The sequence below is a fragment of the Rhodococcus sp. IEGM 27 genome (genome assembly GCF_033142305.1).
Taxonomy (GTDB): domain Bacteria; phylum Actinomycetota; class Actinomycetes; order Mycobacteriales; family Mycobacteriaceae; genus Rhodococcus_F; species Rhodococcus_F oxybenzonivorans.
Genome location: NZ_JAWLSG010000005.1, coordinates 1 through 57671, shown reverse-complemented (window position 1 = coordinate 57671; position 57671 = coordinate 1). Strand labels below are relative to the sequence as shown.

The following is a 57671-nucleotide window of genomic DNA, read 5'->3' as shown; positions in this document are numbered from 1 at the left end:
AACTCTCCGGCACCGCCCTTCACCAGTACCTCGTCCTACGCGGCGGCATCCGCGTCGAAGAGGGATTCGCCGGCTGGTGCCAAGAAGTACTCGACGCCCTCTCGCAGTAAGGACACGCCGCATGACACAGTTTCCCCAGCTCCTCGCCCCGCTGGACCTCGGCTTCACGACGCTGAAGAACCGGGTGATCATGGGTTCGATCCACACCGGTCTCGAAGACCGCGCCAAGGACGTACCTCGACTGGCGGCGTACTTCGCCGAGCGCGCCCGCGGCGGTGTCGCCCTGATCGTCACCGGTGGGTACGCCCCCAACCGCACCGGCTGGCTGCTGCCTTTCGGGGCCAAGCTCACCAACCGCGTGGAGGCACGGCGGCACCGTGCGATTACCCAGGCCGTGCACGACGAGGGCGGCATGATCGCCCTGCAGATCCTGCACGCAGGCCGCTACAGCTATCAGCCGTTCAGTGTCTCCGCCTCCTCGATCAAGGCCCCAATCAACCCGTTCCGCCCCCGGAGACTCACCGGCCGCGGCGTCCGCTGGCAGATCCGCAACTTCGTGCGGTGCGCGCGGCTGGCACAGCGGGCAAACTACGACGGCGTCGAAATCATGGCGGGTGAGGGCTACTTCATCAATCAATTCCTGTGTGAACGCACCAACAAGCGGACTGACGAGTGGGGTGGCACGCCCGAGAACCGCCGCCGGATCGCCGTCGAGATAGTTCGCCGCACCCGGGCCGCCGTGGGCCGCGACTTCATCATCATCTTCCGCTTGTCGATGGCCGATCTCGTGGAAGGCGGTCAGACGTGGGACGACATCGTCGCTCTGGCGAAGGACGTGGAAGCTGCCGGTGCCACGATCATCAACACCGACATCGGCTGGCACGAATCCCGCGTCCCCACCATCGTCACCTCGGTGCCGCGCGCGGCGTTCGCCGACATCACCGGCAAGCTAGAGAAGCACGTGAACATTCCGGTGGCCGCGTCCAATCGGATCAACATGCCCGAGGTCGCGGAGGAAATACTCACCCGCGGTGATGCTCAGCTGATCTCGATGGCCCGCCCGATGCTCGCCGACCCCGACTGGGTCCGCAAAGCCGAAGCCGGAAACTCGGACGAGATCAACACCTGCATCGCGTGCAACCAGGCGTGCCTCGACCACGCCTTCGTCCGCAAGCACGTGTCCTGCCTGCTGAATCCGCGTGCGGGCCGGGAGACGGAACTGACGCTCTCCCCCACCCGGACCGTGAAGCGCGTCGCGGTCGTGGGCGCCGGCCCCGCGGGATTGTCCGCGGCGCTCGGCCTAGCGCAGCGGGGCCACACGGTGACGCTGTTCGAGGCGGACTCCGAAATCGGTGGCCAGTTCGGCATCGCCCGCAAAATCCCCGGCAAGGAGGAGTTCGCGGAGACCATTCGCTACTACAACCGGCAACTCGCACTCGCCGGTGTGAATGTCCGGCTCGACACCCGCGTCACAGCGGTCGATCTCGTCGGCCGCTACGACGAGGTGGTGATCGCCACCGGTGTCACCCCGCGCCTTCCGTCGATTCCCGGCATCGACCATCCCACAGTGCTCACGTACCCCGAGGTCGTGCGCGGTGGGAAGTCGGTCGGAAAGTCGGTTGCCGTGATCGGTGCCGGCGGCATCGGCGTGGATGTCAGCGAGTTTCTCACCCACGAGCACTCACCGACTCTCGACCTGAAGGAATGGAAGCAGGAGTGGGGGGTCACCGAACCCGAGGCCGCGGCCGGCGCCCTCACCACGCCCATTCCCGAGCCGTCGCCTCGTGAGGTGTACCTCCTCCAGCGTAAGAGCGGGCGGATCGGGGCGGGGCTCGCAAAAACGACGGGCTGGGTGCACCGAGCCGCCCTGAAGAACAAGGGCGTGCACGAGTTGTCCGGCGTCAACTACGAGCGCATCGACGACGAGGGACTCCACATCACCTTCGGCGAGAAACGCGAGAAGCCCCGCACGCTCGCCGTCGACAACGTGGTGATCTGCGCAGGTCAGGAGTCCGTGCGTGACCTGGTCGACGAGCTGACCGTCGCCGGGGTCAACACTCATGTCATCGGCGGCGCCGACGTCGCAGCCGAACTCGATGCCAAACGCGCCATCGAACAGGGCACCCGGCTCGCGGCGCGCATCTGACGCACTACGCTGACTGACCGTGAGTTTGCCGAACCCCACCCCCAGTGCCCGCGCCGTCGTCACCGGCGCCTCGTCCGGTATCGGCGAGGCGCTGGCCAGGGATCTCGCCTCCCGTGGTCATTCCCTCATCCTCGTCGCCCGGCGCGGCGAAGTCATGGAATCGTTGGCGGCGACGCTCCGCGCCGAACACGGTGTCGAGGTGGACGTGCGCGCGTGCGACCTGTCCGATCGTGACGCACGTTCCGCCCTGGTCGACGAGATCGCCGGTCGGAAGATCAGCGTGCTGTGCAACAACGCCGGCATCGCAACGTTCGGCGCGGTCGCCGACCTCGATCCCGCCTACGAACGGGCGCAGGTCGAACTGAATGCCGTTGCCGTTCATGATCTCACCCTCGCCGTACTTCCGGGCATGCTGGAACGCAAGTCCGGCGCGATCCTGATGGTCGGATCAGCGGCAGGCAACATGCCCATCCCCCACAACGCCACCTACGCGGCTACGAAGGCCTTCGTCAACACCTTCTCCGAATCGCTGCGCGGCGAACTCAAGGGCTCCGGGGTCAGCGTGACCCTGCTCGCCCCGGGACCGGTCCGCACCGAGGAACCCGACCCCGCGGACGCGTCCATCGTCGACAAGCTGGTCCCCGACTTCCTGTGGATCTCCAGCGAATACACCGCCAAGGTGTCGCTCGACGGCTTGGCCGACAACAAGATGCGTGTGGTGCCGGGCATCATCAGTAAGGCGATGTCCGTTGCGGGACAGTACAGTCCGCGCGCAGTCGTGGCGCCGATCGTGGGAAGTTTCTACAAGAAGTTGGGCAACTAGATGGCGGCGAATGTACCGTTCGACGCTTCGACCGCGCTGAACGGTACATTCGCCCCGAGCGCAGCCGATGTCAGCGCCGCCGGCGGCGCCCTGTGCCGAAGATACTGCGCGAAATCTCCCGTCCTGCGGCCGAGGCCGCCGACCTCAAGAAACTCTTGACCGCCGGATTTCCCAGAATCTGCTCGGCCATGTTCGGCCCGTCGGGCTCCGCAGGCGCGGGCAGGTCCGGCAGCGATGGCAGATCGATGTCCTCATCGGTCGCAGGCGCTCCCGCGACCTTCGCGCTCAGCTTCTCGTACGCCGATTCGCGGTCGACGGTCCGACCGTATCTCTGCGCCAGCGGGCTCGACGCCGCCGCGCCCCGAATGGCGTCGTTGCCAATGGTGTCCATGAGTGAACGTGGTGGCCGCATCCTGGTCCACGCCACCGGCGTCGGCGCACCCTTCTCGGAGAGCACCGTCACGATCGCCTCGCCGATACCGAGGGATGTGAGCGCCTTCTCCAGATCATAGAATTGCGTCTTCGGGTACGTGCGTACCGTTTTGTTCAGCGCCTTCTGATCGTCCGGCGTGAACGCGCGCAACGCATGTTGGATGCGCGCACCCAGTTGTGAGAGCACCGCGTTGGGGACGTCCGTCGGTAATTGGGTGCAGAAGAAGACGCCGACACCTTTGGAGCGGATCAGCTTGACCGTCTGCTCCACCTGCTGCAGGAACGCCTTCGACGCGTCGGTGAACAGGAGATGCGCCTCGTCGAAGATGAAGACGAGCTTCGGCTTGTCCAGATCTCCTTCCTCGGGCAACGTTTGAAACAGATCGGCCAGTACCCACATCAGGAAGGTGGAGAAGAGGGCGGGACGGGCGGCCTGCGCGCCCAGTTCGAACAACGTGATGACGCCTCGCCCGTCACTGTCGAATCGGAGCAGATCTTCGGTGGCGAACTCGGGTTCACCGAAGAAGGTGTCACCGCCCTCCGCCTCGAGATTGGCCAGCGCCCTGAGGATCACACCCGCCGTGGCCGGTGACACTCCGCCGATGCCCGCCAGGTCGGCCTTGCCGTCGTCGCTGGTGAGGTGGGCGATGACCGACCTCAGATCTTTCAGATCGAGCAACGCCAGACCGCGCGTGTCGGCCCAGTGAAAGATGAGCCCGAGAGTCGATTCCTGAGTGGCGTTGAGCCCCAGCACCTTACTGAGCAGGATCGGGCCGAACGCAGTGATGGTGGCCCGCACGGGGATGCCGACACCCTCAGTACCCAACGAGAGGAACTCCACTGGCGAACCCGCCGGCGTCCAGTCACCGTCGCCGGTTTCGGCGGCTCGAGCGGTGATCTTCTCGTTCGCCTCTCCCGGTTTCGACAAGCCGGAGAGGTCACCCTTCACATCGGCCATCACCACGGGAACCCCTGCCCCCGACAGCTGCTCGACTATTCCCTGCAGGGTCTTGGTCTTACCGGTCCCAGTGGCACCGGCCACCAAGCCGTGCCGGTTGATCGTCGCGAGCGGTATCCGGACCCTGGCCGCGGGATCGACAACTCCGTCGACGAGGACGGTACCGAGCTCGAGCGCTACACCGGCCGACGAGTACCCCGACGCGATTTCTGCGGCAGGCCCCGACAGAGGCGGTGCGGCAGTCGCGCCCTGCGCCGCCGCATTCCGCGCTTCGTTCTCCGCCGCCTCCTGCGCTTCCCTCTCCGCCGCCTCCGCGGCGGCCGCGGCCTCGGCGGCAATCCTCGCCGCTTCGACCGCGGCAGCTCTGGCCGCCTCTGCCTTCTGCGCGGGAGTCGGGGCGGCCCCGCCGTTCTGCGATTGCTGGGTCATCGAAGCCCTCCTCGGATCACGAACGTCGGGAGAAAGTGTCCACCGCAGACCTTAGCCCGTGACCCACGTGACTACTGTGTTCCTGGTGCAGGACAAACTTGTGTGGATCGACTGTGAAATGACGGGCCTTCGGCTCGGTACCGACAAGCTGATCGAGATCGCCGCTCTGGTCACGGACAGCGAGCTGAACGTTCTCGGTGAGGGTGTCGACATCGTCATCCACGCCGACGACGAAGCGCTCGCCGCCATGCCGGATGTCGTGACCAAGATGCATCAGACTTCGGGACTGACCGAGGAAGTCCGTAAGTCGACGGTCACGCTCGCCGACGCCGAGCAGCAGGTGCTCGCCTACATCCGCGAGCATGTTCCCGTGGCGGGCACCGCACCGCTCGCCGGTAACTCCATTGCGACGGATCGCGGATTCATCGCGCGCGACATGCCCGACCTCGACACCTACCTGCACTACCGGATGATCGATGTGAGCTCCATCAAGGAACTGTGCCGTCGGTGGTATCCCCGGATCTACTTCGGGCAGCCCGAAAAGGGTCTCGCCCACCGGGCCCTTGCCGACATCAAGGAGTCGATCCGCGAACTTCGGTACTACCGGAAAACGGCCTTCGTGCCCGACCCCGGCCCGTCTACCAGCGACATCGCTGCCATCGTCGAAGAACTCGGGCCCGCCTGACATACCGATTGGCTTCTCGGGCATCGGACGCGCTAGTATCTTCCTCGCCGAAGTAACCGCCTCCGGGTGGCTGCCGAAAGCGCATGGTGAGTGTAGTTCAGTTGGTAGAGCACCAGGTTGTGATCCTGGCTGTCGCGGGTTCGAGTCCCGTCACTCACCCCAACAGAAAGCCCCCGGCCTCGGCCGGGGGCTTTCTTGTATGCGTTCAGTCCCAGGGACTCAGTCGCTGGCGTTGCCCGCCTTCCACACGTTCCAGGGAATGTTCCAGTCACCGAGGCCGTCGGTGCCCGACAGTGTGCCGCCGACCGTGTTCTTCACGACGACGATGTCTCCCCGCTTGGTGTTGTCGTACACCCACTTCGCGTTGGCGGGACTGAGGTTGAGGCAACCGTGACTGACGTTGGAATAGCCCTGCTGTCCCACCGACCACGGCGCCGAGTGGAAGAAGATGCCGCTGTAGGACATTCGCGTGGCCCAGTCGACGGGCGTCTTGTACCCCTGCGGAGCGTTGACGGGCACTCCGTAGGTGGACGAGTCCATCACGAGGTTCGCGAACCGGTCGCCGATGATGTAGACGCCGTTGTCGGTGGGTGTGTCGTCCTTACCCATCGATGTGGGCATCGTCATGATCACTTCACCGTTGCGTTCGAACGTGACCTGCTTGGTGTTGTCATCGGCTGTCGCGATCAGAGCGTCACCGATCGTGAACGTGGTGTGGACGTCTTCCTGTCCGAACAGTCCGTCTCCGAGATCTCGGCCGTACACGGCGACCTTGACATCGACGGTCGTGCCGGGCGCCCAGAAGTTCTGCGGACGCCACCGCACCTCACGGTTGTTGACCCAGAAGAACGCGCCCTCCACGGGCGGATTCGTCGTGACGGTGATGGCAGCCTCGGCAGCCCGTCGGTCGGGGATGTTCTCGTCGAACTGCACGGCGAGCGGCTGGCCGACGCCCACCACGTCGCCATCGCCAGGCATCACGTAAGGCTTGGTGACGTTACCGGGTGCGCTGGTGGTGAACACCGACGTCGACGTGGTCGCGCCGCCGAGTCCGTTCGCCTTGGCTTCGAGCCGGTATTCCTTGTCGTAGCCCAGCGGTTCCGTATTGACCCACGACAGACCGTCGGGTGCGATCGCGCCGTCCACCGGCACACCCTCGGGGTTGTACATCGTGACCTCGGCCAGCGTCCCGTCTGCGACCGACACGGTGACCGGCTGGCCCGGCGAGAAGCCGACAGCTCCGTCGGTGGCCGATGCGGTCACCTTCGGTTTGATCAACTCGGTGACCGGATTGGAGTCGATCGGCGCCTCCCCTTCCGAGGTGACGGTGCCGGCGTCGGACACCGTGCATCCCGCGATCGACAATGCGAATACGAGTGATGCCGCCACAATTGTCGCGGTCTTCGAGACCGATCGCGCACGCATGCGCCTACCGCGCCCCACACCCATGGTTAACCCCACTTCACGTCCTCGCTCCGATGTCACGTTCAAGCCGGCACGCCCCTCGCCATCGCGAGACGAATCAGCACGTCGAGACCGTGTGGTCTCCAATGATGCCAGCCGCCGGAGACCGGTTCCAACCAAGCGCCGGGCGTGCCAGTAACGTTCGAATATCAATCGTGACCAGCGGTGCCGTTGTTACGGGTTGTATCTCCTGCCGGGGAGGGAAGCGAGGCGTCGACCAGGCGATTTGCATTCCTGAGAAGCGGTCCGCTACTGTTCTGTCTCGCAAGAGCGAGCGCCTATAGCTCAGTTGGTAGAGCAAGTGACTCTTAATCACTGGGTCCGGGGTTCGAGTCCCTGTGGGCGCACTTGCAGGAAAGGCCCTCACCTTCTTCGGAAGGTGAGGGCCTTTCTTCTTGCGCTTGATGTTCCGCCCGAAAAGCGAACAGCCGCCGGGATGTGCGGTCACAGTCCCGGCGGCGTCACCACGAATCGGTCAGCGCAGCGCCTTGCGGAGCACCAGGAGCCCCACCACCGCACCTACGGCGATCAGTCCGTACTTGACTGCCGGCTCGTTGAACTTCGCGATCAGCGTCTGCTTCGTGTTCTCCACGAGACGCTTCGGGTTGGTGCGGACCGTCAATTCGTCGAGTGTGCTTGCGAGCTGATTGCGCGCGTTCTCGATTTCACGCTCGATGCTGTCGGTGTCCCTGGGCAACGTATCCTCCAACTTGTTCGAATGGTTCGATCAGCGAGAGCGACGCTAACGCGAAGATCCCACACTTGCGTCAACCGTAGACGAGAACACGCCACCCGCGACTCCGTCTCCCCCATTGGATGTACCGCCGGTGTCGGGCCGTCCCGGTAGCGTGACATGTCGTGACCGACAACAGCAGACTCTCTCCCGGAGACACTCCACCCGCCTTCACCCTCCCCGATGCCGACGGCAACGAGGTGTCCCTCGCCGATTACCGCGGACGCAAGGTCGTCGTGTACTTCTACCCGGCCGCCAGCACCCCCGGTTGCACCAAGCAGGCGTGCGACTTCCGCGACAATCTCGCGGAACTCAACGGAGCCGGCATCGACGTGATCGGCATCTCCCCCGACAAACCGGCCAAGCTGGCCAAGTTCCGCGACACCGAGGAACTGACATTCCCGCTCCTGTCGAACCCGGACAAGTCCACACTCGAGGCGTGGGGCGCATTCGGGGAGAAGAAGATGTACGGCAAGACCGTTCAGGGCGTCATCCGCTCCACCTTCCTCGTCGACGAGGAGGGCAAGATCGAGGTCGCGCAGTACAACGTTCGCGCCACCGGCCATGTGGCCAAGCTGCGACGGGACCTTTCCGTCTGAGCGCATTCCGTCCCACCCGGCCTTCGGCGTGGTACGCCCGAACTCGCCGCGGGCCGGGTGCGACTTTTCAGGGGACGTTGAACGCCGCCCACCAACCGGCCTCAGTCGCTCTCGTCGCCAGGTGGTGATGTGGGGGAATTCCTGCCGTCGGCTATTTGTGGGCCATCACATTGTTCGTCCGGGAAACCACCCGATCGGTGGCCACGTCCTGGCAAAACCCGACGAGCCACCGGGACAGGTCTTCGGAATCCGGAGCAAAGACCGATAGCCTGGGGCGGTGGAGTCTTCAGCCAGCAAGCAAGCACCGCGCCGTGTGGACCCGGCGCTGGAGCAGCAGTCGGACCCGCAGGAGCTCCTGCCCCGCCGACGTCCGACCCAGGAACGTAGTCGCCGCAAGTTCGATGCGCTACTCGCAGCGTCGCGGGAATTGCTGGTGGATGTGGGATTCGAGTCGTTCACCTGCGAGGAGGTCGCCGCTCGTGCCGATGTGCCGATCGGCACGCTCTACCAGTTCTTCGCGAACAAGTATGTGATCGTGTGCGAGCTCAACAGGCAGGACCTCGTCGGCGTTCAACACGAACTCGCGCAGTTCAACGGTGAGGTTCCGTCTCTCGACTGGCTACGCTTCCTCAACGCCTTCGTCGACCACATGGCCGGTTTGTGGATGTCGGATCCGTCACGACGCGAGGTGTGGCTGGCGATGCAGTCGACCCCGTCGACCCGCGCCACGGGGGCCATCCATGAGAAGGCGTTCGCGGAGCAGGTCTCGCGGATGCTCGCACCGCTCACCCCGCAAACCACGTGGGAGCGGCGCACCATGATGGCCGAGGTTCTCGTTCACGTCGTCTACTCGATGCTGAACTTCTCGGTGCAGGACGACCAGAGCCACGCTGATGCCGTCGCCGAGCTGAAACGGCTGATGGTGGCGTACCTGCTCGTCGCCGAAAAGGAATCTCGCACCACTACGACCACCGGCTAGGCCCTCCGGTCCCCTGCGCCTTTCAGGTTGCTCCTGCTACCAGAAAGGCGCATGGGCGCGGAGCGCCTACGCCGCTTCGATCACCGCGAATGCACCAGCGGTGTCGCCGTCGTGCGTGAGCGAGATATGAATCTTCACGTCCGTCAGATGCTCGGCGACGTCTCCGCGTAAGCGAATGCTCGGCCGTCCCCACGCATCCGTCACCACCTCGATCAGGTGGTGGATCATTTCGGGCAGCACCGGCGGGCTGGCGAAGTTGGCCGTGGACCATGCTTTGATCACTGCCTCCTTCGCCGCCCATCGGGCCGCGAAATGCCGAGCCGGATCGGAGCTCCGGGTCACGGCGTCTCGACGTTCGCCCGGTGTGAAGTTGTCGAGCATTGCCGTACCTGGCCGGTCCAGCTGCTCGGCGAACTCCGACACCGTGACGAGGTCGAAGCCGATTCCCAGAACTCCCATCGATCCTGTTCCTACTTGCAGCCGGGCAGACCCGAGCTGTACACGTCGTCCGCTCCCAGGCGTGCCGCCTCGGTGAGCAGGACGTCCGCCTCCAGCTGACGGGACGCTGCGGCCGGCACACTGTCGCCGCCGAAGCGACGATCGGCAGGACGCTCGTACAGGCTGCCGCCACCGACCATGGCCTTCACCAGACGACGCTGACCCTCGACGGAGCGCTTGCGTGCCTGCGCGAGGTACGCCTCCCGCCTGTCCGCCGGGACTGCCTCGACGAACGCCTGCGGGTGCACCACGGCGATCAGTCCGGAGACGTGACCGAAGCCCAGGCTCGTGAGCAGACCGGCCTTCAGGGGGAACTGCTCACCGAATCGGAGCGGCTCCCGAGCCCACACGAGGTGTTCGAACTCGGCCATCTTCTCGTCGACGCAGTCGAGGCTGCGGTTCGGCGGGACGACACCGTTGTCCAGCACCTGGCAGAGACCGATCAGCTGGAATGCTGCGGCACCACCCTTGGCGTGTCCGGTGAGGCTCTTCTGCGAGACGACGAACAGCGGCGCACCTTCGCTGCGGCCGAGGGCCCCGGCGAGGCGCTCGTGCAGCTCCGCCTCGTTGGGATCGTTGGCCGCGGTGGACGTGTCGTGCTTGGAAATCACCGAGATGTCGTCGGCACCGAGACCGAGCTTGCCGAGGGACTGAGCGAGCTGCGAATTCGCTCCCCCACGACCTGCACCGAGCGCACCGATTCCGGGAGCCGGGATCGATGTGTGGACACCATCCGCGAAGGAGCTGGCGTAGGCAACCACACCGAGGACGGGCAGGCCCATCTCGAGTGCCACGTCACCGCGAGCGAGGAGGATCGTGCCGCCGCCGGCCGACTCCACGAATCCGCCGCGTCGACGATCGTTGGCCCGCGAGAAGCGGCGATCCTCGATTCCCTTGGCGTGCATGTCGTCGGTCTTCGCGGTGGCGGACATGTCACCGAATCCGATGATGCCTTCCGTGCTCAGGTCGTCGAAGCCACCGGCAACGACCAACTGCGCCTTGCCGAGCTTGATCTTGTCGACGCCCTCTTCGACGGACACCGCAGCCGTGGCGCACGCCGCAACCGGGTGGACCATGGCGCCGTAACCGCCGACGTAGGACTGGACGACGTGCGCCGCAATAACATTCGGCAGAGCTTCCTGCAGGATGTCGTTCGGCCGGTTCTCACCGAGCAGCGTGTCGATGTACAGCGACCTCATCGAGCTCATGCCGCCCATGCCGGTGCCCTGGGTGTTGGCGACCAGCGAGGGGTGCACCCACCGCAGCAGTTCGCTGGGCGTGAACCCACCGGTGAGGAACGCGTCCACCGTGGCGACGATGTTCCACAGGCCCACGCGGTCGACGGAGTCGGCCATGTCGGCGGGGATGCCCCACTTCGTGACGTCGAATCCGGTCGGGATCTGACCACCCACGCTGCGCGTGAGCTTCATCTTGCGCGGCACGCGGATTTCGGTACCGGCCCGGCGGGTGACCTGCCAGTCCCCACTGTCCGGGACCGGAGTCGCGACCGTGTTGTCCGGATCGGCCTCGACGAACGCCAGTGCCTCCGCCTCGGTGCTGACGACGAAGCTCAGGTCCTTGTCGAGGAAGACCGACGTGAGCAGCGGTGCGGTGTTATCGACCATCGCGCCTTCGTCCACGTAGCGGCGGATGCCGCACCGTTCGACGACGGTGTCGTGGTACCGGTCCGCGATCTCGGCTTCCGGAACCAGTTCCCCGGTCTCGGCGTCGTACCACCCGGGCGACGGTGTGGTCTCCCACACGATCAGTCCGGTGTTCCACGCGAGTTCGAGAACGCCTGCCGCCGAAAGCTCTTCGTCGACCTCCATCTCGAAGCGGGTACGCGAGGAGCCGAACGGTCCGAGCTCACCGGCACCGACGATGACCACGAGGTCCTCCGGGGCCGCAGTGACTCCCGACCAGGCCGGTGCCGCCGACTCCGAGACCCGCGGCGGGGCGGGCAGAGCCGCGATGGTGTCGAGCTCGGCCGTGTCCTCGTCGGCCTCGGCAGCAGCAGCTTCCTGAGCCTGCTTCGCCAGCGCGGGCAGGTCCAGGTTCGCCTGGGCGAGCCCACCGGTCAGATCGGCGGCGAGCGGCTCGGCGGACGCGAGGCGACGTGCCTCGGGCTCGCACAACTGCAGCAGCTCGGTGGCCATTTCCTGGGTGGACCAGGTACGGACTCCGGCACCTTCGACGGCCTCGACGAGCGGGTCGTTGCCGCCCATCAGTCCGGTTCCGCGAACCCATCCGATGAGAGCGTGCACCAGGGTGACGCGTTCGGCCCAGTTGCGCTCGGCCTTCCAGCGGCCGACCACTGCGTCGAGCGCGGCCTTCGCCTCGCCGTAAGCGCCGTCACCACCGAACAGACCGCGGTTCGGGGAGCCGGGCAGAACTACGTGCAGGTGAGTGTCGACGTCACGGTCGTAGCCGATCTTCGACAGTCCGCCGATCAGGCGTTCCACCGACCACAGGAGAACTCGCATCTCCATTTCGGCGCGGGCGCCGGCGTCGGCCAGGTCGCCGGCCACGCGGGGAGCGGCGAACGGGAACAGCAAGGTCGGGGTGACCGCTTCCTTGACGAGCTTCTTCGATCCACCGGCCGTTTCGTACTGGGCCTCACCGATCCACTCGATGAGCGCGTCGATGTCCGTGTACGACGCCATGTTCGCGGGAACCACCCACAGGGCGGCACCGGCGCGAGCATTGCGGCGGTAGAGGTCGCGGTAGAAGCCGAGACGCTTGTCGTCGAGACGCGAGGTGGTCACGAAGACCGTCGCGCCGCCCGCGAGGAGCTTGCCTGCGACCGCGGCCGCGATGGACCCCTTGCTGGCACCGGTAACGACGGCGACCTGGTCTGCCCATTCCGGGGTCTCATCGGTGACGACGACTGCCGCCTCCGAACCGATGGCGGCTGCCGCCGCGGCGATACGCCCGTACTTCTCGGCCAGAGCCGCGCGACCCTCGTCGGTAGCGCGGGCCTGCCACCATGCGGCCTGCGCCGCAACGGACTTGCCTGCACCGGCGAAGCTTTCGATCTCGAGCGATCCCGAGCCGGCCGCGTCGATCCACAGACGGGCCAGATCCTCCCGGGCGGAGGCCCAGCGGTCGTCGAGCAGGACCGCCCGCTTTCCGTCGAATGCGGGAGCCACCAGTCGCGGCCAGTCCGAACCGAGTTCCGCGGACACGAGGTCGACGAGTTCGGTGTCGGTGGGCGCCGCTGCCGTCGCCGTGTCACCGGCGAAACCGAGCTGCTCGAGCACGAGGCGGGCGGCCGAGGCCAGCACGCCGTCGCGGCCCGTGATGTGCTCGGTGAACTCACCCAGTGCCGCGGCGTCGACGGTGCCACCGGCTCCGCCACCCGTGGCCGGGAGCGAAACGCTGATCCCACGGCGCGAGGCCACTGCGGCGACTGCGCTGTCGATGACAGCGTCTACTGCGGCGCCGTCGGCGAGACCGCCGCCTGCGAGGCCGCCCAGGTCACCGCCGCGGATGCTGGAACCGTCGCGGGTTCCGAGCGCCACCTCCGCGGTGACGTGGTACGCCCAGCCGTCACCCAGCTCCCAGACCTTCTTGACTCGGTCCGCGATGGCCGCCGGACGTCGACCCGACGGGCCGAAGACCTTGCGGAGGTGATCGTTGATCGAGTCGGACAGCACCGGGCCGAAAGGCTTGTACGTACGGGCCAGCGAGTCGACCGTGGCAGCCAGCGAGCCCATGTCGGCGTCGGCGGCACCGTCGATCGCGCCGAGCGAGAGCTCGGAACCGAGGTCGACGAGCAGCTGGTTGCGCCGCGAGGACACGCCGTCGCACAGAGCCTCGATCGTGTCGACGGGGCCGACCTGATCGGGACGCAGCTTGGTCCACAGGCTGATCAGAACCTTGGTGGCGTCGGCTGCCTTGAAGGCGATGTCGTCGGGACGCGGACCGCCCGAGGGGGCTGCCGCGGGGGCCGGAGCGGCAGCGGGGGCTGCCGACGCGGCGGGCGCCTCAGCTGCCGGTGCTGCCGGCTCGTCGTCTTCGACCGGCGCCGGATCCACGTCGGTGGAGTACACGATGGCGGCTTCACGCTCGATGTTGAGGACCTCGACCGGGTAGCCGAAGCGTCCCGGCAACTTGAGGGTCTGCGAGGCGAGGTTCGCGACGGTCGGGACGGAGCCCAGACCGATCTCGACGAAGCGCTCGACACCCAATCCACCTTCGGACTCGTCGGCGAACAGCAGGTCCTGCGTCTCGATCCACCGGACCGGGCTCGCGAACTGCCAGGCCAGAAGCTCGGTGAGCACGATGCGCGTGAGCTGCGACGGCTGTGCCGCCCACGAGTCGAAGTCCTTCAAGACCTTCTGCAGCGGCTTCGACGGCACGAGGTCCGCGATCTCCTGCACGAACTCACGCTTCAGCGAGAACGGCTTCGGCACGAGGTTCGGAATGTAACGCCCGATCAGAATGGCCGGATCGATGTCCTGCGGAAGCAGTTCTTCGAGGCGACCACGGAAGTCGTCGACACCGCCGCGCAGAACCGTCGAGTGGAACGGGACGTCGATGCCCGGGACCATGATGTAGGCGCGCTTGCCGCCGAAAGCCTCACGGCGGACATCGATTTCCTTCTCGAGCGCGTTGAGTCCGGCCACCGTGCCCGCAATGGCGTACTGCGAGCCACGCAGGTTCAGGTTCACAACCTGCAGGAATTCGCCTGTTGCCGCGGCGATCTCACCGATGAACGACTCGACGTCCTCGTCCGCGAGACCGATCTGCGACGGCCGGATAGCGGCCATCCGGTAGTCGGAGCGCCCGGCCTCGTCACGCGGCACCAGGGCGTGCATGGCGGAACCACGCTGGAAGACCACCTCGAGAACGGCTTCCAGGGGAAGCACACCGGCGACCGCCGCGAGGGCGTTGTATTCACCGACCGAGTGGCCTGCGAGCAAGGCACCCTCGACGAAGGCACCGGACTCGCGGAGCTCGGCGACCTGAGCCACACCGAGCGTCGCCATCGCGACCTGGGTGAACTGGGTCAGGTGCAGGACACCGTCCGGGTGCTTGTGCTCGACGCCCCGGGCCTTGACGACCGTCGGGTTGTCGCGGACCACGGCGAGGATCGAGAATCCGAGAGCCTTGCGGGTGTGCTTGTCGGCGCGGTCCCAGATCTCGCGGGCGGCCTTGGAGCGGGCGCGGGCGTCGAGGCCCATGCCGGGACGCTGGATGCCCTGTCCGGGGAACGCGTAGACGGTTTTCGGAGCCGCGGTGCGACCCGTTGCGACCATCACCAGTTCACCGTCGATGCGGCACCCGACCTCGACGATCTCGGCGCCACGGTCCACGGCGACGCGGTCGACGCGGACGTCGATCTCGGCGCCGGGACGGACCATCCCGAGGAAGCGGGCGGTCCAGGCGGTGAGACGGCGCGGCGGCGTCTTGGTCTCGGCCGGGTCCACGGCGGTGACGACCTGCTGGGCTGCGGCCGAGAGCCACATGCCGTGCACGATCGGGCTGCCGAGGCCGGCGAGGAGCGCGGCGTTGTCGGAGGTGTGGATCGGGTTGTGGTCACCCGACACCTGAGCGAAGGAGCCCATGTTGCGGGGCGCGACGATGGTGGTGTCGCGGCGACGACGACGCGGGGTGTCCACGGCCTCGTCACTGAGCGAACCACCGGCGCGGGGCGGATCGGACAGCTCGCCCTTGCCGGTGCGGCCGCGGATGGCGAAGCGCTCCGAGAGGGTGACGACGGCGGGGGCGTCGAGGCCCTCACCAAGCATCGCGCCGACCTCGACCTTGACCTCGACGACGCGGCCCAGGTCGGTGTCGAGCACCGAGGCGACCTCGGCCTTGACGACGAGAATGCTGGTCTCCGAAGGCAATTCACCCACGAAGTCGACGCTGTGATCGAGGTGGACCAGGTCGAGCATGCCTTCGATGACCGAGAGAGAGTCTTCGGTCTTCGCGGCACCGAGCACGGCGAACACGGCCGGCCAGCAGGCGCCGACGACCACGTCCGGGACCGCCTTGCCACTGACGCTCAGCGTCGTGGGCAGACCCGAACCGGTGACACCGGCGTGGTCGGCGATCAGATCCGGGGTCCAAGCCAGGTTGAGGCGAGCGACACCGTTCTTGACGGCAGGCAGTTCCTGACCGGCCGCGACCGCGAGGAGTGCGGTCATCGACTTCTCGGCATCGGCCTCGGTGACCAGGGGTGCGCCACCGTCCGCGACGGAGGCCGGAACGGTGATGGTGATCTGGACGGACTTGCCTGCCACCAGCGGAACAGTGAGGAGCACCTGCTGGTCGCCGATCACGGAGAGCTCGGCACCGGTGGTCTCGTGCACCGCGCGGGTGTCGGATTCGACCGACCACTTGTCGAGGTCGCCGAGCCGGCGAACCGGGTTCAGAGTCAGGCGCGAGGCCCACTGGATGTCGGGAGCCGACAGGACGGTGTCGAGGAGGCCCCGCGCGATGTCGGCATGACGGCGCGCGAGCAGCGACAGCGGCGACGCACCGGCGGTGACCAGCTCGTCGTAGGTGGCCTTCTCGAAGCGGTCGAGCAGCTCACCGACGGGCTCGTCGACGCGCGTGATGCCGGCGACGGCGACGGTGCCGGGGATGACGCAGACCTGGTCCGCGGTGTAGCGGGGGTCGTGCGCCTGCCACAGCGAATCGGAGCGCCACCAGCGGCGGACGTCACCATCCACCACGGGAACGAAGTTGACCGGCTTGCCGGGCGTCTTGCAGAGCGAGACGAAGAACGACACGTCGGCGGGGTGCAGAACCGTGGTCGCGTAGTCCGGGTACTGAGCCTGCAGTGCGCAGATGGCAGCCTCGGGACGCTCCAGGATCGCGTCGTCAGCGAACAGGGTGGGGATCGGTCCGCGGTCGACCGGGTGCAGACGCGACTCGGTGCGCTGCAGCATCTCACCGAAACGCTTGCGCCAGGTGATGTCGATCCAGGGGCTGGTGGTGGCCTCGTCGATGGCGTCCTGCAGGTCGGAACCGCAGTCGAATGCCTTCGCGGCGTCGATGCCGACGGCCAGTTCGAGGTAGCGGCGCAGCCACTGCTCGTACGTCATCGTCTCGACGTCGCCGAAGTACGGCTTCGCCGTGACGTTCAGTGCCTCGATGATCTCGTCGCGACGCGCGGCAACGGCGTCGGCGTCACCGGCAACCTCGTCCAGCAGGCGGCCCGTGCGGGACGCAGCGTTGTCGATCTCGTGGATGTCGGCGCCGAGCTGGCTACGGCCGGAGGCCATGCCACCCTCGGCGGTGCCCGCACCGACCCAGTCCGCGGTACCGGGGGTGTCGACGAGGAGCTGCTTCACCTCGGGAGACGTGGTCGCCTCGAGGGTGGCCATGGCCGCGGTACCGACCAGGATGCCGTCCAGCGGCATCGCGGGGAAGCCGTGCGCGACGGACCAGCGGCCTGTCAGGTAGTCGGCAGCCTGCTCCGGCGTGCCGATGCCGCCACCGACGCACAGGACCAGGTTCGGTCGGGTACGCAGCTCGGCATAGGTGTCGAGGAGCAGGTCGTCGAGGTCTTCCCACGAGTGGTGACCACCGGCGCGGCCGCCCTCGATGTGGGCGATGACGGGGAACGAGGGAACCTCGTTGGCGATGCGGATCACCGAACGGATCTGCGCGACCGTGCCCGGCTTGAACGCGATGTAGCTGAACCCGGCCTCGGTGAGGTCCCCGATGATCGAGACGGCATCCTCGAGCTCCGGGATGCCGGCGGTGACGACGACGCCGTCGAACGGGGCACCGGCGGCGCGGGCCTTGGGGACGAGGCGCTTGCCACCGACGTGGAGCTTCCACAGGTAGGGGTCGAGGAACATCGAGTTGAACTGCACGGCCCGACCCGGCTCGAGCAGCCCGGTGAGCTCCTCGACGTGGTCGGCGAAGATCTGCTCGGTCACCTGGCCACCACCGGCGAGCTCGGCCCAGTGGCCTGCGTTGGCAGCTGCGGCGACGATCTTCGGGTCGACCGTGGTGGGGGTCATGCCGGCGAGCAGGATCGGCGAACGACCGGTCAGCTTGGTGAATGCGGTCTCGACGCCGATACGTCCGCCGGGCAGCGCGACCGGCTTCGGAAGGAATTCGGTCCACGCAGCGGGCACCTCGGGTGCCGCACCCGGAGTGAGCAGGTTGCGGTGGCCGCCGCGGGTGGCAGCGGCGACGATGCCGACGCCCTGCCCGCGCACGCTGGCCGACGTCATGCGGGTGAGGAGGTCACCGGGTCCGAGATCGAGGATCCAGGAGGCGCCGGCGTCGATGGTGCTGTCGACGGCCTCGACCCAGTCGACGGGGTCGACGAGGCAGGCACTCGTGAGGGCGCGAGCCTTGTCTTCGTCGAGACCGCAACGAGCGGCCCACTGGCCGACGATATCGACGGTCTCCGCGAGCGCCGGGTGGTGGAAACCGATTTCGACCGGGAGCGGTTCGAACACGGGCGAGAAGATGGAGCCGCCACGCTTCTTGGCGTCGCGCTCACGGGCTTCGTCCGCCTCGATCTGCTCGCAGCGCTGTTGCACCCGTGCCAGCTGGGCCGGCGGGCCGGACAGCACGACGCGGCGCCGGGCGTTACGGATGCCGAGTACAGCGGCGCGCTCGGGCTCGAGGCCCTCGGCGAGCTCCTCGACGATCTGACGCAGGCGCGCCGGGTCGACGTTGGACACGGCAAGCATCGGGGTGGAGTCGGCCGCAGAGATCACTCCGCGACGACGACCCACCAGTCCGGCAGCGGCACCGATCAGCTGAGCGAGGGCGAGAAGTTCGCCGTCCTTGTTGCCGGAGGTCGCAACGGCCTCCGCAGCGAGAAGTCCTTGGGAGTGGCCGATCACCGACACGGGTGCCGTCACGGTGGGATCGAGGCCTTGCGCCGCCAGCGCACGCAGCGCGGCGATCTGTGTCAGGAAGACACCGGGAAGGGAGACTGCTGCAGACGTGAGAGCAGCGGCAGAAGGTCCGGCCGCCGGGGCACCGTCTTCTTCGTCGGCGAGTTCCTGCTCGAGGATCCACGCGATGGGGTCGAATCCGACCGGACGCACGACGAGCAGCTCCTGCGCCACCGGGGCGAGGTACTCGGCGGCCTCGTTCACGAGCTTGGTCAAAGCCGGCTCGAGACCGTTGTCGCGGCTCAGCTCCTCGAGCGAGCTCAGCCAGGGCGCGCCCTGGCCACCGAAGGCGAGGGCATACGATTCGCCGCCGACCAGACGGTCGGCGAGTGTGGTCTTGCTCGACGACCGAGTGTCGTCCCGGTCTACGCCGATGCGCCGCGAACCCTTCGAGTTTCTTCCATTTCCTGCGGGTGTCGTGTCGTCAATCGTCACGCGTAAGTCCTCTCCTGGTCACCCCTACGGGGAGGTGGGATTGCTGGTCTGCCGCCCTCGGCATCGTGTGCCTGCTGCATCGGCTCTGATCAGCACTTCCGGGCTGTACAAGGTTGACACAGAATCATGAGGAATTCCTCACGTTCGCGGCGAGTGCAACGCCATGAGCCCGACATGGCGCCACCTACGCGTGATGTCGATCACAGAGCGTTCGAAAAGTGACTCTCGGGTAGGTCGCGTCGTCGCTGGACGCAGCGGTGCAAGGACGTCCTAGAACCTGAGGAAAGCCTCACATTAATCGTTATCAATCTGTTACCACCTTGACGAAGCGCCTAGGTCGTGCCCATCCGCCGTGACCTCACCGTGTCCAATCGACTCGGTTCCGTAGCCTGTCAGACCCTCGAACTAACGTTCGAGCCGATCGACGCACACACATCGTTCTCCGGGGGGAACAATGAGCACTGCACACGTTCGTGAGCTGATCGACTACATCGCCGCGGAACTACCTCAGGACGGATGGCCGCACTGGACGGAGGGCTGGCCGCGCGAGATCGAGGCCGGACTGCTCGACGCGGCGTTCTCCGCCCGCGCCACCTACGGCACGCCGGCTTCCGGGGTGCGCGCCGTCATAGGCCGCTGGCGCGCGCACCGAGGCGTGCCGCTCGACGATCTCGGCGCCCTGTCCGAGCACGCCGACGACCCAGCGGAGCTGATCGCCGTGCTGGGCAACCGGCAGCGGGTCCCGGGCAACTACACCACCAAGGCGGAGGCCGTCGCACTTGCCGCCCGCTCGTTGGTAGCCGCCGGATGCAGGCAGTCCTCCGACTTGCGGGACGACGACGTGCTCCGCTCTGCACTCGTCCAGATCGCCGGTTTCGGCAGCGCCACGTGGGAGTGCTTCGTGGTGCAACTCGGTGTACACACTCACGAAAGCCGTTGCCTCCTCCAGGATTTCGTCATCGACGCTGTTGCACCGGAGGTGGAGGTGACGAATGCGATGGCCGAGGAACTCCTCGCGGCCGCCGCCGTCCGTTTCGATGTCACCGCGGCCACCCTCTCCCACGCGATCTGGCGGTACCAGCGAGCTCAGCGACGGCTTACGGGTGCACGGTGAAGTACACCCGGGAGGTTCTCGAGCAGGCGGTCGCAGAATCGACGAGCGTGGCCGGCGTCATCCGTTTCCTCGGGCTACGCCCGTCCGGCGGAATGCAGGCACATTTGAGTCGCCGAATCCGGAAGTTCGGCATCGATACAACGCACTTTACGGGCCAGGCGCACACGAAAGGCAAACCGGCAAAGAACCGAATGACATGGGAGGAGATCCTGATTCGCCGCCCTCCCGGCAGCGCACGGGTTAAGCCACATCTTCTGCGCCGCGCCCTGATCGAAGCCGGAGTCCCCTACAAGTGCGCAATCTGCGGGCTGGACGCGGAGTGGTGCGGAAGCCCTTTAACTCTGCACGTCGACCACATCCGTGGAGACTCGCTCGATTCCCGTCCGGAGGAGGTCCGCTTCCTTTGTCCCAACTGTCACACACAGACTGCAACGTGGGCGGGACGCAACCGCAACTTCGGGAGCGCGTACCCCGACCTGTGAACCAGTGAAGTCTTCACCCGATGGCGTAGTCTGTCCTTCGCGCGCGAGTGGCGGAAGGGCAGACGCGCCACACTTAGGATGTGGTGTCCAATGGACGTGGGGGTTCGAATCCCCCCTCGCGCACGGTTCGGGTCGGTGTGGGCGTGTGACCGCGCCCATACCGCCCACCTCTCCTAGCAGGGCAATCACCGTTTCGGGTACCGTCGTCACCGTGTCCGGAAACCGTAGACGAAGCCGACCTGCACTCGTGCTGCTGGTGGTCGCCGGGGCTGTGACGTGCCTTGCGCTGGGTTGGTGGCAGTGGGAGCGCTTCGAGGCGGTGGGGGGCAACGGTCAGAACCTCGGGTATGCGTTCCAGTGGCCCTTGTTCGCGGCGTTCTTCATCTATGCGTATCGGCGTTTCGTGCAGCTCGAGGACGCGGATCCGGCGGAGGCAGAGAAGGCAGCCGGCGAGGTGCGGGAAATTCCGGCCGATGTGCTTCCCCCTCGTCCCACGGTCGACGCAGTCGCCGCCGAAGACGGTTCTGATGACCTCGAACTTCTCCAAGTCCAGCAGTACAACGAGTATCTCGCCGAGCTGGCAGCTCGCGAGAACGATAGGAGCACCACGTGAGCACGGGTCAGGACGAGACTGTGTCCGGTTCGGTCGTCGACGCGGACAAGCGTAAGAAGATCGCTCCCGCGCTGCTGCGCTACCGGATTCTTGCCTATGCCACCGGTGTGTGGCTGCTCGTCCTCACGGCGGAGATGGTCGCCAAGTACATCTTCCAGGTCGAGAATCTGCCCACGTGGATTGCCGTGGTGCACGGTTGGGTGTACTTCGTCTACCTGCTGGTCACGCTGGATCTGGCAGTCAAGGTCCGCTGGCCCGCGGGTCGTACCGTCGGAACTCTGCTCGCCGGGACCATTCCGTTCCTGTCGTTCTACGTGGAGCATCAGCGCACCAAGCAGGTCCGTTCCGACTTCGGGATCTGATCAGTGTTCGAATAGTCGGCGTGATCAGCCGGTCACATGATGACCGGCTGACCTGTAATCAAAGCGATCACGTAGACCAACCATCCGAGCGGTGTTTGCGGCACCATCATCGGAGACATGACAACCTCCCGTCCACATTTGTCGTACCCGACGGCGTCAGCTCTCGGCGAGCTTGGCCAGCGCGGGAATGAGCTGGGTCAGTGCGCGACCCCGGTGTGAGGCCGCGTCCTTTTCCTCCGGCGACAACTGTGCTGCCGAGCGGCTGCTTCCTTCCGGCACGAACACCGGGTCGTAACCGAATCCTCCGTCACCGACCGGCTCGCGGGCAATAGTCCCCCGCCACTCACCGCGGACCACCGTCTCCGCCCCACCGGGCACAACCAGCGCGCACGCGGAGACGAACGCCGCTCCCCTACGGTCGTCGGGAACGTCACCGAGCTGCGCGAGGACCAGCGCCGTGTTGGCCTCGTCGCGGCCGTGCGTGCCGGACCACCGCGCCGACAACACACCGGGCATGCCGTTCAGGGCATCCACTTCCAGGCCGGAATCATCTGCTACGCAAGCCAACCCAGTGGCCCGAGCCCCGTCGCGCGCCTTCGCCAGCGCGTTCTCCTCGAATGTCGCCCCTGTCTCGGGAGCTTCGGGATAAGAAGGTACGTCATCGAGACCGACCAATTCGACACCCTTTACCCCCGCGGCGTCGAGTACTCGATGGAGCTCCCGGAGTTTCTTCGCGTTGCGGCTGGCCACCAGCACCCGCGTTCCCGGCACCGGACTAGCTCCCGAACTTCTTCTTCGGCACCACGACCTTGGGTTCGGGCAGGACGCCGGGATACGGCAGTTCCAGTGCGGTCTTCTGGATTTCGAACAATTGCTCGCAACCCGCCAGAGCCGAATCGAGAAGTTTGTCGAGGGTGCTGCGCGGGAAGGTGGCTCCTTCGCCGGTGCCCTGGATCTCGACGAGAGTGCCCGTGTCGGTGGCCACCACGTTCATGTCGACCTCTGCCCTGGAATCCTCTTCGTAGGGCAGATCGAGTCGAACACGACCATCGACCACGCCGACACTCACCGCGGCGATTCCGCAGGAAATCGGTTGCGGATCTGCGAGCCGGCCTGCCGCCCGCAGATACGTGACTGCGTCGACCAGCGCGACATAGGCTCCGGTGACGGCGGCGGTGCGGGTTCCCCCGTCGGCTTGCAGGACATCGCAGTCGAGCGCGATGGTGTTCTCGCCGATGGCGGCGAGGTCAATGCACGCGCGGAGGGAACGGCCGATCAATCGGCTGATCTCCTGAGTCCGGCCACCCACCTTGCCCTTCACGGATTCACGTCCGCTGCGGGTGTGGGTGGCAGCGGGCAGCATCGCGTATTCAGCGGTCAGCCAGCCCAGCCCGGAGCCCTGACGCCATCGGGGCACGCCGTCCTCGACGCTTGCCGTGCACATCACTCTGGTGTTGCCGAATTCGACCAACACCGATCCTGCGGGGTGTGTGGTGAAGCCGCGGGTGATCTTGACCTCGCGGAGTTCGTCGTCCGCCCTACCGTCATCTCGTGTTGTCACAGCCGAAAGCCTAGTCGTCCGGTCCGAGAGCCCGGGCACACGGCTTCAGACGTCGTAGACGCCGCTCGCGGTCACCGCGTGAACGGGTCCGGAGAACTCGGCCTTGGCCTCGGCGATCACATCTTCCCGCGAGGTCCAGGGCGGGATGTGGGTGAGCAGCAGTTCCCCGACCTCGGCGCGGCGGGCGACCTGGCCGGCTTCGGTGCCGGAGAGATGCACCCCCTTCGGCCGATCCGGGCTGTGCGTCCACGACGCCTCGGCGAGCAGGACGTCGGCCCCGCGGGCCAGTTCGACCACTTCTTCGCACATGCCGGTGTCACCGGTGTACACGAGAGTGCGGCCGGTGCCGTCGGTCACGCGGAGTCCGTACGCCTCCGGCGGATGGTTCACGCGGCGGGCGGTGATGGTGAGGTCACCGAAGGTGACGGGAACGCCGTCCGCCCAGTGGCGCAGTTCGATCGTGTCGGAAATGTCGTCGATGTCGCCACCACATTCCGCTGACGCCACTCCGATCCGGCGAGCGGTGTCGGACGGTCCGTAGACGAGGGCCCGACCTTCCGGCGGGTGCGGATGGTAGCGGCGCCAGACGAGCAGCCCGGGAAGGTCCAGGCAGTGATCGGCATGCAGGTGGGTGAGGAACACGGACACCTCACCGGGATCGGCGAATTTCTGGAGAGCACCGAGGACACCGGGCCCGAAGTCCATTACCAGCGGCGGAGTGTCCGGCGCCGTCAACAAATAGCCCGATGCGGGTGAGTCTGGTCCGGAGACGCTGCCTGAACACCCCAGGACGGTAATGCGCATACCCGCCATGCTGCCATGGCGACCCGTTGCCGAAAAAGCTTCCGGCGGAATTGGCGCGTCGACTTCACAACTGATGACCGACTGTGACCTAGCCGCGAGATTCGGGCGGTGTTCGCCCAGGCAAGCCGCCCTCGGTATCCTCCTCCGACCGACCCTCGACTACCGCGGGGGCCGCCGTGGGCAACCGCCCGCTGCCGGGGCGTGATGATCCCGGCGGGCAACAGTCAGGTGAGGGAACGCGGCCCGACCGACTTCTGGGCGCGCTCTCTGCGTGCGTCCGCCGAGAGCGCCCAGGCGGCGAGCACTCCCCCGATCGCGCCGAAGAGGTGACCTTGCCAGGAGACGTGCGGCTGGCTGGGCAGTACGCCCCACAACATGCCGCCGTAGAAGACGAACACCACGACACCGAGCAGAATCTGGCCGAAATGCCGGGTGAACAGCCCACGCACCAGGAGATACGCCAACCATCCGAAGATCAGAATGGAGGATCCGATGTGGTTGTCGAATGCGCCACCTGTCAGCCAGGTGCCGAGACCCCCGATCACCCAGATGATCCCGGTCGCCGCGAGTCCTCTGGCCACCCCGGACAGCAGCACGAGGAAACCGAGCACGATAAGGGGAATGGTGTTGCCGATCAGATGATTCCAGTCGTCGTGCAGGACGGGCGCGAAGAGAATGCCCCACAGACCGTCCACCGATCGCGGCAGTACCCCGTTCCTCTCGAGGACCTCGCCCGAGACCACGTCGACGACCTCGATCGCGTACAGCAGGACGGTGAAGACACCGATCACGACGGCCGACTGCAGCCACAGCGGCCGCTTCTGCTGCGGCTGCACCGGATCGATCGACGAAGTCATGCTCCACGCACCGTTCTCATCACGCCCACAGCTGCCCTTCCAGTGCTTCCTCGGCTTCTTCGACCGTACCGCCGTACGCGCCGGTGGACAGATATTTCCAGCCGCCGTCGGCCACGATGAAGGCGATGTCCGCGGCTCGTTCGGCCTTCACGGCCTTACGCGCGACTCCGAGTGCTGCGTGCAGGATGGCCCCGGTCGAGATACCGGCGAAAATCCCCTCCATCTCGATCAGCTCACGGGTCCGGCGTACCGCGTCGGCGGGGCCCACCGAGAATCGCGACGTGAGCACCGCCTCGTCGTAGAGTTCGGGAACGAAACCCTCGTCGATGTTGCGGAGCCCGTACACCAGTTCTCCGTACCGCGGTTCCGCCGCGACGATTTCGATGCCGTCGACGTGTTCGCGTAGGAACCGCCCGGTACCCATGAGCGTTCCCGTCGTGCCGAGCCCGGCCACGAAGTGAGTGATCTCGGGCAGGTCGCGCAGGATCTCGGGCCCGGTGGTGTCGTAATGCGCCTGTGCATTGGCGGGGTTGCCGTATTGGTAGAGCATCACCCACTCGGGATGCTCGGCGGCCAGTTCTTTGGCCACCGCGACGGCCTGGTTGGAGCCGCCGCGCGCGGGTGAGTCGATGATCTGTGCCCCGAACATGGTCAGAAGCTGACGGCGCTCCACGGACGTGTTCTCGGGCATCACGCAGATCAGTCGGTACCCCTTCCATTTCGCAGCCATCGCGAGGGAGATTCCGGTGTTGCCGCTGGTGGGTTCGAGGATGGTGGCGCCCGGCGCCAGCACTCCGTCCCGTTCGGCCTCTTCGATCATGCGCAGGGCAGGCCGGTCTTTCACCGAGCCCGTCGGGTTACGGTCCTCGAGTTTCGCCCACAACCGGACCGGGGCATCCCCGGTCCAGCGCGGCGACAACCGGGGCAGTCCGACGAGAGGGGTGTTCCCGAGCGTCTCGATCAGCGACTCGAACCGGGCCATCGGCTGCGATCAACCTCCCGCGACGGCAGGGAGGATGGTGACCGAGTCTCCGTCGGCCACCTCGGTCTCGAGTCCGCCCGAGAACCGGACGTCCTCGTCGTTGACGTACACGTTCACGAATCGGTGCAGACGTCCGTCGTTGATCAGGCGCTCCTTGATGCCGCCGTAGTTGACGTCGAGATCGTCGATGACGGCAGAGAGAGTGGGACCTGTTGCCTCTACTCGCTTTTCACCACCGGTGTGCGCGCGGAGGATGGTAGGGATCGAAACGGTGACAGCCATGGTCGGCTCCTCGAGGTGTGGGATTTTTCCGGCACGGACCCGTCCGCGGAGGACGGCGTGGTCACTTGTCGGGAACGTCTGCCACGGACGTGTGGGCGAACTTGTAACTTTGCACCACATCGACGGGTTCCTCGGTGACCTCGCCGTCGAGGATGCGGTAACTGCGGAGGTCGTGGCTGTCCGGGTTCCGCGTGGAGATCAGCACGTAGTGCGCATCCGGTTCGGACGCGAAGGAGATATCGGTTCTGCTCGGATACGCCTCGGTGGCGGTATGCGAGTGGTAGATCACCACGGGAACCTCGTCGGCCTCCTCCATCGCCCGCCACACCCGAAGTTGCTCCCCCGAATCGAAGCGGTAGAACGTCGGAGACCGCTCCGCATTGATCATCGGAACGTGCCGTTCGGGGCGATCGGAGCCCTCGGGCCCCGCGATGACACCGCACGCCTCGTCCGGATGGTCCGCCCGGGCATGCGCCACCATTGCGTCGACGAGATCCGCTCGAATCACCAACACGTCAGCCACCTCCGTGAGCGCCATCCTAAGTGCGGACGGGCCGGTCGGCCACCGGCCCTCAAGAACGCAGTGCTGAGGGAAACAGTTCGCGGTAGGTGGGAATTCCCGCGACCGCGGTGGCACTGAGAACGGCATCGACGACGGCTCGCTCCACGACGTCGGCGGCGGCCGAACACACCGCGTCGAGAATGGGCAGGTCCGGCGGGAAGGCGTCCGGCACACCCGCGAGGGGTCCGGTCCGGTGGTATCCCGTGGACACGGCGAAAATCGTGTCTCCGTCGAGGGGGGAATGCGCGGGACGAATCGCGCGGGCGAGCCCGTCGTGGCCCGCGACGGCGATGCGCCGACACGCAGCCTTTCCGAGGGCTGCGTCGGTGGCGACGACGCCGATGGTGGTGTTGAGGACCGTCCCCTTGGCCACAAGATCGTTGGCCGCAGACAGTTCGGCGGTGGCCGGTACGCGCAGCCCGAAGGCGGCGGCGCCGGCGGTGGCGACTCCCCACGGAAGTCCGGTCCTGGGGTCGAAAACGGATCCGACGGGGTTCGCGACGATCAAGGCAGACACCGCGACGCCCTGGGCCGGGCCGTCGGTGATGACCACCCCGGCGGTGCCGACACCACCTTTCACAGCCCCCGCCCGCGCTCCCACCCCGGCGCCCACGGATCCGCAGAGTACCGACGACGAAGCGGAGTCCGATGCGAGGTAACCGAATTCGGCGGTGGGACGTCGAGTCCAGTCCCCCACCGGGAGGTCGAAGATGACCGCACCCGGCACTATCGGAACCACCTGACCCGGCTGACCCATGGCGATTCCGTGGCCGTGTTCCTCGAGCCAGCGCAGGACGCCGTCCGCAGCGGCGAGACCGAAGGCGCTGCCGCCGGTCAGGAGGATCGCGTGAATCTTCTGCACGCTGTGACTGGGATCGAGGAGGTCCGTTTCCCGGGTGCCCGGCCCTCCGCCGCGGACGTCGACGGCCGCGGTGACGCCGTGCGGTGCCAGCACCACCGTGCATCCCGTCGCCGCACCGCTACCGAGCGTGGCGTCGGGGTCCACTTCGTGGTGGTGGCCCACGCGCAGTCCGGCGACATCGATGAGCGAATCGGTCCGTCCCGGCGTCGTCGAGGTCACGGAGCGAGAACCTGAACCAGCGAATCCTGCATCCACGTCAGCCAGTGATAGATGTCCAGATGGGGCGCCCGCGGATCGTCGGGATCCAATTCGTCGGGCGTATCCGCGTCGATGCCGAGGTTGGTTCCCAGTGCCAGCCGGACGTCGTTGAGCCCGCTCAACCAGGCGTCGGCCTGTTCCGGCGTCAGCAGCACCTTGCCGCCGTTCTCCGGAACAGTGTGGAGGATGACGGAGCCGGCGGCCATCTTCGCGTCGATGATCTCTGGCTCATGGAGTCCACGTAGCGCTCCGTTGATGTCCGCCTTCGCCTCCGCCCGCCCATCCGCGTCGTCCGGCGCGTCGGCACCGGGCCGATGGAAGTCCGGCAACAGCCGCGCGAGCACCTCCTCGTCGGGCGGTGTCGTGTGGCCGGTGCGCATCCCGGTGAGGGCGGCGAGTTCGTCCTCGGGAGCAGAACGGGCGCGTTCGTCGAGGAGACCGAGGACGGAGGCGACCAGCGACCGCAACACCGTCGCCTCGTGGGCATCCATCTCCGACCGCAACTTCACGCCGCCGAGCGAGTTCTTCCTGGTCCACATCCGCACGTCGGGTACCGATTTCCTCACTGTCGAACGAATAGTTGACTGTCGACTGGATACTTAGCTGCTGTCCCGCTGCATGGTGGCCCAGAGGCCCGCCGCATGTAGCTTGCGTACGTCGTTCTCGACCTTGTCCCGGGAACCGCTCGACACCACGGCCTTGCCTTCGGAGTGCACTTGCATCATCAGTTCCGTCGCCTTGGCCTTGCTGTATCCGAACAGCTTCTGGAATATGTAGGTGACGTAGTGCATGAGATTCACGGGGTCGTCCCACACCACGGTCACCCAGGGGCGATCACTGACGTCCTCGACCTCGACGACTTCCGATTCTGCAGGAGTGACCTGCGGCGATGCCGGCACGGCATCCACGAATGGTGCTGTCGTCGAACGAGAAGCCATGACACCAGGGTACGACGAGCTCACATCCCGCGACACCGCGGCTTAGAGTGGCCGGGTGTCCCGAGACAGCAGCGCATTGTTCACCGATCAGTACGAGTTGACGATGCTGTCGGCGGCCCTCGCCGATGGTTCTGCGCATCGCCGGTGCAGTTTCGAGGTCTTCGCCCGGCGCCTGCCCGACGGTCGTCGGTACGGGGTGGTCGCCGGTACCTCTCGACTGCTCTCCGCCTTGGCGACCTTTCGTTTCGGGGACGCCGAGATCGATGTGGTCTCACGTTTCCTCGACGACGCGACCGTGGCGTGGCTGCGCACGTACCGCTTCACCGGGGACATCGACGGCTACCGCGAGGGTGAGCTCTATTTCCCCGGCTCGCCGATCCTCTCGGTGAGCGGAACGTTCGCCGAGTGCGTGGTGCTCGAAACGCTGATCCTGTCGATCCTGAACCACGACAGCGCGATAGCTTCGGCTGCCGCGCGGATGGTCAGCGCTGCGGACGGTCGCCCCATGATCGAGATGGGCTCGCGGCGCACACACGAGGAGTCTGCCGTCGCGGCGGCACGCGCCGCGTACCTCGCGGGTTTCACCGCCACGTCCAATCTCGAGGCTGTGCGCAGGCACGGTGTACCCGGCGCGGGTACCAGCGCACACGCGTTCACCCTGCTGCACACCACCGCGGACGGACCCGACGAGGCCGCCGCCTTCCGCGGTCAGGTGGCGGCGCTGGGTGTGGGGACCACCCTGCTCGTCGACACCTACGACATCACGAGTGGCGTGAAGACCGCCGTCGAGGTCGCGGGAACCGAATTGGGCGGCGTCCGGATCGACTCCGGCGACCTCGGTGTCCTGGCCCGTCAGGTTCGCCGACAACTCGACGACCTCGGCGCCACGAAGACCAAGATCGTCGTTTCCGGAGACCTCGACGAGTACGCCATCGCGGCGTTGCGCGCCGAGCCGGTCGACGTGTACGGGGTGGGCACCGCTGTCGTCGTGGGCTCTGGTGCCCCCACCGCCGGAATGGTCTACAAGCTCGTCGAGGTGAACGGCATTCCCGTCGAGAAGCGGAGCAGTCTGAAGACGTCCCGGGGTGGCGCGAAGCGGGCGGTCCGCTTCTCCCGCGATACCGGGACCGTCGTGGAGGAAGTGATCTATCCGGCGCGCGCGCCCCGACCCGAACAGAACGGGCTGGAGGCCCGCGACCTGCTCGTTCCGCTGGTGCGCGGTGGCGAGGCCGTCGCGGACGCCGATACCCTGGAAGAGAGTCGATCGCTTCTTGCGGCAGGCTTGGTAAGTCTGCCGTGGGAGGGGTTGAAGTTGTCCCACGGCGATCCGGCTGTCCCCACCCGGTTCGCCGACACCGACAGCCGTGCCATCCAGGGAAGGACGTTGTGAGCGACACCGAGAGCATCCGAGCGCGCCGTGCGCTGCTCGTCGTCGATGTGCAGAACGACTTCTGCGAGGGCGGGGCCCTTGCCGTCCAGGGCGGTTCCGCGGTCGCAGCCGCGATCAGCCGCTTCCTCGACACTGCCGACTACGACGCTGTCGCCGCGACCATCGATCACCACATCGATCCGGGTCACCACTTCGCCGACGAACCGGACTTCGTGGATACCTGGCCCGTGCACTGCAAAGTGGGTACGTCGGGAGTGGAATTTCATCCCGACCTGGACACGAGCCGTATCGCCACGGTTTTCTCCAAGGGAGAGTTCTCCGCGGCGTATTCCGGCTTCGAGGGTACGAATCCCGAGGGCTGGGGACTCGAGAAGTGGTTGCATGACGCCGGGGTCACCGACGTCGACATCGTCGGTATCGCCACCGATCACTGCGTGCGAGCCACGGCACTGGACGCAGCGAAGGCCGGGTTCACCACCCGGGTACTGCTGCCCCTCACTGCGGGTGTCTCTCCGACGACCGTCGAGTCGGCGCTGACCGAGATGCGCGCCGCAGGCGTGCATCTGCAGGGCCGTGACCGAGACGCCTCTTGCGATGGCGGAGCGATTTCTGACGTAGGTCCCGAGTAACCTGCTCGGGTGCCCGAAAACCTTCCCAACGTCCCCGAGCTGTTGCGCACGGCGGTGCGGTCGCTGGGTGGTGCCGAACGATCGAACCAGCTCACGATGGCGTCGGCCGTTGCGCATTCGATCGACACCGGGGAGCATCTGGCTGTGCAAGCCGGAACCGGCACCGGCAAGTCGCTGGCCTACCTGGTGCCGAGCGTGCGGCATGCGGTGCAGAGCGGGAAGACGGTGGTTGTCTCGACGGCCACCATCGCACTGCAACGCCAGCTGATCGATCGCGACATGCCGCGCCTCGCCGACGCCCTCGAGGACTCTCTCGGCAGGCGGCCGCACTTCGCGATCCTCAAGGGGCGCAACAACTATCTGTGCATGAACAAGATCCACACGGGAGCCGCCGACGAACCGCCGACGGACGAGCTGTTCGACCCCTTCGCGGTCTCACGCCTCGGCAGGGAGGTGCAGCGGCTCACCGAGTGGTCCTCGGAAACCGACACCGGTGACCGCGACGATCTGGCCCCCGGCGTCAGCGACAAAGCGTGGCGGCAGGTCAGCGTCACCGCGCGGGAATGCCTCGGCAAGTCCCGGTGCCCGGTCGGTGAGGACTGCTTCGCCGAGCGTGCCCGCTCGGAGGCGTCCCAGGTAGACGTCGTCGTCACCAATCACGCGCTGCTGGCCATCGACGCAATCACGGGAATTGCGATCCTCCCCGAGCACGACGTCGTGGTCATCGACGAGGCCCACGAGTTGGTGGATCGCGTCACGAATGTCGCCACCGCCGAACTCGCCGCGTCGACGATCAGCGCCGCAGCCCGCCGGTGCACCAAACTGGTCGAGGAGCAGGACGCGGATCGCCTCGAAGCAGCAGGCGAGGGATGGGCGGCGCTTCTCGAGGAACTACGACCGGAGCGATGGGAGGCGCTGCCACCGGGTGCGGCACCTGCGCTCGCTGCTGTCCGTGACGCCGCCTGGTCACTGCGCACAGCCATCGGTCCGTCACGTCCGGGCATGGCGCTGAGCGATCCCGAGGCCGCCGCCGCACGTAACACCGCCCTGGCAGCGGTGGAGGAAGTGCACGACAGCGCCGTCCGGGTGCTCAGCGCATTCGACGAGCCGGATCCCGCCCAGCGACGGGACGTCGTCTGGCTGGCCGCGGACGACAATCGGGGTTCGGTCCGGCGGGTCGTGCGGATGGCTCCGTTGTCTGTGGGCGGCCTCCTACGGTCGCGGCTGTTCGCCGAGTCGACGGTGGTCCTCACGTCCGCCACGCTCACGGTCGGCGGCTCCTTCGACGGTCTGGCGGTCAACTGGGGACTTCCGGCCGAATCGTCCGTCGTCATCGATCCGGCATTGGCCACCGGCACCGAGGCACCGTCGGACGCGGGCACTTTGAAATGGAATGCGCTGGACGTCGGCTCGCCGTTCGATCACGCGCGCGCCGGAATTCTCTACATCGCCAAGCACCTTCCGCCGCCGGGTCGCGACGGTCTGGTTCCTTCCTACCTCGACGAGATCGCCGAACTGGTCGCCGCTGCCGGCGGACGCACACTCGGCCTGTTCTCCTCGATGCGCGCGGCCAAGGCGGCCGCCGAGGCCATGCGTGAGCGTCTCGACACTCCCGTTCTCTGCCAAGGTGACGACTCCACCGGAGCCCTGGTCCGAGCCTTCGCCGGCGACGAACCGACGTCCCTGTTCGGCACGCTGTCACTGTGGCAGGGCGTCGACGTGCCGGGCCCGTCCCTCAGTCTCGTCATCCTCGACCGCATTCCCTTCCCGCGCCCCGACGACCCCCTACTGGTGGCTCGGCAGAAGGCTGTGGAGTCTCGCGGAGGAAACGGATTTCTCTCGGTGGCGGCCAATCACGCCGCACTCCTCCTCGCCCAGGGAGTCGGCCGGTTGCTGCGCAGCGTCGACGACAAAGGTGTTGTCGCCGTGCTTGATCCACGTCTGGCGACCGCCCGTTACTCCGGATATCTCCGCGCGTCGCTGCCGCCGTTCTGGGAGACGTCCGACCCCGAGGTCGTGCGCAAGGCCCTGGGCAGAATTCGGGACTCGCGTAGTTGATCGGCAGACCGGACTCGCGCGGACGCCGGGAACGTCCACACCTATGCTCGTCCGATGGCCTCAGCGATTTCCGTCCGAGCACTGACCAAGAAATTCGGTGACGTCCTCGCCCTCGACGGCCTCGCTCTGACAGTGCAGTCCGGCGAGGTGCACGGTCTGCTGGGGCCCGGCGGTTCCGGCAAGACCACCACGATCCGGATACTGCTCGGATTGCTCCGCCCCGGCGGTGGCACGGCCAGAGTGCTCGGTCAGGATCCGTGGCGGAACTCGGCCTCCCTACACAGGCGCGTCGCGTACGTGCCGGGCGAGGTGGCGCTCTGGCCCGGCCTCACCGGCGGGCAAGCGATCGACGTCCTCGGCCGGCTCCGCGGCGGCCTCGACCCGGCCCGGTGCCGATCGCTGATCGAACGTTTCGAGCTCGACCCGACGCGCAAGGGCCGGACCTATTCGAAGGGTGATCGCCAGAAGATCGCATTGGTGGCGGCGCTCGCCGCCGACAGCGAACTGCTCGTCCTCGACGAACCGACGTCCGGGCTGGATCCGATGCTCGCAGCGGTCTTTCGAGAGTGCGTCGCCGAGTTCGCGGCCGGCGGAGGCACGGTGTTGTTGTCGAGCCACAGCCTCGCCGAGATCGACACTCTGTGTAGCGCCGTCACCATTATTCGCGCCGGCCGCACCGTGCAGGCGGGGAAGCTGTCGGATCTGCGCGGGTGTCACCGAACCACCGTCACCGCCACCACCCGAATTCGACCGCACCCCATCGGCAATGTGCCGGGAGTCCACAATCTGCGCGGCGGCGACGACCGCCACACGGTCACCTTCGACGTCGACCCCGAACAGCTCGATCCGGTTCTCACCACCCTGACCGGGTTGGGGATCGTCTCGATCGTCGCGAACCCGCCGACACTCGAGGACGTGCTCCGTCGCGAGAACCGCGGCGAGGCCAAGGTACTGGCCGGCGGGCAGTCCCGGTGAGCCGGTTGAGCGGCACCGGGGTTCTCACCGAACTGGCGGTCCGAACCGACCGGGTTCGAATTCCCGTGTGGACGGTCGCCATCGTCGGGCTCACTGTCCTCGTCGCGTGGAGTTGCTCGACGACCTACCCGACCGCCGTCGCCCGGCAGGCCCGGGCCGGGCTCCTCTCCTCCCCTGCCGCGACAGCCCTCGCCGGTCCCGGATACGGACTGGACCACTACACGCTCGGCGCGATGGTGGCCAACGAGGTCGCCGGGATGACGATGGTGGCGGCAGCCGTCATGTCCGTGCTGCTCGTGGCCCGACATCTGCGCGCCGAAGAGGAGTGCGGACGCCTCGAGTTGGTGCATACCGGTGTCGTGGGACGCTATGCGAATCTCACGGCCGGTCTGATCTCCGCTGCGCTCGCCAACGTCTTCGTCGGCCTGCTTCTCGTGATCGGACTTCTGGCAGTGGGACTTCCGCCGGTGGGATCACTCACCATGTCGGCCGGGGTCCTGGTGGTGGGTCTCGTGTTCACGGCGTTCTCCGCGCTCGCATCCCAGTTGACCGAGCATGCCCGCACGGCGAGCGGTGCCGGCATCGCCGCGATCGGCGTCGCCGTCGCTCTCCGCGCCGTGGGCGATGTCCGGCACGAGCACAGTGGCAGCCTTCTCACCTGGGTGTCGCCGCTCGGATGGTCGCAAGCAACCCGCGCCTACGTCGACGAACGATGGTGGCCACTGCTGATCGGTCTCGCCGCCTCAATGGTCATCGCGGCGTGCGCGTACGCCGCCGTCGACCGGCGTGACGTCGGTTCCGGACTGTTCCCACCCCGACGCGGTCACGCTCGAGCAGCCCCGTCCCGCGCGGCAATTGCGGCTTTGGCAGCACGAGGTCTGCAAGCTCAGGCCCTCGTGTGGGGTTTGGGAGTATTTGCGCTGTCGCTCCCCCTCGGAATCCTCGGTCAGCACGGGAAGGTGCTGCCCGCACGCACGACCGTCGACGAGGTATCGGCTCATCACCTGGTAATTCTGGCGGGACTGGCCGCGGCGTACGCCGTGGCTGCGTTCACATCGGTATCCGCGCAGGAATCATCCGGCACGACCGACGAGGCCGTGGCCGCAGCGGGGTCGCGCACGAGGTGGTTCGCCAGCCATGTGCTGATCATCGCCGGTGCGGCCGCCACGATCACTCTGGCCGCGGGCATCGGCTCGAGCCTCACCTCGGCCGCTCCGATCGGGGCTGCTCTGAACGTCGTACCCGCACTGTTCCTGATGGTCGGCCTGGGCGCAGCCGTGTACGGGCTCGTCCCGCGGGCGTTGCCTCTGTTGTGGTCGTACCTCGGTTATGTTCTGGTCGCCGCACTGTTCACCCATGTGCTTCCGGAGAGGTTCGGGGTGCTGTCACCGTTCCACCACACCCCGAACCCGCCAGCCGAGTCCTTCCTCCCGCCATTCGTGCTTCTCGTTTCCGCGACTGTCCTGGTTCTCGCCGGCGCCGCCGGTTTCCGCCACCGGGACGTCGGCCGCCGCCAGCTACATACTCGGTACCGCCACCAGGCCCAGCTCTGAGGGGTCGACGAGCAGCCGGTGCTTCGGGAGCACTCGCACCGTGTAGCCGACGGACCCCGACAGCGGAAGGGCGGTGTCTGCGACGAACAAGTCCGTAGCACCGTCGGACCCGTCGTGCGTCATCGGAACGGTGACGATGTCGCTGAGCTCCTCGTCCAGATCCGTCTTTCCGATGACAGCCTGCACCGTGACGTCCTCGACGGACAACGCACCGAGCCGGATATGGGCGCGCAGCACCAGGTTGGCGCCGATCTCCGGGGTGTCGGGAAGTCCCTCGCCGTCCACCTGCAACACCGCAACCGACGGCCAGGCGGCCTCGACGCGATGCCGGAACTCGGCCAGCTCGCGGGCGCCGGCGTAACCGTCGGCCGCCACCGTACGCGCCGAATCCGCTGCGGGCGCGTAGTACTGGACGGCGTAGTCACGCACCATTCGCGAGGCCAGCACCTTGGGACCCAGGTTCTGCAGGGTGTGCCGGACCATCTCTACCCAGTGCACAGGCAAACCGTCCGGACCGCGGTCGTAGAACCTCGGCAACACTGCCCGCTCGAGCAGTTCGTACAGTGCGCTGGCTTCCAGGTCGTCCCGGCGCGTCTCGTCGACGACCCCGTCCGCCGTCGGGATGGCCCAGCCGTTCTCGCCGTCGAACATCTCGTCCCACCACCCGTCCCGGATCGACAGGTTCAGTCCACCGTTCAACGCGGATTTCATCCCCGACGTCCCGCAGGCCTCCAGTGGGCGCAGCGGATTGTTGAGCCACACATCGCAACCCCAATACAGATACCGGGCCATCGACATGTCGTAGTCGGGCAGGAACACGATCCGATGCCGCACGTCCGCTGCGTCGGCGAACCGCACGATCTGCTGGATGAGAGCCTTGCCCCCGTCGTCAGCCGGATGACTCTTCCCCGCGACCACCAGCTGGACCGGCCGCTTCTCGTCGAGGAGCAGTGCGCGCAGCCGGTCGGGATCGCGCAGCATCAGGGTGAGCCGCTTGTACGTGGGAACCCGGCGGGCAAAGCCGACGGTGAGGACACCCGGATCGAAAACTTCGTCGGTCCATCCCAATTCCGCGGAGGTGGCGCCCCGCTCGATCCAGGATGCCCGCACGCGTCGTCGTACCTCCTCGACCAGTTTGGTGCGGAGGCTGTTGCGCGTGGACCACAGCTCGTCGGCGGACAGTTCTTGCAATCGCTCCCACCCCTTGGCCTCCTCCACCAGCTCGGGTCCGAGGATGCGGGTGGCGAGGTCGACCCATTCCGGTGCCGCCCAGGTGGGGGCGTGGACACCGTTGGTCACCGAACCGATCGGGACCTCGTCGGCGTCGAAGTTCGGCCACAGTGGCCGGAACATGGCGCGACTGACGATTCCGTGCAGTTTCGACACTCCGTTGGCACGCTGGCCGAGGCGCAGACCCATGTGCGCCATGTTGAATACCGACGGATCCGGCTCGCTGCCGAGGCCGATGATGCGATCCATCGTCAGCCCGGGGAGCAGCGCAGATTCGTTCTCGGCGTTGTCCCCGCCGAAGTAGTGCCGGACCAGGTCCGCGGGGAATCTGTCGATTCCGGCCGGAACAGGCGTATGCGTCGTGAAGACGGTGCCTGCGCGCACGGTGGCCAGAGCTTCGTCGAAAACAAGTCCCGCACCGGTCACCAACTCGCGGATTCGCTCGAGTCCGAGGAATCCGGCGTGTCCTTCGTTCATGTGGAAGACCACGGGATCGGGCAGATCGTGCGCCTGAGTGTATGCCCGCACCGCGCGGACCCCTCCGATACCGGCCAGGATTTCCTGCTTGATCCGGTGATCCTGGTCGCCGCCGTACAGCCTGTCCGTGACCCCACGCATCTCGGCGTCGTTCTCGGCGATGTCGGAGTCGAGCAGCAGCAGCGGTACCCGGCCCACCTGAGCGATCCATACCCGGGCGCGCAACACTCGGCCACCGGGAACCGCAACGTGAACGAGGATGGGAGAGGCAGTTCCGGCGTCCGGACCCGACTCCGTCAGCAAACGCAGCGGCAATCCCTGCGGGTCGTAGGCCGGGTAGTGCTCGGACTGCCAGCCGTCCGCGGTCAGCGACTGCCGGAAGTACCCCGATCGGTACAGCAGGCCCACACCGATCAGCGGAAGACCCAGATCGGATGCCGCCTTCAGGTGATCACCGGCAAGAATGCCCAGCCCACCGGAGTAATTGGGCAGCACTTCGCTGACACCGAACTCCATTGAGAAGTAGGCGATCCCACCCCCGAGCGAAACACCTTTCGCCTGTTGATTCTGGTACCAGCGCGGCCGGGACAGGTACTGGTCGAGATCGGTGGCGGCGGCGTCGAGGCGGGCTAGGAAGGGGACGTCCTCGGCCAGCTCGTCCAAGCGAGCCGGCTCGACTTCACCGAGCATCCGGATGGGGTCGTACTGCACGCGCCGCCACAGGTCCTCGTCCAGCAGCGAAAAGAGCTCCTGCGTGGCCGTATGCCACGACCAGCGCAGATTCGTCGACAGCGGGCCGAGCGCGGCGAGACGCTCGGGAAGGTGGGCTCGGACAGTGAACCGACGCAAGGCTTTCACTTCGCGAACAATAATGCACTTCCGGCCGGGTGGTGTCGTGTCGCGGGATGCGAGCGAGTTCGGCCCACCTGCCACGGCGCGCGGTCCAGTCTCCAAGCCCCTCCCGCGGGGCGCTGTCGCCAACTGGGACAGGGACCGGTCTGCTCCATTACGGTTGAAACCGGCGGCGGAACGAAGCGTCGTCGGCAACTTCCGACTATGGAACGGAGCCCAGTGTGACAGGTCGACTCGGCATCGACGACGTGATGCCCGACATCTCGGGCGGGCGTTACCCTGCCAAGGCTGTTGTCGGTGAGGTATTTCCCGTGCGGGCGAAGGTATGGCGGGAGGGGCACGATGCCGTAGCCGCCACTCTCGCGGTGCGAGGACCCCGTACAGCATCCTCCGGCGGATCGGCGACCTTTCGCATTCCCATGAACCCTGGACCTGCGCCTGACACCGTCGACGGTTCCTTCACGCCCACCAGTGAAGGAATGTGGACCTTCCGGATCGAGGCGTGGAGCGACCCGATCACCACCTGGAAGCATGCCGTGGAGGCCAAGCTCTCGGTCGGGCAGGGGCCGTCCGAGCTGGCCAACGATCTGGAGAACGGCGCCCGGCTGTTCGAGCGTGCCGCCAAGGGTGTCCCGCGGAACGACCGTTCGCGGCTGATCGGTGTCGCCGCATCGTTGCGATCCGAGCATCCGCTCGGCGAGCGGGTGGCCCCGGCATTCGGTTCGGACGTCGCCGAACTTCTGCGGGCGCATCCCTTACGTGATCTGGTCACCAGAAGTGAAGCGCACAGTGTCCTCGTCGACCGCACACGGGCGCTCTTCGGGTCGTGGTACGAATTCTTCCCCCGGTCGACGGGAGGCTGGGACGAGAACGGGAAGCCCCGGCACGGCACCTTCGCCACCTCCGCCGCCGCGCTGCCCCGGATCGCGGCCATGGGCTTCGACGTCGTCTACCTGCCGCCCATCCACCCGATCGGCGTGATCAACCGCAAGGGACCCAACAACACGCTGACTCCCGGGCCGGACGACGTGGGCTCGCCGTGGGCGATCGGATCGGCCGAAGGCGGTCACGACGCGATACATCCGGAGCTCGGAACGATGCAGGATTTCGAGGCGTTCGTCGCTGCGGCGCGCGCACTCGACCTCGAAGTCGCCATCGACCTCGCGCTGCAGTGCGCGCCCGACCATCCGTGGGCGCGGGACCATCCGGAATGGTTCACGGTCCTTCCGGACGGCACCATCGCCTACGCGGAGAACCCGCCGAAGAAGTACCAGGACATCTATCCGGTCAACTTCGACAACGACAAGGACGGCATCTACGCGGAGGTCCTGCGTGTGGTGCGGCACTGGATCGCCGCGGGGGTGAAAATCTTCCGGGTCGACAATCCGCATACCAAGCCACCGGACTTCTGGGAGTGGCTGATCGCGGAGGTCAAGAAGACCGATCCGGACGTGTTGTTCTTGTCCGAGGCATTCACCCGGCCGGCGCGACTGTACGGACTGGCCCGGCGCGGGTTCACTCAGTCGTACACCTATTTCACGTGGCGGACGGCCAAATGGGAGTTGACCGAATTCGGCAATGAGATAGCAGCGAAGGCCGACGAGGCGCGGCCCAACCTCTTCGTCAACACCCCGGACATCCTGCACGAGAGCCTGCAAACCGGTGGTCCCGGCATGTTCGCGTTGCGCGCCGCACTGGCCGCGACTCTGTCACCGACGTGGGGCGTCTACTCGGGTTACGAACTGTACGAGCACCTTCCGGTGCGTCCGGGGAGTGAGGAGTATCTCGACTCCGAGAAGTACCAGCTGCGCCCCCGCGATTTCGAAGGTGCCGCCGCCCGCGGTGAGTCCCTCGATTCATGGCTCACCGCGCTCAACCGCATCCGCCGTCAGCACCCGGCGTTGCAGCAGCTGCGAAACCTGCACTTCCATCACGTCGACAACGATGCACTCATCGCATATTCGAAGTTCGACGCGACCACGGGTGACGCCGTGCTGACGGTGATCAACCTCAATCCGTTCGGCGCCGAGCAGGGAACGGTGTGGCTCGACATGCCGGCACTCGGACGTGACTGGCACGACCATCTACCCGTGCTCGACGAGGTCACCGGGGAGCAGTACCACTGGGGGCAGGCGAACTTCGTGCGTCTCGAGCCCTGGCGTTCGGTGGCCCATATTCTGGCTCTGCCGTCCATTCCCTATCCGGCCAGGACGAAGCTGGCATACCGCGGAGGTACATAGTGGCCGTCCAACCGCCCACTGCAATCGCACCCGACGACGCCGATCTGGATCTGCTGGCGCGGTGCATTCACCACAACCCGCACTCTGTCCTCGGGGCACACCCCCACCCCGACGGCACGGTCATCCGTGTTCTGCGCCCGCGGGCCGAGTCCGTCGAAGCGGTGATCGGCGGAAAGAGCTTCCCACTCGAGCACATCGCGCACGGTATGTGGGGAGCGCTGGTTCCCTACCGTGACCTGATCGATTACCGGGTGTCGACGACGTGGCCCGGCGGCCACACCGACCTCGCGGCGGATGGCTACCGCTTCCTGCCGACCCTCGGTGAGCTCGATCTGCACCTCTTCGGGGAGGGCAGGCACGAGCGCCTGTGGGAAATTCTGGGGGCGCACCGACGGTCGTACGACACCCCGGACGGAACGGTGACCGGCACGTCGTTTGCCGTCTGGGCACCCGCTGCCCGTGGGGTCAGCGTGATCGGCAGCTTCGACGGCTGGGGCGGCGAGACCTTTCCCATGCGGGTGCTCGGCTCCACCGGTGTCTGGGAGCTGTTCATCCCCGGTATCGAGGTCGGCGAGCTGTACAAGTTCCGCGTCCACGGCCGTGACGGAAGCGTGCGGGACAAGGCGGACCCCATGGCGTTCGCCACCGAGGTGCCGCCGGCGACAGCGTCCCGCGTGGCGATCAGTACGCACGAATGGGATGACGCCGAGTGGCTCGAGCAGCGGGCGAGCACCGACCCGACACAATCGCCGATGAGTGTGTACGAAGTGCATCTCGCCTCGTGGCGTCCCGGGTTGAGCTACCGCGACATGGCCGAGGAATTGGCCACCTACGTCACCGAGTGCGGTTTCACCCACGTGGAGTTGCTGCCGGTCGCCGAGCACCCGTTCGGTGGATCCTGGGGTTACCAAGTGACGTCGTACTATGCGCCCACGTCGCGCTTCGGCTCCCCCGACGATTTTCGGTGGTTCGTCGACCGCCTCCACAAGTCGGGGATCGGCGTAATCGTCGACTGGGTACCTGCCCATTTCCCGAAGGACGAGTGGGCGCTCGCCCGTTTCGACGGCACCCCGCTGTACGAGCACGGGGATCCCCGGCGCGGTGAGCAGCTCGACTGGGGAACCTACGTCTTCGACTTCGGCAGACGCGAGGTCCGTAATTTCCTCGTTGCCAATGCCCTGTTCTGGCTCGACGAGTTCCATGTGGACGGGCTCCGCGTCGATGCGGTGGCGTCGATGCTCTACCTCGACTACTCGCGACCGGAAGGCGGCTGGACGCCCAACATCCACGGTGGCCGGGAGAATCTCGAAGCAGTCGACTTCCTTCAGGAAATGAACGCGACGGTCCACAAGCACCATTCTGGGGTCGTCACGATTGCCGAGGAGTCGACGGCGTGGCCCGGTGTCACCCGCCCGACGAACATCGGCGGTCTCGGATTCAGCATGAAATGGAACATGGGCTGGATGCACGACACCCTCGGGTATCTCGGTCACGATCCCGTCCATCGGAGCTATCACCACCACGAGATCACCTTCTCGCTCGTCTATGCGTGGAGTGAAAATTATCTGCTGCCCATCAGCCACGACGAGGTGGTGCACGGCAAGGGCACGTTGTGGACTCGGATGCCAGGTGACGACTATGCGAAGGCTGCGGGTGTCCGGTCTCTGCTGGCGTACATGTGGGCGCACCCCGGCAAGCAACTGCTGTTCATGGGGCAGGAGTTCGGCCAGACGCGGGAGTGGTCGGAAGAGCGCAGCCTCGACTGGTACGAAATCGACGATCCCCACACCGGACGCTTGCACGGCGGTCTCCTGAAACTGATCGGCGATCTCAATGCCACCTACAGGGCGCATCCGGCGCTGTGGACGCTCGATACGTCCCCGGGCGGCTATTCGTGGATTGATGCCAATGACACCGCGAACAACGTTCTGAGCTTCCTCCGCTACGGCACCGACGGTTCGATAGTGGCGTGTCTGTTCAATTTCTCGGGTACGCCACACGGCAGTTATAGAGTGGGCTTGCCCGAATTGGGCACATGGCGTGAGATTCTCAATACCGACGCCGAAATCTATGGGGGGTCGGGTTGGGGAAATCTCGGGGCAGTGACGGCAACTTCGCAGCCATGGCACGGGCGGCCCGCCTCTGCCGAGGTGGCATTGCCGGCCAACGGCGCGATCTGGATGAGTCTGGAGCGTTGATGAGAGCACGGCGTTGTTGACCAGACGTCGGCAGTGGGTCGTGGGTATGAGTGTGCTCGCCCTGGTCGTACTGTGCGGCTGCGCGCGATCGATCGACGGTGACGCCGCCTCCATCTACGACGATCCGTTCAAGGTCGCCGGTCTGGACGCCACGTCCGGGCCGAGTGGCGCCCGGAAGGGGGTGCCGGACGCCGACCTTCCCGTCACCGGTACCGACGGCGGCGAGATCGACACGATGGTCGCCAACGCTGTCAGCGACATCGAGTCCTACTGGCGCACCCAGTTCCCCGCTCTGTTCCATCGCGACTTCGAACCGGTCGAAGAACTGATTTCGTGGGACCCCCGGGATTCGGACGGTCCGCGGTTCTGCGGGGACGGCACCGAAGAATTGCTCAATGCCGGGTATTGCAGCACCGACCACACCATCGGCTGGGACCGCGCGCTCCTCCTACCCGAGGTCGTGGAGAAGTTCGGTGTGGTGGCCGCGGTTTTCGTCCTCGCCCACGAGTACGGGCATGCCGTTCAGACCAAGGCGGGAATCGCCGAGGTCGAGGTAGGCGGGGGCATCGTTCGCGAGCAGCAGGCCGACTGCTTCGGCGGGGCATTCATGCGGCACATCGCGGAAGACAAGTCACCCCACTTCACGTTGAACACCTCCGACGGGTTGAACAAGGTGCTGGCGTCGGCGGTCGCGATCGGCGATACCGATCCCAGCGACCCCGGCAATGTTCACGGTTCGGCGTTCGAGCGGGTCACCGCCACGCAGATCGGATTCACCGACGGCCCCGCACCCTGTACGCGCATCGACGAGAAGGAGATCGATTCTCGCCGTGCCGACCTCCCTCAGTTCTTCGCCGATGAATCCGACGACGGTGAACTACCCGTCACCGAGGAGTCGCTGGAGGCGTTCTTCACGTCGTTCCAGCAGATCTTCAATCTCAGCGATCCGCCGGAGCTGAACTTCGACGGCGCCGACCTCGGTTGCAGAGACGCGGAGGTCACCGAGCCCGTGTCGTTCTGTCCGGCGAGCAACACCATCGGCGTCAGTGTCGATGCCCTTGCCGAGCGTGGCACACCGGGCCGGCTGGGCCGGCGCGAGCTGTTCCAGACCGATCTGACCGGCGACTACAACGCATACGTTCTGCTGGCGTCGCGGTACACCCTGGCCCTGCAGAAGGACCGTGGAGACGACCTGCATTCACCGCAGACAGCTCTGCGCGCCGCCTGTTTGTCCGGCGTCATCACCACGGCGCTGAGCCCGGAAAATCCGGCCACCCTCGAGGAGGGCAGTGTGTGGCTTTCCCCCGGCGACCTCGACGAGGCAGTGTCGGGGCTGCTCACCGACGGGCTCGCCGCCAGCGATGTCAACGGCGAAACCGTCCCGAGTGGGTTCTCCCGGGTCGACGCCTTCCGCACCGGGGTGCTGGGCGGCGAGCAGGCCTGCGAGGGACGCTACCGCTGACCCGCCCCGGGCACCGGTCAGTACAGCGCGGCCGCGAGTTTCCTGCGTGCCGCCATGACCACCGGTTCGGCAGGGTCGAACAATTCGAACAGCTCGACCAGGCGGGTACGGACCCTCGTCTTGTCGTCGCCGGCGCTCCGAGCAATCACACCGATCAACCGGGCGAAAGCAGCTTCCGGGGCCTGCGAGTAGAGCTCCACGTCGGCGGCCTGCAGCTGAGCATCGATATCGTCGGGCGCCGCATCCGCCGCCGCGACGGCAGAGGGATCCACCGATTGCACGCGGGCGAGGAAACGAACCTGCCGAAGCGCACCCTGCGCTTCGGCGTTGGCGGGTTCCTCGTCGAGGATGCGCTGGAATGCGGCTTCTGCGCCGGCCAGATCGCCTTCGTCGAGGGCTGCCTCGGCAGCAACGAAGCGGGGGTCCTCCGGTTCCGGCTGGTCGGCGTCTGCACCATCCGACGGAGGGCCGCTGAGCTTTCCGGCGACTGCCTGCGCAATGGCGGCCAGCCACTGACGCAGTTGCGGTTCGGGCTGCGCACCCTGGAAGTCCGCCAGGGGCTGCCCCGCCGCGATGGCGACGACCGTCGGGACCGACTGGACCCCGAATGCCTGGGCGATGCGCGGGTTGGCGTCGACGTCGACCTTGGCAAGCACCCAGGTGCCACCCGCCTCGTGAGCCAACTTCTCGAGCAGCGGCGAGAGTTGCTTGCACGGCTCACACCAGGTGGCCCAGAGGTCGACGACGACCGGGACCTGCTGGGACCGGACGAGCACCTCGGCTTCGAAGTTGGCCTCGGTGACCTCGACGACCGGGGCGAGCCCGGAACCGGCGGCAGAGGGCGCGGCTCCGTTTCCGGAGGGTGCAGGGGGCGGGGTGGTGGCGCGCTCCTTGAGTGCTGACAGATCGACTGCGCCGGTCATGGCGGCGGCCACTGCAGAGGAACGCGCGGGAGGACGAGAACCTGGTCGAGTCACGCACCCAGTTTGTCACGATTCGTGGGCGTACCGGAAAGCGGGCAGACGACCCCGAGGGAGGCGCGACCTCCTTCGGCCTCAGACGAGCGAAGGCGTGTTCTTCGTTGCGCTCTCGTCGGACAGTTCAGCCATGCGACCGGCGCGGACGGCCCAGACCTCGAACACGACCGTGCCGAAGGGGGGAATGCTGGCAACGAGCGCCCAGAACGTGGTGAGCAGAGACCAGCTCAGCTTTCGTGCCGTCCACAGCGCGATCAAGACGTACAGGACGAATACACCCCCGTGGAGGGGGCCGAAGATCTTCACACCGATCTCGTTGCCGTCGGCGGGCAGATACTTGAAAGCCATACCGATGAGGAGGCCGAGCCAGGTGATTGCTTCCAGAATTGCGACAAATCGGAAGCGCTTGGCCGTGGTGCTGAGATCGAAGACGTTCGCCATGGCGACCATTGTGCCCGACTATCTACGACGGTCCGTAGTGGTGTGAGATACACCACCACGGCTCGTCGCCCATCTACTTCTTGGGGACGCGGACGATCAGGGCGTCACCCTGACCGCCGCCGCCGCACAGTGCGGCCACACCCACACCGCCGCCGCGGCGTTGCAGCTCGAGGGCCAGATGCAGGGTGATCCGCGCCCCGGACATGCCCAGCGGATGCCCCACAGCGATCGCGCCGCCATTGACGTTGACCTTCGCCGGATCCAGCCCCAGCTCACGGGTCGAGACGATCCCGACAGCCGCGAAGGCCTCGTTGATCTCGACGAGATCGAGATCCTTCGGGTCGATGCTCTCCTTCGCGCACGCCTTCGCGATCGCCCGGGCCGGCTGCGACTGCAACGTCGAGTCGGGTCCGGCGACCACCCCGTGTGACCCGATCTCGGCCAGCCACTCGAGACCGAGCTCCTCGGCCTTGGCCTTGCTCATCACGACCACTGCCGCCGCACCGTCGGAGATTTGCGACGCGGACCCGGCCGTGACCGTCCCGTCCTTCGCGAAGGCGGGACGCAACTTTGCCAACGTGTCGATTGTGGTGTCGGCGCGCACCCCTTCGTCAACGGCGAAGACCACCGGATCGCCCTTGCGCTGCGGGATCGACACGGGCACCACCTCGTCGTCGAACAACCCGTCCTTCCACGCCCGGGCCGCGTTCTGGTGCGACGCCGCCGCGAACGCGTCCTGATCCTCGCGGCTGACCGGGACACTGTCGGACTTGTTCCGTGCCTCCGTCAGATTTCCCATGGCCTGATCGGTGAAAATGTCGTGCAACCCGTCGAACGCCATGTGATCACGCATCGTCACATCGCCGTACTTGAACCCCTCCCGCGACTTCTCCAGCAGATGCGGCGCCCGCGACATCGACTCCTGCCCACCGGCAACGACCACCTCGAACTCCCCCGCCCGGATCAACTGATCCGCCAAAGCAATCGCATCGATCCCCGACAAACACACCTTGTTCACCGTCAACGCCGGCACATCCATCGGAATCCCCGCCGCGACCGCCGCCTGCCGCGCCGGCATCTGCCCCGCCCCCGCCGTCAGGACCTGACCCATGATCACGTACTCCACCTGATCCGGCGCCACCCCCGCCTTCTCCAGCGCACCCTTGATCGCGATCCCACCCAGATCCGAACCCGAGAAATCCTTCAACGAACCCATCAACCGACCCATCGGCGTACGGGCCCCGGCAACAATCACAGAACTGGTCACGTTTTCCTCCGCGGATCCTTCGATTTCTGTCGGCCGATCACGTCCGGGCGAACACGTCTGCGTGCACAGCACGACGGAAGTCACATCCCGACGAGAACTACAGAAACGGTAGCGCTAACGTCGAGGGCATGACACAGACCTCCCCCTCTCAGCCCCCGTCGCCGCTGTCTTCGGACCTGGTGACCGCAATCGACCACGTCGGCATAGCCGTTCCCGACCTCGATTCGGCCATCGCGTGGTACGCGGAGCATCTCGGCATGGTGTCGACCCATGAGGAAGTGAACGAGGAGCAGGGCGTGCGTGAGGCGATGCTCAGCGTTGTCGGCGCGCCCGAAGGCAGTACCGCGCTGCAGCTGCTCGCCCCGCTGAACGAGAGCTCGACCATCGCCAAGTTCATCGACCGGAGCGGTCCCGGTCTCCAGCAGCTGGCGTACCGCGTCACCGACATCGACGCCCTCTCCGCTCAGCTCCGCGATCGCGGCGTACGCCTCTTGTACGACGCTCCCCGCCGCGGTACCGCGGACTCGCGGATCAACTTCGTCCATCCCAAGGATGCCGGCGGAGTCCTCATCGAGCTCGTGGAGCCGTCGTCAGGCCACTGAGGCGGAGCCGTCGTCAGGCCACTGAGGCGGAGCGGTCGTCAGGCCACTGAGGCTGTAGGCCCCGTGGCCTGCGCCGGAGCGGTGAAGACCAGGTAGGCCGAAAGACAAGCACGGCTTTGCCCAGGTAGATTGGCGGCCATGGTAAACGAGCAGGACCGCGGTTCGATCCCCCTTCCGTTCTCCGTGGCGCGTAAGGGCTTCGACCGGGACGAGGTGCGCAACTACTTCGAGCGTTTCGATGCGGAGTTGCGCGTGACGGCGGCCGACCGGGACGCGGCGGCGGCGCAGGCACGCGATCTCGCTAAGCAGCTCGACGATGCGCGGGACGAGATCGACGAGCTCCGCAAGGACGTCGATCGCCTGTCCGTTCCCCCCACTACCGCGGAGGGTATGAGCGACCGCATCTCGCGGATGCTCCGCCTGGCGTCCGACGAAGCCTCGGAGGTGCGTGCCAAGGCCGAGGCCGATGCTGCGGAGATGATCTCGATCGCCGAGCAGGAGGCCGCTCAGCTTCGTGGCCAGTACGAGTCCCTGGTCGCCGAACTCGAGGACCGTCGTAGCGCCCTCGAGACCGAGCACACGCAAACCATGGCCAAAGCCCGCACCGAGGCGGCGCGCATCGTCGAGGCGGCGCAGGCCGAGCGTGACCGCCTCGCCGCCGAGGCCGAGCTGCGCCGGGCGCAGGTGCAGGAAGATTTCGACCTCTCCATGTCCGAGCGCAGGCAGAAGACGATTGCCGCGGTCAACGAACTCGAGGCGACCAGCAAGGCCGAAGCTCAGCGACGACTCGCCGACGCCACGCACGAGGCGGAGCGCAGGCTGCAGGCGGCCACCGACCAGTCGGAGCGCAAGATCGCCCACGCCAAGGAACTTGCCGAGGAGCTTCGCGTACTCCGCGGCCGAATCCTCGCTCAGCTGTTGGGCATTCGGGGTCAGCTCGATTCGGTTCCCGCCATGCTGGCGTCCGTCAACCGGGAGAGCGAACTACTGGACGCCCACCCCGAGACCGCCCTGCAGTCGAACGCACGCTCCAACGAGAGCAACGACTCCCGGTCTGCGCAGAAACACGCTCCCGCGCGAAACGAGTCCACCTCAGCTCGGGTCGAGTCCGACGACAAGGCAGACGATCACTCGGATACCGACGCCGACACCGCAGTCCTGTCGGCGGTCGACGAGGAATCGAACGCCGACTCGGCGGATCAGCGGACGGTCAAGACGGGCAGCTAGGACCACCGGCGCGTCAGGCCCCGGGTGCTGCGTCCCGACCAGCACCCGGTGTGCCAGTGCCGCCGGTCATCGGCCCCGCCGTATTCCGCGGGCCACGTCACGAGATGGGGTACCCCCGGCCGGATGTCGTGATCGCAGCCCGGGCACCGGTAGGTCTTGGTGGCGCGTGACCCCGGGATGGCGCGCACGACGTAGTCCTCGTCGCTGTACCCGCCGGGGCCCGATTCCCGGCGTGTCAGTGCATCGCCGAACCCTGCTTCGTCGCGGTTCGCATTGGACGCACCTCGACGCGTGGTCCTGGGTTGGGGTTTGCGACGGGGCACGGAACCAGCCTAGGTCTCAGAAAAGCCGGAACTCGGTGCTCTCGGTGCCCCGGAGCGCTTCGTAGTCGAGCACCAAGCATCGGATCCCGCGGTCCGTGGCAAGAGTTTTCGCTTGAGGCTTGATCTGTTGGGCGGCGAAGACTCCGCTCACCGGCGCGAGCAAGGGGTCCCGGTTGAGAAGTTCGAGGTACCGCGTCAACTGTTCGACTCCGTCGATGTCACCTCTGCGCTTGATCTCGACGGCGACGGACGCGCCATCGGCGTTCCGGCACAGGAGGTCGACCGGGCCGATGGCCGTCATGTATTCGCGACGCACGAGTGTGTATCCGGTGCCCAGCGTCTCGACGTGTTCGGCAAGCAGTTCCTGCAGGTGCGCTTCGACGCCGTCCTTGACGAGTCCGGGATCGACCCCGAGCTCGTGGCTGGAGTCGTGCTCGATGTCCTCGATCGTGATGCGTAGTTCCTCACCGGCCTTGTTGGTGACAACCCACAGTGCTCCGCCGTCGTCCGCGGCTCCTTCGACGAGCCAGCACGGCGGGCTCATCCAGTTGAGCGGCTTGTAGGCGCGGTCGTCGGCGTGAATGCTCACCGATCCGTCGGCCTTGATCAGCAACAGACGACGCGCAGTGGGAAGATGTGCCGTCAAACGGCCTACGTAGTCGACTCGGCATCTGGCAATCACTAGGCGCACTCGATCACCCTAAGGGATCGCGCCGACTAGTCTCGAATGACTATGCGCCGCCCTCGCAGATCTGTCGCCCCGCTGGGGTCGTGGTTGCTCGGATCGCCGGACGAAAGCCCGCGCCGCCGCCGCGTCCGAGTCCAATTACTGCTCACCGCTCCGTTGGTGGTCACCAACCTCATCGGGGCACTGATCGCGTGTCTGCTCATCAGCGTGGTCGTCCCCGGGCCGAGCGTGTGGTCCGGTGAATTCATGCTCGCCAATTTCGTCGCGGTGCCGGTATTCGTGCTGACAGCAGTGTTGATCGGGGTGACGTGGGGCACTCGGCGGATCGTCTCCGACCTTCGATGGTCCACAGTCGACCGCGACCCCACCGAGAGCGACCGTGCGGCTGCGTTCCGGGCGCCGTGGCGGCTGACGCGAGTTCAGGCGGCCCTGTGGGGTCTGGGATGGGTGTTCTTCACCGCGCTGTACGGCATCATCAACCCGCAAACAATCCCCAAAGTGGCATTCACCGTTGCCTTTGCCGGAATAACCATCTGTGCGTTCTGCTATCTACTCACCGAATTCGCCCTGCGCCCCGTCGCAGCCCGGGCGCTGAGTTCAGGAGAACCGCGGACCCGCCGGACCCTGGGTATCACCGGTCGAACCGTGCTCGCCTGGGTCCTCGGAACCGGAGTGCCATTGCTCGGACTGATGCTCATCGCTGTGTTCAGTTTCATTCGCTACGCCAGTCCCACCAGCCTTGCGGTGTCGATCCTCGCGCTCGGTGGTGTAATCCTCTGTTTCGGCTTGCTGCTCGTCGTGATCAGCGTGCGGGCCACCGAGGCTCCGATCCGATCGGTGCAGTTAGGGATGGCCGAGGTCGCCGACGGGAAGCTGGACGCCGAGGTGATCGTGTACGACGGTACCGAACTGGGCGAGCTGCAGACCGGCTTCAATCGCATGGCCGAGGGCCTGCGCGAGCGCGAAAAGATCCGCGATCTCTTCGGACGACACGTCGGGCAGGAGGTTGCGAGCAATGCGCTTCGCCACCGGCCGGAGCTGGGCGGTGAGGAGCGGGATGTATCCGTGCTCTTCGTCGACATCATCGGATCAACCACCTTGACCGCCACCCGCTCCCCCGCGGAGGTCGTGGACTTACTCAACCGATTCTTCAATGTCGTGGTCGACGAGGTGGACCGCCGATGCGGGTTCGTCAACAAGTTCGAAGGTGATGCCGCGCTGGCCATCTTCGGTGCACCGGTCGCGCTCGACGATCATGCGGGTGCAGCACTGTCCGCCGCTCGTGCTCTGCGCGAACGGCTCGCCGCCGAGGTCCGCGAGTGCGAGGCGGGCATCGGAGTTGCGACCGGGCGCGCGGTCGCGGGCAACATCGGAGCACACGAACGATTCGAGTACACGGTGATCGGCGATCCCGTCAACGAAGCGGCGCGTCTGTCCGAGTTGGCCAAGAACGTCCCCGGACGGCTTGTGGCCTCCCAGCGTGCCACCGACGCAGCAGGCGAGGACGAACGGCGGCAGTGGACACTCACGGACAGCGTGACTCTCCGCGGTCGCGTGGAACCCACCCGGCTGGCTGTTCCCACGGCGCTACTCGAGGGAGCGTCCACCGTTTCGGATCAGGGCGCCGATTCCGTCGAGTAGGCGGGCGAGACCGAATTCGAAGGCATGGTCGGGGGCGAAGGCGGCGTTGTGGTGTTCGCCGGCCGAGGCCCCGACTCGGGCGGCAAGCGGAAAGCGGTCGGGGTCGAACACCTTCTCGAAATGCGGCGCAATGCTGCGCCACCATTCGCTGTCGGCGTCTCCCCGCGCAGCCAGTGATGCCGCTTCGGCGGCGGCCCGCGCGGCGCCTACCGCGAAACTGTCGAGCAGGGTCACCACGGAGTCCATCTCGAGGTCTGACAGTCCGAGCCCTTCGACCGCAGCCAGCTCGCGCTCGTACTTCGCCATAGCCCCGGGTCCCAGCACCGGCCGGCTGAGTGTGACGACGTTCAGCATCCACGGATGGGCGCGGAGAAGCTCGAAATAGCCGCGTGCTGCCGCGGCGAGCCGATCCCGCCACCCTGCAACCGGGTCGTCGGGGGCGGCGTGGAGAGTGGACAGCACCCGGTCGGTCATCACATCGACCAGTTCCACCTTGCCGGGAACGTGCGTGTACAGCGACATCGCCCCGGCTCCGAGCTTAGCTGCGACGCGGCGCATCGAGACAGCATCGAGTCCCTCCGCGTCGGCGAGGCCGATCGCGACGTCGACGATGCGGTCGAGGTTCAGCCCCGCCTTTCCCCGACGGGGCCGCGACACGGGCGCACTGCCACCGCCCCACAGCAACTCCATGGTTCGAGCCGGGTCGCCGCCCTGTGGTGTCGCGATTCCAGCCATGCCGGAATCTTCCCATGGCGTCTCGGGAACTCGAGGGATCACCGCGTCGTTGACGTACGACGTACCGTATGAGGCGCTGGCATGTGGGGCGGTGTCGCCTGCACGTCCGCTGGAAAGGGTGAAGTTGTGACAGTAGAGCCGGCTCTCAGGAGCTTCGCGGCCACGTTCGTACCCGCCGAAGTTCCGCGGAACGCACACCTTGTCTTCTGGAACGACGAACCACAGGGTGCCCCTCCCCCGAACTCGGACTCGTACACGCGCCTCGCCGTCGGCGAGCATGCGGTAGCCAGCCTTCCGACGCGGCGAGTATCCCTGCGCGACGCGCTCCCCATACTCTTGACCCTGCCGGCCGAGGCCGAGGTCCACCGGTCGGTCGCCTTCTTCGCCGCCTGCGGTCGGACCGCCGTCGCGTATCTCGCGAAGGGTTCGATTCTTCCGTCTGTGACCGCGGGCGGACAGGACGTGTGGCGACTCGGCGTCCTCGACACGGACGAGCAACGCCACCTCAGCAGCCTTGCCGCTGCCCTTCCACCCGAGGCCCGCGCGATCCCCTCGGGTGAAGTGTCCGAGGACGCAAGGGCGGTCCTGCTTCCGGCTGCGTCGGAGGTGGTGCGCGGCTTTGTGACGTCCGTCCTCGATGCGCTTCCGAGGTTGTGCGCCCCCGCCGAGTCCGACGCCTTACCGTATCTGGGATGGGACACCGTCAGTGTTCCCCGACTAGGGGCCTGGACCGCCTCCCACGCGCCCACGACCGTGGCTCTGTCCCTGCGCATCGATCCGGTTCCGACCATGGGAACCGTCGATCTGGTGGACAGCGATTTCGACGCCACCCTCCAGGTGCACGGGGTGGACAGGCCCGGGATCGTCTGCGACGCCGTGGATCTCTGGCGCCATCCGAGCATGGCGGAGTCCGCATTCATGGTCGACCCGCGGATTGCGGTGCTCGAAGCTCTCCGTCGTGCCGCGCTTCGGTGGGCACCGCTCGAGGATCTCCTGCGCTCCGAGGCGCCGGATCGAATCAGGCTCGACGACGACGACGTCGCAGCACTTGCCGGTGACGCCGGCGCTCGTCTACGCGATGAAGGCATCGAGATCCACTGGCCGCGGGAGCTGATGACGCAGACATCGACCCGCATGGTTCTGGGCGATTCCGCGTTGAGTGAGGGGCCAACCGCGTTCGGTGGTGACCACGCCTTCCGGTTCGACTGGCGGGTGGCGATCGGTGACGAGGTGCTCACCAGGGAGGACATGGAGAAGCTGGTCGCTTCCGAACGCGCCGTGGTGCGACTGCGTAATCGCTACGTGGTCGCCGACTCGGCGCTCGTGCGGAAGACCCTGCAGCGGCGAACCGGCACGATGCCGATGGTCGAGGCACTACGCGCCTCGTTGACAGGGCGAACCGGCCGCGGCGAGGGAGAGTGTCGTGTCGATACCTACGGAACACTCGCCCGCACGGCCCGAGAACTCACCGACAAGATCACCTTCGACGTGCCCGTGCCGGCCGCGCTGCGCGCACAGCTGCGGGACTACCAACTTGCCGGCTTCCGATGGCTTGCCGCGCTCACCTCCCGCGGGCTGGGGGCTTGCCTGGCCGACGACATGGGACTCGGTAAGACGTTGACCCTCATAGCGCTTCACGTCCACCGTCAGCAGGAAGTCGAGACCTCGGGACCCTCCCTCGTCGTCTGCCCCGCATCCTTGTTGGGCAACTGGCGCCGTGAGATCGAACGCTTCGCCCCGGATACGAGAGTCTTCGTCCATCACGGCCCGAGACGATCAGCTCCGAGTGAGTACCTCACGGACAGCGCCGACGCGATCGTGTTGACCACGTATGCGACGATGCGGCTCGACGCCGGCGCCCTCGCCGCGACCTGGTGGGGACTCGTCGTCGCGGACGAGGCCCAGCATCTGAAGAATCGCAATGCCTCGGTCACGAGAGCTCTGCGCACTGTCCCGGGACGGGCTCGCGTAGCCCTCACCGGAACGCCGGTGGAGAACAGACTCAGCGATCTGTGGTCGATACTCGACGGTGTCACACCCGGTCTCCTCGGCACATACGCACAGTTTCGGCGGCGCTACGACAACCCGAGCGGCGGCGACGGCGTGGATCGTGCCAGCGAGCTGGCCGGCCTCATCGCACCGTTCGTCCTACGCCGAAAGAAGTCGGATCCCGGGATAGCCCCGGAGCTTCCGCCGAAAACCGAAATCGACGTCGATGTCGGGCTCACTCCAGAGCAGGCCGCGTTGTACGAAGCGCTCGTCCGGGAAGCTCTCGAACAGATTCGCAGCAGCGACGGCATGCAGCGTCGCGGCGGTATCGTGTCCCTGCTGACCGGCCTCAAACAGATCTGCAACCACCCTGCGCAGTACCTCGGGCAACAGCCCACGTCCCTGAGGGGCCGCTCCCAGAAGATCGACCTCCTCGACGACCTGGTCGACACGACTCTGTCGGAGGACGGCCGATCGCTGGTCTTCACCCACTTCACTGCGATGGGGCGACTTTTGCTGCAGCACCTTAGCTCCCGCGGTATCGAGTGCGAATTCCTCCATGGCGGCATCTCGGTAGCTGCCAGGGAGGAACTGGTGGAACGGTTTCAGAGTGGCGACATACCGGTCTTGATTCTGTCCCTCAAAGCCGCGGGGACCGGACTCAATCTGACGCGAGCGGATCACGTCGTCCACTTCGATCGCTGGTGGAATCCGGCCGTCGAAGACCAAGCAACCGATCGTGCCTACCGAATCGGCCAGCACCGGCCGGTGGTGGTCCATCGCTTCGTCACCGCGGGCACCATCGAGGAGCGCATTGCCGGCATGCTCGACAGCAAACGAGCGCTCGCGGACTCGGTCCTACTTCGTGGTGCCGGCGCCTTCACCGAACTGACCGACGGGGAACTCACTGAACTCGTGGCGTTGAGCCCCGACTATCATTTCGGAGGCATCCTGTGACGACGACCGCGTTGACACTTCCCCCCTTCGGGGTCCAGAGGGGCAAACGTACTCGCGGTAGGACCTGGTGGGCCCAGCAGTGGGTGGACGATCTCGAGCAATCTGCACTCGACTCTCACACGCTGAAGCAGGGACGAGCTCATGCCCGCGGCGGAATGGTCGGCCCGCTGACCTTCGCCGCCGGACTTCTTTCCGCCGACGTGCATTCCAGCGACGAGCTCCTGCACGTGCGCATTCGTGTCGATGTTCTCGACGGTGCAGAGTGGGAGCGGGTATCTGCCGCGCTCGGCTCGAGGAGTGGCCACGTCGCCCAGTTGTCCAGCGGAACGCTTCCGCGCGAACTGTACGAAGATCTCGCGGCAATCGGCATATCGCTCCTGCCTTCGATGTTCGATGCGAACGCGACATGCACGTGTGAGGAGTGGGACGCGCCTTGCCGACATGCCGCGGCGGTCCTGTACCAGGCCGCGTGGATACTCGACGACGACCCGCTGCTGGTGTTTCTGCTCCGCGGCCGCGAGGGTCGGCAACTGCTCGACTTGCGGCACGAATCGCACCAGGAGAACCTTTCGGACTCCTCGTTCGCCGCCACATCGAGGCCAACGCCGGCCGCCGACGCCTACACTGACGTCCCCGGCCACTTGCCGACGATGCCGACTACCGAGGGGGCCGTCCCGCTGCGTCCCGGTTGGCTGGACGATGCGCCGCCCGAAGTTCACGCAGACGCCATCTGGTCGGCGATGCTCACTGCGATTTCGCGATACGGAGATCCTGTCTGACGCCGTTCGTCAGTCCCGGCACGACGCTCGGGCCCACAACCCTCGCCCCGGTCGCCGGGTACGGCGTACAGATCTTGACGTCATGCACGAAGCACCAGCGCCAGTTGTCCCCGGGATGCAGAGACTGTGCGATCGGATGCCCGCTGGTCTGTGCGTGGTGTCTGGCATGGCGCATTGGTGACGAGTCACTGCAGCCGACGTACCCACACGTCAGGCACAGCATCAGGTGTGCCCACCGGGTACCGAGTGCGAGACAGCCCTCGCACCCGTCCGACGTATGCGCGACGACGTCGCGAATCATGTTCAGATCAGGATCGTGCCAGGTATCGGATTGGATCATGTCGCCACCCCTCATCCCCAAGATTGACGCCTGCCGGCGCGCACCACATGGTCACGGCGGAACGAAAGAGTCTGACGGAAATCGGCACGAACGCACACCCTTGGGGGTTTCGACCCTGGATATCCGGGGTAGATCAAGGCATGGATCTGGAAGCATCCCCAGACCCCAGGGTGGTCGACACTCCTCGGGCATCCGACCTCTGTACCGTTCTGGCACTCACAGCGGACATGCATGACTCCGGTGATCGGGACACTGTCCTCGGCGTGATGCGGGAGGCCCTTGGTCACTTGGGACCGTTCACAGTGGAACCGGTGGCAGGAGATACCGACGGATTCTGGCGTCAGCGCATTCTGTTCGACGACTCTTCGATCGACACCATCGCGCTGATGATCCGGGCGACTCGTCCACCATCCCAGAGGGAAGTCACTCTTCTCGAACTGCTGATTCAGCACACGGTGTCTGCCCTGCGTTCCGCCTCCCGCGCCTTGCACGCAGAAGCGCAGGCACGCAGTGTGCGAGAAGAAGCCTCCGACGAAGTCGCGGCAGTGTCGGAGCAGCTGGCCGCAGTGTCGGAGCAGCTCGAGCGACTCCAGTCCGAAGCGAGGATCCGCGAAACGCTCGATCGGCTTTCTCTCGCGGGCGCGTCCGAAGCGGTCATCGCGGATACCCTCCATCAGCTGACCGGACTACCCGTGGGGGTCGAGGACCAATTCGGCAACCTCCGGGTCTGGGCCGGTCCCGGAAAGATGCCGCGATACCGTCGAATTGGGGGCCGGAATCGAGTCGACGTCGTCCGCCGAGCCACTATGGAGGGCAAACCCCTGCGGGAGGACAACCGGATCCTGCAGATCGTGCGGCCCCGTCAAACTCTGCTGGGGATCGTGTACCTCTGCGACCCAGAACACGAGGCGACGGACTTGGACACGTTCGCGCTGGAACACGCCGCGAAGGTCCTCGCCATCGAGATGGCGCACGAACGGTCGTTGGCGGAGACCGAGGCACGGTTGAGCCGCGACCTCGGGGACGATCTCCTCTCTGGAACCGACGACGACAGTGCCTACTCGCGTGCCGAAGCACTTGGCTACGACCTTCACGAACCGCAGCGCGTTCTGGTGGTCGAGTGGGATTCGGAGACGAATGCCGATACCGTGTCCGACGCCCTACACCGATACTTCGCCTCGACCGATTCCGCGGCCCTTCTCATGCACCGCAGCGACCACGGTTCTGGGGTCGTCGCCGCGATTACACAGTCGAAAACCGATGCGGTTGAAGCGTTCCGGACTGTGGAGAAGACCCTCGGGCCGGCGAGCGGAGTGATGGGTGTCGGATCAGAATGTTCGTTACCCAGTGAGATACCTCAGTCGTACAGGAACGCAGTACGAGCCCTGGAAATACGAAAGCAATCACTGTCGCCCTGGGGCGTGACTCATTTTGACGAATTGGGCGTATACCGCATCCTCGACGCGCACGCCACGACACTCGACGTCGAAAATTTCGTTCAGGAATGGCTCGGACCGCTCCTCGACTACGACCGTGACCACCACAGCACCATGACAGCCACCTTGGCCCAGTATCTGGACTGCGGTGGCAAGTACGACGAAACTGCTCGCGCTCTCCGAATTCACCGCAGTACCTTGAGATACCGCATGTCCCGTATACACGAACTCACCGATCGTGATCTCCGGAGCGTCGATACCCGATTGAACCTTCATCTCGCCACGCGGGCGTTGCAGGTACTCGCCGGCGCTACCCGACCATGAGGGTCCCGGGACCATCCATTTTTGTTGTGGAATGCCGGAAGCCCCCCAACAGCTGTTGGGGGGCTTCCGGTAACGGATGTTCGGCGGTGTCCTACTCTCCCACACCCTGTCGAGTGCAGTACCATCGGCGCTGGAGGGCTTAGC

At 66.3% G+C, this 57671-nt stretch carries 47 protein-coding genes and 3 tRNA genes (1 of these 50 running past the window's edge); 27 read left to right on the top strand and 23 right to left on the bottom strand.

All coding sequences use genetic code 11. The features are described from left to right. The 3 genes in view from R4P95_RS18145 to cmrA are tightly spaced (at most 19 nt apart) and all read left to right on the top strand, a layout consistent with a single transcriptional unit that may run on beyond the window. Positions 1–110, top strand: the final stretch of a protein-coding gene (locus tag R4P95_RS18145; RefSeq protein WP_109328795.1) for a PadR family transcriptional regulator. It extends 424 nt beyond the left edge of the window; 110 of the gene's 534 nt are visible here — the last part of the coding sequence; its start codon lies off the left edge, out of view; its stop codon occupies positions 108–110. Positions 111–121: 11 nt separating this feature from the next. Next, entirely contained in the window at positions 122–2146 is a 2025-nt protein-coding gene (locus tag R4P95_RS18140; protein WP_213572631.1) for an NADPH-dependent 2,4-dienoyl-CoA reductase, read from the top strand. Between the two features lie 19 nt (positions 2147–2165). Beyond that, a complete protein-coding gene (gene cmrA / locus R4P95_RS18135) occupies positions 2166–2969 on the top strand; it encodes a mycolate reductase (protein ID WP_213572632.1) in 804 nt (267 codons plus the stop codon). A gap of 70 nt (positions 2970–3039) precedes the next feature. On the opposite strand, the gene R4P95_RS18130 is transcribed toward cmrA, so the two are convergent. Next, entirely contained in the window at positions 3040–4788 is a 1749-nt protein-coding gene (locus R4P95_RS18130) for a helicase HerA-like domain-containing protein (protein ID WP_317746386.1), read from the bottom strand. An 85-nt stretch (positions 4789–4873) separates the two neighbouring features. Between R4P95_RS18130 and orn the strand changes: the two genes are divergently transcribed. Both orn and R4P95_RS18120 read left to right on the top strand, forming a co-directional pair. Continuing rightward, entirely contained in the window at positions 4874–5473 is a 600-nt protein-coding gene (gene orn / locus R4P95_RS18125; protein ID WP_109334998.1) for an oligoribonuclease, read from the top strand. 86 nt (positions 5474–5559) lie between these two features. Further along, positions 5560–5635 (top strand) — tRNA-His (locus R4P95_RS18120). Positions 5636–5692: 57 nt separating this feature from the next. On the opposite strand, the gene R4P95_RS18115 is transcribed toward R4P95_RS18120, so the two are convergent. Continuing rightward, positions 5693–6922, bottom strand: a complete 1230-nt coding sequence (locus R4P95_RS18115) for an Ig-like domain-containing protein (RefSeq protein WP_213578115.1) — start codon at positions 6920–6922, stop codon at positions 5693–5695. Positions 6923–7211: 289 nt separating this feature from the next. Between R4P95_RS18115 and R4P95_RS18110 the strand changes: the two genes are divergently transcribed. Continuing rightward, positions 7212–7284: transfer RNA gene (locus R4P95_RS18110), tRNA-Lys, on the top strand. A gap of 128 nt (positions 7285–7412) precedes the next feature. Here R4P95_RS18110 and R4P95_RS18105 read toward each other — a convergent pair. Further along, positions 7413–7634 (bottom strand): DUF3618 domain-containing protein, encoded by a 222-nt coding sequence (locus R4P95_RS18105; RefSeq protein WP_109334997.1) that lies wholly within the window; start codon positions 7632–7634, stop codon positions 7413–7415. 161 nt (positions 7635–7795) lie between these two features. On the opposite strand from R4P95_RS18105, the gene bcp reads away from it, so the two are divergent. Continuing rightward, positions 7796–8269, top strand: coding sequence for a thioredoxin-dependent thiol peroxidase (bcp, locus tag R4P95_RS18100; RefSeq protein ID WP_317746387.1), 474 nt, complete (start codon positions 7796–7798; stop codon positions 8267–8269). Positions 8270–8546: 277 nt separating this feature from the next. Then, a complete protein-coding gene (locus R4P95_RS18095) occupies positions 8547–9248 on the top strand; it encodes a TetR family transcriptional regulator (RefSeq protein ID WP_213572634.1) in 702 nt (233 codons plus the stop codon). A 66-nt stretch (positions 9249–9314) separates the two neighbouring features. Here R4P95_RS18095 and R4P95_RS18090 read toward each other — a convergent pair whose 3' ends face one another. Next, positions 9315–9707, bottom strand: a complete 393-nt coding sequence (locus tag R4P95_RS18090; protein WP_109328781.1) for a holo-ACP synthase — start codon at positions 9705–9707, stop codon at positions 9315–9317. Positions 9708–9718: 11 nt separating this feature from the next. Then, complete coding sequence (locus R4P95_RS18085) at positions 9719–19060, bottom strand: type I polyketide synthase (protein WP_213572635.1); 9342 nt, start codon at positions 19058–19060, stop codon at positions 9719–9721. A 454-nt stretch (positions 19061–19514) separates the two neighbouring features. On the opposite strand from R4P95_RS18085, the gene R4P95_RS18080 reads away from it, so the two are divergent. The 5 genes from R4P95_RS18080 to R4P95_RS18060 all read left to right on the top strand — a co-directional run bounded on the left by R4P95_RS18080 (position 19515) and on the right by R4P95_RS18060 (position 21631). Further along, a complete protein-coding gene (locus tag R4P95_RS18080; protein ID WP_317746388.1) occupies positions 19515–20174 on the top strand; it encodes a hypothetical protein in 660 nt (219 codons plus the stop codon). Beyond that, on the top strand, positions 20171–20656 hold the full coding sequence (locus R4P95_RS18075; protein WP_249353841.1) for an HNH endonuclease: 486 nt from the start codon (positions 20171–20173) through the stop codon (positions 20654–20656). The genes R4P95_RS18080 and R4P95_RS18075 overlap by 4 nt, the downstream gene beginning before the upstream one ends. 41 nt (positions 20657–20697) lie before the next feature. Then, positions 20698–20779 (top strand) — tRNA-Leu (locus R4P95_RS18070). An 88-nt stretch (positions 20780–20867) separates the two neighbouring features. Beyond that, the gene (locus R4P95_RS18065; protein ID WP_317746389.1) at positions 20868–21269 is read left to right on the top strand and encodes a transcriptional regulator; all 402 of its coding nucleotides are present in this window, start codon (positions 20868–20870) and stop codon (positions 21267–21269) included. Continuing rightward, entirely contained in the window at positions 21266–21631 is a 366-nt protein-coding gene (locus R4P95_RS18060; RefSeq protein WP_213572638.1) for a DUF3817 domain-containing protein, read from the top strand. Before R4P95_RS18065 ends, R4P95_RS18060 begins: the two co-directional genes overlap by 4 nt. Before the next feature lie 156 nt (positions 21632–21787). On the opposite strand, the gene rdgB is transcribed toward R4P95_RS18060, so the two are convergent. The 10 genes from rdgB to clpS form a co-directional block, all read right to left on the bottom strand. Next, entirely contained in the window at positions 21788–22402 is a 615-nt protein-coding gene (gene rdgB, locus R4P95_RS18055; protein WP_213572639.1) for an RdgB/HAM1 family non-canonical purine NTP pyrophosphatase, read from the bottom strand. 4 nt (positions 22403–22406) lie between these two features. Further along, positions 22407–23192, bottom strand: coding sequence for a ribonuclease PH (rph, locus tag R4P95_RS18050; protein ID WP_159921260.1), 786 nt, complete (start codon positions 23190–23192; stop codon positions 22407–22409). Between the two features lie 45 nt (positions 23193–23237). Further along, a complete protein-coding gene (locus R4P95_RS18045; protein WP_213572640.1) occupies positions 23238–23996 on the bottom strand; it encodes a cyclic nucleotide-degrading phosphodiesterase in 759 nt (252 codons plus the stop codon). A gap of 224 nt (positions 23997–24220) precedes the next feature. After that, a complete protein-coding gene (locus tag R4P95_RS18040; RefSeq protein ID WP_159921256.1) occupies positions 24221–24853 on the bottom strand; it encodes a rhomboid family intramembrane serine protease in 633 nt (210 codons plus the stop codon). Positions 24854–24872: 19 nt separating this feature from the next. Continuing rightward, a complete protein-coding gene (locus R4P95_RS18035) occupies positions 24873–25835 on the bottom strand; it encodes a cysteine synthase (protein WP_317746391.1) in 963 nt (320 codons plus the stop codon). A 9-nt stretch (positions 25836–25844) separates the two neighbouring features. Continuing rightward, entirely contained in the window at positions 25845–26117 is a 273-nt protein-coding gene (locus R4P95_RS18030) for a MoaD family protein (protein ID WP_109328760.1), read from the bottom strand. A 61-nt stretch (positions 26118–26178) separates the two neighbouring features. Beyond that, positions 26179–26655 (bottom strand): Mov34/MPN/PAD-1 family protein, encoded by a 477-nt coding sequence (locus R4P95_RS18025; protein ID WP_213572642.1) that lies wholly within the window; start codon positions 26653–26655, stop codon positions 26179–26181. A 34-nt stretch (positions 26656–26689) separates the two neighbouring features. Then, entirely contained in the window at positions 26690–27760 is a 1071-nt protein-coding gene (locus R4P95_RS18020; RefSeq protein ID WP_213572643.1) for a P1 family peptidase, read from the bottom strand. Further along, positions 27757–28344 carry a DUF2017 domain-containing protein gene (locus R4P95_RS18015; protein ID WP_109328756.1) on the bottom strand — a complete coding sequence of 196 codons (588 nt, stop codon included), beginning with the start codon at positions 28342–28344 and terminating at the stop codon, positions 27757–27759. The genes R4P95_RS18020 and R4P95_RS18015 overlap by 4 nt, the downstream gene beginning before the upstream one ends. A gap of 54 nt (positions 28345–28398) precedes the next feature. Beyond that, positions 28399–28737, bottom strand: a complete 339-nt coding sequence (clpS, locus tag R4P95_RS18010) for an ATP-dependent Clp protease adapter ClpS (protein WP_109328754.1) — start codon at positions 28735–28737, stop codon at positions 28399–28401. Positions 28738–28792: 55 nt separating this feature from the next. Here clpS and R4P95_RS18005 point away from each other — a divergent pair, with 55 nt between their 5' ends. The 5 genes from R4P95_RS18005 to R4P95_RS17985 are packed head-to-tail and all read left to right on the top strand — an operon-like array spanning position 28793 to position 35342. Continuing rightward, positions 28793–30127 carry a nicotinate phosphoribosyltransferase gene (locus tag R4P95_RS18005; protein ID WP_317746392.1) on the top strand — a complete coding sequence of 445 codons (1335 nt, stop codon included), beginning with the start codon at positions 28793–28795 and terminating at the stop codon, positions 30125–30127. Further along, positions 30124–30756 carry a nicotinamidase gene (locus tag R4P95_RS18000; RefSeq protein ID WP_317746393.1) on the top strand — a complete coding sequence of 211 codons (633 nt, stop codon included), beginning with the start codon at positions 30124–30126 and terminating at the stop codon, positions 30754–30756. Before R4P95_RS18005 ends, R4P95_RS18000 begins: the two co-directional genes overlap by 4 nt. Positions 30757–30765: 9 nt before the next feature. Beyond that, complete coding sequence (locus R4P95_RS17995; protein WP_317746394.1) at positions 30766–32814, top strand: ATP-dependent DNA helicase; 2049 nt, start codon at positions 30766–30768, stop codon at positions 32812–32814. Positions 32815–32868: 54 nt separating this feature from the next. Beyond that, positions 32869–33789, top strand: coding sequence for an ABC transporter ATP-binding protein (locus R4P95_RS17990; protein ID WP_317746395.1), 921 nt, complete (start codon positions 32869–32871; stop codon positions 33787–33789). Further along, positions 33786–35342, top strand: a complete 1557-nt coding sequence (locus R4P95_RS17985) for an anibiotic ABC transporter (protein WP_317746396.1) — start codon at positions 33786–33788, stop codon at positions 35340–35342. The genes R4P95_RS17990 and R4P95_RS17985 overlap by 4 nt, the downstream gene beginning before the upstream one ends. Here the strand turns inward: R4P95_RS17985 and glgP are convergent. Continuing rightward, positions 35307–37907 (bottom strand): alpha-glucan family phosphorylase, encoded by a 2601-nt coding sequence (glgP, locus tag R4P95_RS17980; protein ID WP_317746397.1) that lies wholly within the window; start codon positions 37905–37907, stop codon positions 35307–35309. The two genes, R4P95_RS17985 and glgP, sit on opposite strands and share 36 nt — an antisense overlap. Before the next feature lie 215 nt (positions 37908–38122). Here glgP and R4P95_RS17975 point away from each other — a divergent pair, with 215 nt between their 5' ends. The 3 genes from R4P95_RS17975 to R4P95_RS17965 are packed head-to-tail and all read left to right on the top strand — an operon-like array spanning position 38123 to position 43801. After that, complete coding sequence (locus R4P95_RS17975; RefSeq protein ID WP_213572649.1) at positions 38123–40141, top strand: alpha-1,4-glucan--maltose-1-phosphate maltosyltransferase; 2019 nt, start codon at positions 38123–38125, stop codon at positions 40139–40141. Next, on the top strand, positions 40141–42339 hold the full coding sequence (gene glgB, locus R4P95_RS17970; RefSeq protein WP_317746398.1) for a 1,4-alpha-glucan branching protein GlgB: 2199 nt from the start codon (positions 40141–40143) through the stop codon (positions 42337–42339). Before R4P95_RS17975 ends, glgB begins: the two co-directional genes overlap by 1 nt. A gap of 46 nt (positions 42340–42385) precedes the next feature. Next, positions 42386–43801, top strand: a complete 1416-nt coding sequence (locus tag R4P95_RS17965; RefSeq protein ID WP_213572651.1) for a neutral zinc metallopeptidase — start codon at positions 42386–42388, stop codon at positions 43799–43801. A 17-nt stretch (positions 43802–43818) separates the two neighbouring features. On the opposite strand, the gene R4P95_RS17960 is transcribed toward R4P95_RS17965, so the two are convergent. From R4P95_RS17960 to R4P95_RS17950, 3 genes are all read right to left on the bottom strand, one after another. Continuing rightward, positions 43819–44724 carry a tetratricopeptide repeat protein gene (locus tag R4P95_RS17960; protein WP_213572652.1) on the bottom strand — a complete coding sequence of 302 codons (906 nt, stop codon included), beginning with the start codon at positions 44722–44724 and terminating at the stop codon, positions 43819–43821. 132 nt (positions 44725–44856) lie between these two features. Next, the gene (locus R4P95_RS17955; RefSeq protein ID WP_213572653.1) at positions 44857–45228 is read right to left on the bottom strand and encodes a DUF3817 domain-containing protein; all 372 of its coding nucleotides are present in this window, start codon (positions 45226–45228) and stop codon (positions 44857–44859) included. A gap of 64 nt (positions 45229–45292) precedes the next feature. Continuing rightward, the gene (locus R4P95_RS17950; RefSeq protein WP_213572654.1) at positions 45293–46486 is read right to left on the bottom strand and encodes an acetyl-CoA C-acetyltransferase; all 1194 of its coding nucleotides are present in this window, start codon (positions 46484–46486) and stop codon (positions 45293–45295) included. 128 nt (positions 46487–46614) lie between these two features. Between R4P95_RS17950 and mce the strand changes: the two genes are divergently transcribed. After that, entirely contained in the window at positions 46615–47088 is a 474-nt protein-coding gene (gene mce / locus R4P95_RS17945; RefSeq protein ID WP_109328733.1) for a methylmalonyl-CoA epimerase, read from the top strand. Positions 47089–47226: 138 nt separating this feature from the next. Further along, entirely contained in the window at positions 47227–48315 is a 1089-nt protein-coding gene (locus tag R4P95_RS17940) for a hypothetical protein (protein ID WP_317746399.1), read from the top strand. Here the strand turns inward: R4P95_RS17940 and R4P95_RS17935 are convergent. Both R4P95_RS17935 and nucS read right to left on the bottom strand, forming a co-directional pair. Next, on the bottom strand, positions 48312–48638 hold the full coding sequence (locus tag R4P95_RS17935; RefSeq protein WP_213572657.1) for an ATP/GTP-binding protein: 327 nt from the start codon (positions 48636–48638) through the stop codon (positions 48312–48314). The two genes, R4P95_RS17940 and R4P95_RS17935, sit on opposite strands and share 4 nt — an antisense overlap. A 16-nt stretch (positions 48639–48654) precedes the next feature. Continuing rightward, entirely contained in the window at positions 48655–49329 is a 675-nt protein-coding gene (gene nucS, locus R4P95_RS17930; RefSeq protein WP_109328727.1) for an endonuclease NucS, read from the bottom strand. A 42-nt stretch (positions 49330–49371) separates the two neighbouring features. On the opposite strand from nucS, the gene R4P95_RS17925 reads away from it, so the two are divergent. Continuing rightward, positions 49372–50967, top strand: a complete 1596-nt coding sequence (locus R4P95_RS17925; RefSeq protein ID WP_213578117.1) for an adenylate/guanylate cyclase domain-containing protein — start codon at positions 49372–49374, stop codon at positions 50965–50967. Here R4P95_RS17925 and R4P95_RS17920 read toward each other — a convergent pair. After that, on the bottom strand, positions 50914–51702 hold the full coding sequence (locus tag R4P95_RS17920) for a TetR/AcrR family transcriptional regulator (RefSeq protein ID WP_317746400.1): 789 nt from the start codon (positions 51700–51702) through the stop codon (positions 50914–50916). The two genes, R4P95_RS17925 and R4P95_RS17920, sit on opposite strands and share 54 nt — an antisense overlap. Positions 51703–51828: 126 nt before the next feature. Here R4P95_RS17920 and R4P95_RS17915 point away from each other — a divergent pair, with 126 nt between their 5' ends. Further along, the gene (locus R4P95_RS17915) at positions 51829–54648 is read left to right on the top strand and encodes a DEAD/DEAH box helicase (RefSeq protein ID WP_317746401.1); all 2820 of its coding nucleotides are present in this window, start codon (positions 51829–51831) and stop codon (positions 54646–54648) included. Further along, positions 54645–55427: an SWIM zinc finger family protein gene (locus R4P95_RS17910; RefSeq protein ID WP_317746402.1), complete on the top strand. Its 783-nt coding sequence runs from the start codon at positions 54645–54647 to the stop codon at positions 55425–55427. Before R4P95_RS17915 ends, R4P95_RS17910 begins: the two co-directional genes overlap by 4 nt. Here the strand turns inward: R4P95_RS17910 and R4P95_RS17905 are convergent. After that, on the bottom strand, positions 55393–55728 hold the full coding sequence (locus R4P95_RS17905) for a UBP-type zinc finger domain-containing protein (protein WP_280123308.1): 336 nt from the start codon (positions 55726–55728) through the stop codon (positions 55393–55395). The two genes, R4P95_RS17910 and R4P95_RS17905, sit on opposite strands and share 35 nt — an antisense overlap. A 179-nt stretch (positions 55729–55907) precedes the next feature. Between R4P95_RS17905 and R4P95_RS17900 the strand changes: the two genes are divergently transcribed. Continuing rightward, positions 55908–57527: a PucR family transcriptional regulator gene (locus R4P95_RS17900; protein ID WP_317746403.1), complete on the top strand. Its 1620-nt coding sequence runs from the start codon at positions 55908–55910 to the stop codon at positions 57525–57527. Positions 57528–57671 lie beyond the last annotated feature (144 nt).

What these genes read in the sequence shown, in the direction of transcription:
- R4P95_RS17925 (WP_213578117.1), top strand. Translation starts at nt 49,372, where the DNA reads ATGCGCCGCCCTCGCAGATCTGTCGCCCCGCTGGGGTCGTGGTTGCTC.
- R4P95_RS17940 (WP_317746399.1), top strand. Translation starts at nt 47,227, where the DNA reads ATGGTAAACGAGCAGGACCGCGGTTCGATCCCCCTTCCGTTCTCCGTG.
- R4P95_RS17960 (WP_213572652.1), bottom strand. Translation starts at nt 44,724, where the DNA reads ATGACCGGCGCAGTCGATCTGTCAGCACTCAAGGAGCGCGCCACCACC.
- R4P95_RS17905 (WP_280123308.1), bottom strand. Translation starts at nt 55,728, where the DNA reads ATGATTCGCGACGTCGTCGCGCATACGTCGGACGGGTGCGAGGGCTGT.
- R4P95_RS17990 (WP_317746395.1), top strand. Translation starts at nt 32,869, where the DNA reads ATGGCCTCAGCGATTTCCGTCCGAGCACTGACCAAGAAATTCGGTGAC.
- R4P95_RS18025 (WP_213572642.1), bottom strand. Translation starts at nt 26,655, where the DNA reads ATGGCGCTCACGGAGGTGGCTGACGTGTTGGTGATTCGAGCGGATCTC.
- R4P95_RS17955 (WP_213572653.1), bottom strand. Translation starts at nt 45,228, where the DNA reads ATGGTCGCCATGGCGAACGTCTTCGATCTCAGCACCACGGCCAAGCGC.
- clpS (WP_109328754.1), bottom strand. Translation starts at nt 28,737, where the DNA reads ATGGCTTCTCGTTCGACGACAGCACCATTCGTGGATGCCGTGCCGGCA.
- R4P95_RS18030 (WP_109328760.1), bottom strand. Translation starts at nt 26,117, where the DNA reads ATGGCTGTCACCGTTTCGATCCCTACCATCCTCCGCGCGCACACCGGT.
- R4P95_RS17900 (WP_317746403.1), top strand. Translation starts at nt 55,908, where the DNA reads ATGGATCTGGAAGCATCCCCAGACCCCAGGGTGGTCGACACTCCTCGG.
- mce (WP_109328733.1), top strand. Translation starts at nt 46,615, where the DNA reads ATGACACAGACCTCCCCCTCTCAGCCCCCGTCGCCGCTGTCTTCGGAC.
- R4P95_RS18130 (WP_317746386.1), bottom strand. Translation starts at nt 4,788, where the DNA reads ATGACCCAGCAATCGCAGAACGGCGGGGCCGCCCCGACTCCCGCGCAG.
- R4P95_RS18140 (WP_213572631.1), top strand. Translation starts at nt 122, where the DNA reads ATGACACAGTTTCCCCAGCTCCTCGCCCCGCTGGACCTCGGCTTCACG.
- R4P95_RS18040 (WP_159921256.1), bottom strand. Translation starts at nt 24,853, where the DNA reads ATGACTTCGTCGATCGATCCGGTGCAGCCGCAGCAGAAGCGGCCGCTG.
- R4P95_RS18090 (WP_109328781.1), bottom strand. Translation starts at nt 9,707, where the DNA reads ATGGGAGTTCTGGGAATCGGCTTCGACCTCGTCACGGTGTCGGAGTTC.
- R4P95_RS17965 (WP_213572651.1), top strand. Translation starts at nt 42,386, where the DNA reads ATGAGTGTGCTCGCCCTGGTCGTACTGTGCGGCTGCGCGCGATCGATC.
- R4P95_RS18080 (WP_317746388.1), top strand. Translation starts at nt 19,515, where the DNA reads ATGAGCACTGCACACGTTCGTGAGCTGATCGACTACATCGCCGCGGAA.
- R4P95_RS18035 (WP_317746391.1), bottom strand. Translation starts at nt 25,835, where the DNA reads ATGGCCCGGTTCGAGTCGCTGATCGAGACGCTCGGGAACACCCCTCTC.
- R4P95_RS17920 (WP_317746400.1), bottom strand. Translation starts at nt 51,702, where the DNA reads ATGGCTGGAATCGCGACACCACAGGGCGGCGACCCGGCTCGAACCATG.
- R4P95_RS18045 (WP_213572640.1), bottom strand. Translation starts at nt 23,996, where the DNA reads ATGCGCATTACCGTCCTGGGGTGTTCAGGCAGCGTCTCCGGACCAGAC.
- R4P95_RS18115 (WP_213578115.1), bottom strand. Translation starts at nt 6,922, where the DNA reads ATGGGTGTGGGGCGCGGTAGGCGCATGCGTGCGCGATCGGTCTCGAAG.